46 protein-coding genes and 2 pseudogenes are annotated in these 51744 nt (G+C 60.1%); 30 read left to right on the top strand and 18 right to left on the bottom strand.

Translation table 11 applies throughout. The annotated features are described in order from the left end of the window. Window positions 1-424: 424 nt before the first annotated feature. Window positions 425-1030 (bottom strand): helix-turn-helix domain-containing protein, encoded by a 606-nt coding sequence (locus AO065_RS03015; RefSeq protein ID WP_025994689.1) that lies wholly within the window; start codon window positions 1028-1030, stop codon window positions 425-427. A 289-nt stretch (window positions 1031-1319) separates the two neighbouring features. On the opposite strand from AO065_RS03015, the gene glnT reads away from it, so the two are divergent. The 5 genes from glnT (at window position 1320) to AO065_RS02990 (ending at window position 7370) form a co-directional block, all read left to right on the top strand. After that, the gene (gene glnT / locus AO065_RS03010) at window positions 1320-2654 is read left to right on the top strand and encodes a type III glutamate--ammonia ligase (protein WP_004886420.1); all 1335 of its coding nucleotides are present in this window, start codon (window positions 1320-1322) and stop codon (window positions 2652-2654) included. 73 nt (window positions 2655-2727) lie between these two features. Then, entirely contained in the window at window positions 2728-3633 is a 906-nt protein-coding gene (locus AO065_RS03005; RefSeq protein ID WP_004886422.1) for a class II glutamine amidotransferase, read from the top strand. A gap of 11 nt (window positions 3634-3644) precedes the next feature. After that, window positions 3645-4328: a GltB/FmdC/FwdC-like GXGXG domain-containing protein gene (locus AO065_RS03000; protein ID WP_004886426.1), complete on the top strand. Its 684-nt coding sequence runs from the start codon at window positions 3645-3647 to the stop codon at window positions 4326-4328. Between the two features lie 15 nt (window positions 4329-4343). Beyond that, window positions 4344-5681, top strand: coding sequence for an FMN-binding glutamate synthase family protein (locus tag AO065_RS02995; protein WP_004886429.1), 1338 nt, complete (start codon window positions 4344-4346; stop codon window positions 5679-5681). A 363-nt stretch (window positions 5682-6044) separates the two neighbouring features. Beyond that, complete coding sequence (locus AO065_RS02990) at window positions 6045-7370, top strand: ammonium transporter (RefSeq protein ID WP_004886432.1); 1326 nt, start codon at window positions 6045-6047, stop codon at window positions 7368-7370. 277 nt (window positions 7371-7647) lie between these two features. On the opposite strand, the gene AO065_RS02985 is transcribed toward AO065_RS02990, so the two are convergent. The 4 genes from AO065_RS02985 to AO065_RS02970 form a co-directional block, all read right to left on the bottom strand. Continuing rightward, entirely contained in the window at window positions 7648-8685 is a 1038-nt protein-coding gene (locus AO065_RS02985) for an LLM class flavin-dependent oxidoreductase (RefSeq protein WP_004886435.1), read from the bottom strand. A gap of 78 nt (window positions 8686-8763) precedes the next feature. Then, window positions 8764-9249: a flavin reductase family protein gene (locus tag AO065_RS02980; protein ID WP_004886439.1), complete on the bottom strand. Its 486-nt coding sequence runs from the start codon at window positions 9247-9249 to the stop codon at window positions 8764-8766. 188 nt (window positions 9250-9437) lie between these two features. Beyond that, the gene (locus tag AO065_RS02975; protein WP_004886442.1) at window positions 9438-9773 is read right to left on the bottom strand and encodes a hypothetical protein; all 336 of its coding nucleotides are present in this window, start codon (window positions 9771-9773) and stop codon (window positions 9438-9440) included. Window positions 9774-9928: 155 nt separating this feature from the next. Beyond that, window positions 9929-10369, bottom strand: a complete 441-nt coding sequence (locus AO065_RS02970; RefSeq protein WP_004886444.1) for a YqaA family protein — start codon at window positions 10367-10369, stop codon at window positions 9929-9931. A gap of 269 nt (window positions 10370-10638) precedes the next feature. Here AO065_RS02970 and sfnG point away from each other — a divergent pair, with 269 nt between their 5' ends. Further along, entirely contained in the window at window positions 10639-11745 is a 1107-nt protein-coding gene (gene sfnG / locus AO065_RS02965) for a dimethylsulfone monooxygenase SfnG (protein ID WP_004886447.1), read from the top strand. Between the two features lie 284 nt (window positions 11746-12029). Then, the gene (locus AO065_RS02960; protein ID WP_032652119.1) at window positions 12030-13622 is read left to right on the top strand and encodes a sensor domain-containing diguanylate cyclase; all 1593 of its coding nucleotides are present in this window, start codon (window positions 12030-12032) and stop codon (window positions 13620-13622) included. Here the strand turns inward: AO065_RS02960 and AO065_RS02955 are convergent. Continuing rightward, entirely contained in the window at window positions 13598-16747 is a 3150-nt protein-coding gene (locus tag AO065_RS02955; protein ID WP_004886451.1) for an efflux RND transporter permease subunit, read from the bottom strand. The two genes, AO065_RS02960 and AO065_RS02955, sit on opposite strands and share 25 nt — an antisense overlap. 33 nt (window positions 16748-16780) lie before the next feature. Next, window positions 16781-17941: an efflux RND transporter periplasmic adaptor subunit gene (locus tag AO065_RS02950; RefSeq protein ID WP_032652123.1), complete on the bottom strand. Its 1161-nt coding sequence runs from the start codon at window positions 17939-17941 to the stop codon at window positions 16781-16783. 180 nt (window positions 17942-18121) lie between these two features. On the opposite strand from AO065_RS02950, the gene AO065_RS02945 reads away from it, so the two are divergent. The 9 genes from AO065_RS02945 to AO065_RS02905 all read left to right on the top strand — a co-directional run bounded on the left by AO065_RS02945 (window position 18122) and on the right by AO065_RS02905 (window position 25736). Further along, window positions 18122-18676, top strand: a complete 555-nt coding sequence (locus tag AO065_RS02945) for a TetR/AcrR family transcriptional regulator (RefSeq protein ID WP_004886457.1) — start codon at window positions 18122-18124, stop codon at window positions 18674-18676. A 163-nt stretch (window positions 18677-18839) separates the two neighbouring features. Then, window positions 18840-19208, top strand: a complete 369-nt coding sequence (locus tag AO065_RS02940) for a hypothetical protein (RefSeq protein WP_004886459.1) — start codon at window positions 18840-18842, stop codon at window positions 19206-19208. 123 nt (window positions 19209-19331) lie between these two features. Next, entirely contained in the window at window positions 19332-19937 is a 606-nt protein-coding gene (locus tag AO065_RS02935; RefSeq protein ID WP_004886461.1) for an SCO family protein, read from the top strand. Continuing rightward, entirely contained in the window at window positions 19931-20425 is a 495-nt protein-coding gene (locus AO065_RS02930) for a copper chaperone PCu(A)C (RefSeq protein ID WP_161987333.1), read from the top strand. The genes AO065_RS02935 and AO065_RS02930 overlap by 7 nt, the downstream gene beginning before the upstream one ends. An 89-nt stretch (window positions 20426-20514) precedes the next feature. Beyond that, on the top strand, window positions 20515-20697 hold the full coding sequence (locus tag AO065_RS02925; protein ID WP_004886466.1) for a hypothetical protein: 183 nt from the start codon (window positions 20515-20517) through the stop codon (window positions 20695-20697). 310 nt (window positions 20698-21007) lie between these two features. Beyond that, window positions 21008-21844, top strand: a complete 837-nt coding sequence (locus tag AO065_RS02920) for an energy transducer TonB (RefSeq protein ID WP_004886467.1) — start codon at window positions 21008-21010, stop codon at window positions 21842-21844. A gap of 83 nt (window positions 21845-21927) precedes the next feature. After that, complete coding sequence (locus AO065_RS02915) at window positions 21928-22650, top strand: MotA/TolQ/ExbB proton channel family protein (RefSeq protein WP_004886470.1); 723 nt, start codon at window positions 21928-21930, stop codon at window positions 22648-22650. Window position 22651: 1 nt separating this feature from the next. After that, window positions 22652-23053: an ExbD/TolR family protein gene (locus AO065_RS02910; protein ID WP_004886475.1), complete on the top strand. Its 402-nt coding sequence runs from the start codon at window positions 22652-22654 to the stop codon at window positions 23051-23053. 280 nt (window positions 23054-23333) lie between these two features. After that, window positions 23334-25736 carry a TonB-dependent receptor plug domain-containing protein gene (locus tag AO065_RS02905; RefSeq protein ID WP_004886478.1) on the top strand — a complete coding sequence of 801 codons (2403 nt, stop codon included), beginning with the start codon at window positions 23334-23336 and terminating at the stop codon, window positions 25734-25736. A 68-nt stretch (window positions 25737-25804) separates the two neighbouring features. Here the strand turns inward: AO065_RS02905 and AO065_RS02900 are convergent, their stop codons facing one another. Continuing rightward, window positions 25805-27106, bottom strand: coding sequence for an Nramp family divalent metal transporter (locus AO065_RS02900; RefSeq protein WP_004886481.1), 1302 nt, complete (start codon window positions 27104-27106; stop codon window positions 25805-25807). Between the two features lie 348 nt (window positions 27107-27454). On the opposite strand from AO065_RS02900, the gene AO065_RS02895 reads away from it, so the two are divergent. Further along, the gene (locus AO065_RS02895; protein ID WP_004886483.1) at window positions 27455-28201 is read left to right on the top strand and encodes a carbon-nitrogen hydrolase family protein; all 747 of its coding nucleotides are present in this window, start codon (window positions 27455-27457) and stop codon (window positions 28199-28201) included. Here the strand turns inward: AO065_RS02895 and AO065_RS02890 are convergent. The 3 genes from AO065_RS02890 to AO065_RS02880 are packed head-to-tail and all read right to left on the bottom strand — an operon-like array spanning window position 28188 to window position 30057. Then, on the bottom strand, window positions 28188-29450 hold the full coding sequence (locus tag AO065_RS02890) for an MFS transporter (protein WP_063921058.1): 1263 nt from the start codon (window positions 29448-29450) through the stop codon (window positions 28188-28190). The two genes, AO065_RS02895 and AO065_RS02890, sit on opposite strands and share 14 nt — an antisense overlap. A gap of 49 nt (window positions 29451-29499) precedes the next feature. Beyond that, complete coding sequence (locus AO065_RS02885) at window positions 29500-29682, bottom strand: DUF1289 domain-containing protein (RefSeq protein ID WP_004886489.1); 183 nt, start codon at window positions 29680-29682, stop codon at window positions 29500-29502. Window positions 29683-29685: 3 nt separating this feature from the next. Continuing rightward, window positions 29686-30057, bottom strand: coding sequence for a hypothetical protein (locus AO065_RS02880; RefSeq protein ID WP_004886492.1), 372 nt, complete (start codon window positions 30055-30057; stop codon window positions 29686-29688). A gap of 185 nt (window positions 30058-30242) precedes the next feature. On the opposite strand from AO065_RS02880, the gene AO065_RS02875 reads away from it, so the two are divergent. From AO065_RS02875 to AO065_RS02855, 5 genes and pseudogenes are all read left to right on the top strand, one after another. Beyond that, a complete protein-coding gene (locus AO065_RS02875; RefSeq protein WP_004886495.1) occupies window positions 30243-31334 on the top strand; it encodes an SMP-30/gluconolactonase/LRE family protein in 1092 nt (363 codons plus the stop codon). A gap of 122 nt (window positions 31335-31456) precedes the next feature. After that, window positions 31457-32290: a DUF1206 domain-containing protein gene (locus AO065_RS02870; RefSeq protein ID WP_004886498.1), complete on the top strand. Its 834-nt coding sequence runs from the start codon at window positions 31457-31459 to the stop codon at window positions 32288-32290. Window positions 32291-32490: 200 nt separating this feature from the next. After that, a pseudogene (locus AO065_RS27720) lies at window positions 32491-33621 on the top strand (HAMP domain-containing protein); the annotation flags it as partial. Between the two features lie 141 nt (window positions 33622-33762). Further along, entirely contained in the window at window positions 33763-34476 is a 714-nt protein-coding gene (locus AO065_RS27715; protein ID WP_407072091.1) for a methyl-accepting chemotaxis protein, read from the top strand. A 17-nt stretch (window positions 34477-34493) separates the two neighbouring features. Continuing rightward, window positions 34494-35414 carry a substrate-binding domain-containing protein gene (locus AO065_RS02855; RefSeq protein ID WP_004886507.1) on the top strand — a complete coding sequence of 307 codons (921 nt, stop codon included), beginning with the start codon at window positions 34494-34496 and terminating at the stop codon, window positions 35412-35414. Window positions 35415-35439: 25 nt separating this feature from the next. Here AO065_RS02855 and AO065_RS02850 read toward each other — a convergent pair whose 3' ends face one another. Continuing rightward, a complete protein-coding gene (locus AO065_RS02850) occupies window positions 35440-36390 on the bottom strand; it encodes a DNA/RNA non-specific endonuclease (protein WP_004886510.1) in 951 nt (316 codons plus the stop codon). 231 nt (window positions 36391-36621) lie between these two features. Continuing rightward, window positions 36622-36906 carry a hypothetical protein gene (locus tag AO065_RS26970; protein ID WP_134701584.1) on the bottom strand — a complete coding sequence of 95 codons (285 nt, stop codon included), beginning with the start codon at window positions 36904-36906 and terminating at the stop codon, window positions 36622-36624. Between the two features lie 47 nt (window positions 36907-36953). Here AO065_RS26970 and AO065_RS02845 point away from each other — a divergent pair, with 47 nt between their 5' ends. The 6 genes and pseudogenes from AO065_RS02845 (at window position 36954) to AO065_RS02825 (ending at window position 43641) form a co-directional block, all read left to right on the top strand. Continuing rightward, window positions 36954-37511: a TRAP transporter small permease gene (locus AO065_RS02845; protein ID WP_004886512.1), complete on the top strand. Its 558-nt coding sequence runs from the start codon at window positions 36954-36956 to the stop codon at window positions 37509-37511. Beyond that, on the top strand, window positions 37508-38788 hold the full coding sequence (locus tag AO065_RS02840) for a TRAP transporter large permease subunit (RefSeq protein ID WP_004886515.1): 1281 nt from the start codon (window positions 37508-37510) through the stop codon (window positions 38786-38788). Before AO065_RS02845 ends, AO065_RS02840 begins: the two co-directional genes overlap by 4 nt. Window positions 38789-38851: 63 nt before the next feature. Next, window positions 38852-39871 (top strand): TRAP transporter substrate-binding protein, encoded by a 1020-nt coding sequence (locus AO065_RS02835; RefSeq protein WP_004886518.1) that lies wholly within the window; start codon window positions 38852-38854, stop codon window positions 39869-39871. 182 nt (window positions 39872-40053) lie between these two features. Next, window positions 40054-40809 (top strand): annotated as a pseudogene (locus tag AO065_RS27710) (MCP four helix bundle domain-containing protein); the annotation flags it as partial. Further along, a complete protein-coding gene (locus AO065_RS27705; RefSeq protein WP_407072087.1) occupies window positions 40804-41667 on the top strand; it encodes a methyl-accepting chemotaxis protein in 864 nt (287 codons plus the stop codon). The pseudogene AO065_RS27710 and the gene AO065_RS27705, both read left to right, overlap by 6 nt. 177 nt (window positions 41668-41844) lie before the next feature. Continuing rightward, window positions 41845-43641: a methyl-accepting chemotaxis protein gene (locus AO065_RS02825; protein ID WP_004886523.1), complete on the top strand. Its 1797-nt coding sequence runs from the start codon at window positions 41845-41847 to the stop codon at window positions 43639-43641. A 55-nt stretch (window positions 43642-43696) separates the two neighbouring features. Here the strand turns inward: AO065_RS02825 and AO065_RS02820 are convergent, their stop codons facing one another. Further along, window positions 43697-44068 carry a PH domain-containing protein gene (locus tag AO065_RS02820; protein WP_004886526.1) on the bottom strand — a complete coding sequence of 124 codons (372 nt, stop codon included), beginning with the start codon at window positions 44066-44068 and terminating at the stop codon, window positions 43697-43699. Between the two features lie 202 nt (window positions 44069-44270). Here AO065_RS02820 and AO065_RS02815 point away from each other — a divergent pair, with 202 nt between their 5' ends. Then, complete coding sequence (locus AO065_RS02815; protein ID WP_025993496.1) at window positions 44271-44582, top strand: DUF6482 family protein; 312 nt, start codon at window positions 44271-44273, stop codon at window positions 44580-44582. A 107-nt stretch (window positions 44583-44689) separates the two neighbouring features. Next, window positions 44690-45463, top strand: coding sequence for a 5'/3'-nucleotidase SurE (surE, locus tag AO065_RS02810; protein WP_004886531.1), 774 nt, complete (start codon window positions 44690-44692; stop codon window positions 45461-45463). A gap of 9 nt (window positions 45464-45472) precedes the next feature. On the opposite strand, the gene AO065_RS02805 is transcribed toward surE, so the two are convergent. From AO065_RS02805 to nirB, 4 genes are all read right to left on the bottom strand, one after another. Beyond that, window positions 45473-45871: a RidA family protein gene (locus tag AO065_RS02805; protein ID WP_004886533.1), complete on the bottom strand. Its 399-nt coding sequence runs from the start codon at window positions 45869-45871 to the stop codon at window positions 45473-45475. A 63-nt stretch (window positions 45872-45934) separates the two neighbouring features. Continuing rightward, window positions 45935-47911 carry a DNA topoisomerase III gene (locus AO065_RS02800; protein WP_004886535.1) on the bottom strand — a complete coding sequence of 659 codons (1977 nt, stop codon included), beginning with the start codon at window positions 47909-47911 and terminating at the stop codon, window positions 45935-45937. 359 nt (window positions 47912-48270) lie between these two features. After that, window positions 48271-48654 (bottom strand): nitrite reductase small subunit NirD, encoded by a 384-nt coding sequence (nirD, locus tag AO065_RS02795; RefSeq protein WP_004886538.1) that lies wholly within the window; start codon window positions 48652-48654, stop codon window positions 48271-48273. Continuing rightward, on the bottom strand, window positions 48654-51215 hold the full coding sequence (gene nirB, locus AO065_RS02790; protein WP_004886540.1) for a nitrite reductase large subunit NirB: 2562 nt from the start codon (window positions 51213-51215) through the stop codon (window positions 48654-48656). Before nirB ends, nirD begins: the two co-directional genes overlap by 1 nt. Window positions 51216-51744: the final 529 nt, after the last annotated feature.

The raw sequence follows: 51744 nt of genomic DNA, 5'->3' as shown, positions 1-51744 counted from the left end.
CCCCCGAATCAGTGTCAGGACGAAGGAACCCCGGCGAAGCCGGGGCCGGAACCGGAGCATGGGGGTTTGCCTACTTTGCCCCGTCAAAGTAGGTCGCCGAGGGGCGAAAAGGTGACTGAAGTCATGCGCTCGGCTCACTGAGTCCGCAGTCTANCCATTTGTGACGCGGAGCGTCACGGGAGGCATGCCCACGCGGAGCGATGGGCACGATCAGTGTCGAGGCGGACTTATGTATAACGCCGAGCGCGGAGCATGGGCACGATCGGTGTGCTGGATATCAGTGATCGTTACCACGCTCTGCGTGGTAATGCCTCCCGGGACGCTCCGCGTCCCAGGTGGATCAGGCTATGCAAGGCTTAATGAGTTGGCGCAGCGTTCTTCAAGGGCAGCGTAGAAACGAGCAGAATGGCTCAGGTGGCGCGATCTACTCTCCCTGTGCGCCGTAATTCATGATCGACAACAACCTGATCGGCACCTGCACCAGTTGTTCCGGCCCATGGGGAATGTCGCCGTCGAACGTCAGGCTGTCGCCCGCCTGCATCGGGTAAAGCTGATTGCCGTGGCGGTAGATCAGTTCGCCCTCCAGCAGGTGCAGAAACTCGGTGCCGGGGTGCGAGAAGGTCGGGAACTCTTCGCTCGCGTCGTCCATGGTCACCATGTACGCCTCGAAACTCTTCTTCGGACCTCGCGTGTGATTGAGCAGGTGATAGGTATGGCCTTTCTCCGTGCCGCGCCTGACCACTTCCAGACCTTCATCGGCCTTGACCAGCAAGGCGCTGCTGCCTTGTTGATCGTACTGGCTGAACAGCTTGGACATCGGCATGCCCAGCACATCGCACAGACGGCTGAGGTTATCGAGGCTGGTAGAGACCTGGGCGTTCTCGATCTTGCTCAGCATGCCCTGACTGATCCCGGCAATGCGGGCCACATCGGCCAGTTTCAACTCCTGCGCCTGACGCTGGCGCTTGATCTGGATGCCCAGGTATTGCTCAAGCTTGAGCTTGGGCGGCGTTTCGTTCGGCGTGTTCATCTGGTCTGTCATCGGCTGTGCACGGTTTCCGCTCGTTAATTTTTATTTCGCACTGGGAATGTGCAGCGCGTCCGCCTGTTGGGCGATTTATTCCCGGAGAGAAAACGAGTTTCCCATATAAACAGCTGAATTTCCCCTCTCTGACGCATCCGACTTCTGGCATACCAAACTGGCAAGCGCTTTGCATTCCTATTGGGAAAGTAACTTTCCTGATCGGAATATAAGCCGGCGGAGGGTGAAACTGCGGTTCTTACCTGAAACGTTTTGCTCATGCCAGGAGACAAGTCTCATGTTGCCACCCGAAACACAGCGTCTGATCGAACAGCACGGCATCAAATACGTGCTGGCTCAGTTCGTGGACATTCATGGCTCGTCGAAGACCAAATCGGTGCCTGTCTCAGGGTTGGAAATGGTCGCCGAAGACGGCGCCGGTTTTGCCGGATTTGCCATCTGCGGCATGGGCATGGAGCCGCACGGGCCTGATTTCATGGCCAAGGGCGATTTGTCGTCGCTGACGCCGGTGCCGTGGCAGCCGGGGTATGGGCGGGTGGTGTGCATCGGGCATGTGGACGGCAAACCCTGGCCCTACGACAGCCGTTTCGTGCTGCAGCAACAGGTCGAACGTCTGACCCAGCGTGGCTGGACCCTCAATACCGGCCTTGAGCCCGAGTTCAGCCTGTTCAAGCGCGATGCTGCGGGCAGCCTGCAAATGGTCGACGCCAGCGACAACCTCGACAAGCCTTGCTACGACTACAAGGGTCTGTCGCGCTCCCGGGAATTTCTTGAGCGCCTGACCGAAGCGTTGCAGCCCGTCGGCTTCGACATCTATCAGATCGACCATGAAGACGCCAACGGCCAGTTCGAGATCAATTACACCTACAGCGATGCGATGGAGTCCGCCGATCGCTTCACCTTCTTCCGCATGGCCGCAGGCGAAATCGCCAACGACATGGGCATGATCTGCTCGTTCATGCCCAAGCCCGATCCCAAGCGCGCGGGCAACGGCATGCACTTTCACCTGTCGATCGGCAGCGCCAGTAACAAGAACCTGTTCCACGACGCCAGCGACCCCAGCGGCATGGGATTGTCGAAGATGGCCTACCACTTTGCCGCAGGCCTGCTGGCGCATGGGCCGGCGCTGTGTGCGTTCGCTGCACCCACCGTCAACTCTTACAAGCGTCTGGTGGTGGGCAACTCGTTGTCAGGCGCGACTTGGGCACCCGCGTTCATCGCCTTTGGTGCCAACAACCGTTCAGCCATGGTGCGGGTGCCTTACGGTCGCCTGGAATTTCGCCTGCCGGACGCCGGTTGCAATCCGTATCTGGTCAGCGCCGCGATCATCGCCGCAGGCCTGGACGGTATCGACCGCCAACTGGAAATCGATCATGTCTGCAACGAGAACCTCTACAAGCTGAGCCTTGAAGAGATTGCGGCACGTGGCATCAAGACCTTGCCGCAGTCGCTCAAGGAAGCCTGCGATGCGCTGGAAGCCGACCCGTTGTTCGCCGAAGTGCTGGGCAACGAGATCGTCGGCGAATTCGTGCGCCTCAAGCGCATGGAGTGGGTGGAGTACAGCCGCCATGTCAGCGATTGGGAAGTGAAGCGTTACATCGAATTCTTCTGATCTGCCGGATCTTCAAGCAACCGTTTTCGACGTCTTGCCGGTGGGCGGGGCGTCTCTGCCCAGGAGTTGAGTCATGTGTGGAATCGTAGGGCTTTACCTGAAAAATCCGGCACTGGAGTCGCAGCTCGGCCAGTTGTTCGAGCCGATGCTCGAAGCCATGACCGATCGCGGTCCCGACAGCGCCGGCTTCGCCATCTATGGTGATGAAGTGGCCGATGGCTGGATCAAGCTGACGTTGCAGGCGACCACTGAGGATTATGACTTCAAGGCGCTGATTGCCGGGATCGAAGACAGACTGGCCGTACCGCTGGACTGGTTTCAGAACGCCAGCGCCGTGGTCCTTAAAGTCCAGGCCGAAGAAGCGCCGGTGCGCGCCTTGCTGTCGCAATTGGCGCCGACTGTGCGCATCATGAGTGCCGGACAAAGCATCGAGATCCTCAAGGGCATGGGCCTGCCGAGGGAGATTTCCCAACGCTTCGGGCTGGGCTCGATGAAAGGCAGCCACATCATCGGCCACACCCGTATGGCCACCGAAAGTGCCGTGACCATGGAAGGCAGTCATCCATTTTCGACCGGCGCCGACCTGTGTCTGGTTCACAACGGCTCGCTGTCCAATCACTTCCGCCTGCGCCAGAACCTGCGTCGTGAAGGCATTCATTTCGAAACCGACAACGACACCGAAGTTGCCGCCGGTTATCTGGCCTGGCGTCTGCAGCAGGGCGATACCCTCAAGCAGGCCCTCGACAAATCCCTCGAAGACCTCGACGGCTTCTTCACCTTTGCCATCGGCACGCGCAATGGTTTTGCGGTAATCCGCGACCCGATTGCCTGCAAGCCGGCCATCCTCGCCGAAACCGATGACTATGTCGCCATGGCCTCGGAGTATCAGGCGCTGTCCAGCCTGCCGGGCATCGAGCACGCCAGGGTCTGGGAACCTGTCCCGGCCACCATGTACATCTGGGAACGCGAGTCGGCCTAAGGAGCACGCACATGAAAACCATCGATCTGTCCAACGCCACCGTGCGTGACCTCAATCAGGCCCTGCACGATCAGGTAAAGGCACTGGAAGACCGCGAATGGGTGGTCACTCACCCGGACGGCGCTCACAACCTGGCGGTCGGCGTCAACGAAGCCATCTCCATCGATATTCAGGGCCATGCGGGTTATTACTGCGCCGGCATGAACCAGAAAGCCTCGATCACCGTGCACGGCAATGTCGGTGTCGGCTGCGCGGAAAACATGATGTCCGGGGCGGTCAGGGTCAAAGGCAGCGCCTCGCAGGCTGCAGGTGCCACGGCCCACGGCGGTCTGCTGGTGATCGAGGGCGACGCCGGTGCCCGTTGCGGGATCTCCATGAAGGGCATCGATATCGTGGTCGGCGGCAGCATCGGCCACATGAGCTGCTTCATGGGCCAGGCCGGAAGGCTTGTGGTCTGCGGCGACGCGGGCGATGCGCTGGGCGACTCGCTCTATGAAACCCGGATCTACGTCAAAGGCACGGTCGAGTCTCTGGGCTCGGACTGCATCGCCAAGGAAATGCGCGAAGAGCATCTGCAGGAATTGCAGGAGTTGCTCAATCGCGCAGGTTTCAACGAGAAGGCCGCAGATTTCAAACGCTACGGCTCGGCCCGTCAGCTGTACAACTTCAAAGTCGACAACGCCTCCGCGTACTGATCCAGGAGCAAGACCATGAGCGATTCCTCAACTCCCAAAGCCCCGATCCTGCGCGAGTCGGCGACGTTCGATCGCCTGACCATCCAGGAAATCCAGCGCGCTGCCGAAACCGGTATCTACGACATTCGCGGCGGCGGCACCAAGCGCAAGCTGCCGCACTTCGACGACCTGCTGCTGCTTGGCGCCAGCGTCTCCCGTTATCCATTGGAAGGCTATCGCGAAAAATGCGGTACCGACGTGGTGCTTGGCAACCGTTTCGCCAAGAAGCCGCTGTACCTGAAAATTCCGGTGACCATCGCAGGCATGAGCTTTGGTGCGTTGTCGGCCAACGCCAAGGAAGCACTGGGCCGCGGCGCAACTATCGCCGGGACCAGCACCACGACGGGTGACGGCGGCATGACGCCTGAAGAGCGCGGCCAGTCGCAGCATCTGGTCTATCAATACCTTCCGTCACGTTACGGCATGAACCCGGACGATCTGCGCAAGGCCGATGCCATCGAAATCGTGCTGGGGCAGGGCGCCAAGCCGGGCGGCGGAGGCATGCTGCTGGGCATGAAAGTCACCGAACGTGTTGCGGGCATGCGCACCTTGCCGGTGGGTGTCGATCAGCGTTCGGCCTGTCGTCACCCCGACTGGACCGGGCCGGATGACCTGGCGATCAAGATTGCCGAGATCCGTGAAATCACCGACTGGGAAAAACCCATCTACGTGAAGATCGGGGCCAGTCGTCCTTATTACGACGTCAAGCTGGCGGTGAAGGCGGGCGCTGACGTGATCGTGCTCGACGGCATGCAGGGCGGCACGGCGGCGACTCAGGAGGTGTTCATCGAACACGTCGGCATCCCGATTCTGCCCGCCATTCCGCAAGCGGTTCAGGCGTTGCAGGAAATGGGCATGCATCGCAAGGTGCAGCTGATCGTCTCCGGCGGCATTCGCAACGGCGCGGACGTGGCCAAGGCCATGGCGTTGGGGGCCGATGCGGTCGCCATTGGCACCGCCGCGCTGATCGCGCTGGGCGACAACCACCCGCGTCTGGACGAAGAACTGAAGAAAATCGGTTCGGCGGCGGGTTTCTACGATGACTGGCAGAACGGTCGTGATCCGGCAGGCATCACCACGCAGGATCCGGAACTGTCCAAACGCCTCGACCCGGTGGAAGGCGGGCGCCGCCTGGCGAACTACCTGCGCGTGCTGGTGCTGGAAGCCCAGACCATGGCCCGCGCCTGCGGCAAGTCGCACCTGCACAACCTGGATCCCGAAGACCTCGTGGCCCTGACCGTCGAGTCGGCCGCCATGGCCCGCGTGCCGCTGGCCGGAACGTCGTGGATTCCTGGAGGTGCCAGCGGGTATTGATTGGCTGAGTACAGATACCGTGGGAGGCGGCTTGCCGGCGATGCGTTTTTCCAGTCTGCCCATGAGTGACTGGCCTGACGCGATCGCCGGCAAGCCGCCTCCCACAGGGTCTGCATCTATCCAGTGAGACCAGCGTAGCTATGCGTGCTCTACGTGGGTAGCGCGCTGCGATCAGTGTGAGGGCTGAAGATGATCGTGCCCATGCTCCGCGTGGGTATGCAGCCCGTGACGCTCCGCGTCACAACCGCGCCGCGAAGTCATGGCGGCAAGTCACCTATAAGAGGCCTTGAAGGCCCACTACTCCAGATAACTACCTTGGTTTGCTGCCCGGCACTTTTCCATTCATTTGCGGGAGCTTTGAACATGGTCAATCGTCTACTCGGCAAACCCCTTCTGGCATCACTGGCACTCGGCATTTTCGCCCCAATGGTGCAGGCCGCAGAAACCCCCACGCTCAACACTGGCAGTACCGCCTGGATGATCACGGCGGCGGTGCTGGTGCTGTTCATGTGCCTTCCGGGGCTGGCGTTGTTTTACGGTGGGCTGGTGCGCGCCAAGAACATGCTATCGCTGTTCACCCAGTGTTTCGGCATCGCCGGTGTGGTGGGCGTGCTCTGGGTGATCTATGGCTACAGCATGGTCGTCGACACCAGCAACATGGTCGAAGGGCAGGTGACCTTCAACAGTTTTGTCGGCGGGCTGAGCCGCGCGTTTCTTGCGGGCATGACGCCCGACAGTCTGGTCGGTGATATTCCGGAAGGTGTGTTCGTGACCTTCCAGATGACCTTCGCCATCATCACCCCGGCGCTGATTGCCGGTGCCTTCGCCGAGCGCATGAAGTTCTCCGCCGCGCTGCTGTTCATGGCGCTGTGGTTCACTTTTGTCTACGCCCCGGTGGCGCACATGGTCTGGGGCGGAGCGGGTGCGCTGATGCATAACTGGGGCGTACTGGATTTTGCCGGCGGCACCGCTGTGCACATCAACGCAGGCGTTGCGGCGTTGGCGGCCTGTCTGGTGCTGGGCAAACGCAAGGGTTATCAAAACACGCCGATGCCCGCCCATAACCTGAGCCTGACCATGGCCGGTGCAGCAATGCTCTGGGTCGGCTGGTTCGGTTTCAATATCGGCTCAGGCGGCGGTCTGAGCGGCACGTCCGGAATCGTCATGCTCAACACTCAGGTCGGCGCTTGCGCAGGCATTCTCGGCTGGATGTTCACCGAGTGGTTCAAGGTCGGCAAACCCAGTGCATTGGGTCTGGCCAGCGGTGCCTTGGCCGGTCTGGTAGGCATCACGCCCGCATGTGCCTATGTCGGCGTCGGCGGGGCGCTGGCGATCGGCGTGTTGTGCGGGGTGTTCTGCTACCTGAGCGTGACTGTGTTGAAAAAACGCTTGGGCTACGACGACAGCCTCGACGTATTCGGCCTGCACGGCATCGGCGGCATGATCGGCGCAGTGCTGACCGGCGTGTTCTGCGTGCCGTCGATGGGCGGTCTGGTGCCGGACGTGACCATGGGCGTGCAGGTCGTGGCGCAGATCAAGGGCGTGTTGTTCACCACGGTTTATTGCTTCGCGGTGAGCTGGGTGATTCTCAAGCTGGTCAAGGCGCTCATTGGCCTGCGAGCTCACGAGACTGTCGAAGAGCTGGGCCTGGACCTGTCCGAGCACAACGAACGCGCCTATAACCATTGAGGTCAGGTGCGATGTTGTGGGTGCGCCACTACGTTTTCGACGTAGCGCTGTGGCGCCGCAAACATTTGACCGTGGGAGGCGGCTTGCCGGCGATCTGCCGGGAACCGGCAGCAAAACCTGCGCACGCGGCGNTATCAGGTGCACTCAGGGGCTGCTGCGCAGCCCATCGCTGCCGTCGTAACCTCCGAGAGCTCCCACGCCCTTCGGGCAGAAGCAGGTTCGGCGCTTCCTCAACAGCCCTGTGTTTGCTGCGAGGCAGCGCCGTGTCGGCGAAACTTTACCGAAACGCTGGCACCACGTGCTTGATGAACAGCTCTAGCGACTTCTTCTTCTCGGCATGCGGCAGGCTGTTGTCGCACCAGAAGCTGAACTCGTCGACACCCAGTTCCTGGTAGTACTTGATGCGCGGAATGATCTCTTCCGGCGTGCCGATCATTGCCGTCCTGTGCAGGCTTTCGAGGGTGAATTCGGGGCGTTCGGCGAACTTCTCCTCAGGACTCGGTGCCAGGAAACCATTGACCGGCGTCTGCTTGTTGCCGAACCAGGCGTCGAAGGTGCGATAGAATTTCGAGATCGCTTTCGCGCCGACTTTCCAGCCTTCAGGATCGTCCGTCGCATGCACATGGGTGTGACGCAGCACCATCAGCTGCGGACGCGGCACGCCTGGGTTGTTGGCCAGCGCGGCCTCGAACTTGTTCTTCAGGTCGACGACTTCCTCATCGCCTTTCATCAACGGCGTGACCATGACGTTGCAGCCGTTCGCTACCGCAAAATTGTGCGAGTCCGGATCGCGCGCGGCGATCCACATCGGCGGGGTATTGATGGGCTTGGGCACGCAGGTCGAGGTCGGGAATTTCCAGATGTCGCCATCGTGAGCGTAGTCGCCTTGCCACAACGCACGTACCACCGGAACCATCTCGCGCAGCGCCTTGCCGCCTTCGGAAGCGGGCATGCCGCCTGCCATGCGGTCGAACTCGACCTGATACGCGCCACGCGCCAGGCCGACCTCCATGCGCCCGTTACTGATCACGTCCAGCAATGCACATTCGCCCGCGACCCGCAGCGGGTGCCAGAACGGCGCGATGATGGTGCCGGCGCCCAAGTGAATGGTCTCGGTTCTGGCCGCCAGATACGCCAGCAAGGGCATGGGGCTTGGGGAAATGGTGTATTCCATCGCGTGGTGTTCGCCGATCCAGACCGTGCTGAAACCGCCTTTTTCGGCCATCAGCGTCAGTTCGGTCAGGTCTTCGAAAAGCTGGCGGTGGCTGACGGATTCGTCCCAGCGTTCCATGTGCACGAACAGCGAAAATTTCATGACACTTACCTCGATCAGAGCGGGGCGCCTGCTAGATCGGCACCCGTATTATCAAATGGGTGGGAAGAGTGAAGTCACTCAGGCCAGAGCAGGCAAGGTGCTCATCTTGCCGCGGCAGTACACCATCGGGTCGACAGGCTGTTGCGGCTGAATCAGGTTCTTGATCGCGCCGACCATGATCGCGTGATCGCCACCTTCGTACTCGCGCCACAGCTCGCACTCGATGATCGCCGTGGCGTTGTTCAGCAGCGGATTGCCCAGTTCGCTCAATGTCCACTCGATGCCTTCGGCTTTCAGCTTGCCTTTGCGGGCGAACGCGTAGGCTTCTTCCTGCTGGCCGCCGGAAAGCAGGTGGATGGCGAAACGTTTGCTTTTGATCAGCGTCGCGTAGGAGTCGGAGCTGTAGTTGGGGCAGAACAGGACCAGCGGCGGGTCCATCGACAAGGAACTGAATGCGCTGGCGGTCAGGCCGACGACTTCGCCATCTTCATTGAGCGTGGTAATGACGGTAACGCCCGACGGAAAGGAGCCCATGACGTTCTTGTAGTCAGTTGCGTCGATCATTTGCTACCTCTGCACGGTGTGCCGACAGTTTTATATTGTTGTCTGTCTGATGGTATACCGTAATACTTTAGGCGCAAGTGTTTTTTGTCGATCACGCGTGCAGGCAAACACGCAACGCTTGTTCAAAGCGCTGCGGTGTCTGGTCAGCAAGGGGTGTTCTCAAGTTTCAGAGAGGGGTGCGGAGCGTCTCAGCTACAGGCTTCGGTCTGAATGTACTGCGCAGTCGAGTCGCGAATCACAGGTCCCATGCCGCTGACAGCATGAGCGCTTTCCATGATTTCAAGCGTCTCGCCTGTGCCGACCAGGTTGACTGTATGGTTGTCGCAGTTGTAGACGCGTTTGGAATAGATCACGCCGAGCAGGCTTTCGCGTTTGGTCACCACGACGCGATGCGTCATCGTCCCGCTTTTGTCCACCAGCGCGTGCTGCGCAGCAGGATCAATCGGAACCGCGATGGGTTTTGCTTCTGCATGTGCGGAAACAGCGGGGATCATGAAGATCAGAAACCAGGCATGAAATTTCATCGGTGCTCCTGCGGACGAATACGACTTCATTGGATCCAAAAGTACGCTGACTGAAGCGTGCTGGATAGCCAGTGGCCATGCCTTCCGTCGGGTTTGGATCCGGTTGCCGATGAGTGGCGTGTTTCAGTACCGCCTGTCACCCTTTGAGGCCGGATTCAGCCAATCGCGTGAGTGACCAGTGCCGCCACCACCAGGTAACGCGCGCCCTTGGCCACTGTGACGATCAGCACAAAGCGCCACAGCGGCTCGCGCAGAACGCCCGCGATCAGCGTCAGTGGATCGCCGATGAGCGGGACCCAGCTCAGCAACAACGACCAGTAGCCGTACTTGAGGTAGAAGCGCTGGGCTTTTTCCAGTTGCGCTTCGCTGGCCGGAAACCAGCGCTTGTGGCGCAGTCGGATGATGGAACGGCCCAGCAGCCAGTTGAGGATCGAGCCCAGCACATTGCCTGCCGTGGCCACCGAGAGCAGCACTGCAGCCGGGTAGGCCTGGCTGAGTAGCATGCCGGCGAGCACGGTTTCTGACTGCATGGGCAGCAGCGTCGCCGCACCCAGTGCTGCCATGAACAGACCGAAGTAGCTTGAGAGTTCGAACATCACTGGCAGCCTTGCGCGTGCGGGATCGTCGCAGATGGAGCGGGGGCATTGTGTTGCAGGCCACGGCCTTCGACAAGGCGACAGACTGTTGCCTGGGCGACACCCGCTCAACACCTTGCAGGGCTGCCGACAGCTGGCGTGTCTCTTCAGGCTTTCCAATTTGTTGATTCTATTGGATATGTCGCGGTGGCACGGTTGCTGCTCTGTTGCTGTTTATCAAGCCCGCTCGATTCGTGTGTCCGGGACCCTGAAGCCAGAGGAGTAACGATATGAGTCAGACCCCTATCAAATTTGCGTACTGGGTGCCGAACGTCAGCGGCGGCCTGGTGGTGAGCAAGATCGAACAACGCACCAGCTGGACCATCGACTACAACCGTAAGCTGGCGCAGATCGCCGAGAAGTCCGGCTTTGAATATGCCCTGACCCAGATTCGCTTCACCGCCGGTTACGGTGCCGAATACCAGCACGAGTCGGTTGCGTTCAGTCATGCGCTGCTGGCGGCCACAGACAAGCTCAAGGTCATCGCCGCGATTCTGCCCGGCCCCTGGACGCCTTCCGTGGTCGCCAAGCAGCTGGCGACCATCGACCAGCTCACGGTAGGCCGCGTGGCAGTCAACATTGTCAGCGGCTGGTTCAAGGGCGAGTTCACTGCCATTGGCGAGCCCTGGCTGGAGCACGACGAGCGTTATCGCCGTTCGGAAGAGTTCATCCGTGCACTCAAGGGCATCTGGACCACCGATAATTTCACCTTCAAGGGCGATTTCTATCGCTTCCACGATTACACCCTCAAGCCCAAGCCCATCCAGCGTCCGCACCCGGAAATCTTTCAGGGCGGCAGCTCCAGAGCGGCACGTGACATGGCTGCCCGTGTGTCGGACTGGTATTTCACCAACGGCAACACTCTGGAGGGCATCAAGGCTCAGGTCGACGATATTCGTGCCAAGGCGGCTGCCAACGGGCACTCCGTGAAAATCGGTGTCAACGCGTTCATCATTGCCCGTGACACCGAAGAAGAAGCCCGTGCCGTGCTGTCCGAAATCGTCGACAAGGCAGACCCGGAAGCGGTCAATGCCTTTGGTGATGCCGCGAAACAGGCGGGCAAGGCAAGCCCGGAGGGCGAGGGTAACTGGGCGAAGTCCACGTTCCAGGACCTTGTCCAGTACAACGACGGGTTCAAGACCAACCTGATCGGTACGCCCCGGCAGATTGCCGAGCGCATCGTGGCGCTCAAGGCGGTCGGCGTGGATCTGGTGCTGTCCGCATTCCTGCATTTCCAGGAAGAAGTCGCCTATTTCGGTGAACACGTCCTGCCGCTGGTGCGTGAGCTGGAAGCCGAAGCCGTTCGTGCGCCCGCGCAGACTGCCGCCATCGCCTGATCGCTCCGAACTGTTTCGCAACAACCCCGTCTTATCGCCGTGAGCCGAAGCGCTCACGGCCCTTCAAAAATAAATCCTCGACAGTGATCCAATCTCCAGGTCCTCGCGTATGTTGAGCCCTGTTTGATCTGCGATTACGCATCATCCAATCGCAAAAATTGACAGCGGGCGCTGAAGCTCAGGCCCATGTGTGCCGATAAGTGACTATCGGTGTGTCCGGACACTGATACTCGGATTTCGTGCAGGTCGGTTGCGCGAGCTCTCATTTGCCGCGGAGGCAGGTTTTGAAACGCGATCTCAGACTTGCCTCCTGGCTGATCTGTACGACCTGTGTTTGTGTCGTATTGCTCATGGCCTGGCAGACCTGGACGGCACGCCAGAAGACCTTTGAAAATATCCAGACCAACAGCGCAAACCTTGCCAGTGCGCTGAGCACTTACACCGACAGCATTTTCAAGCAGAGCGAGGTGATGCTTCTCGGCCTGACCGAACGTGTCGAAAAAGACGGTATCGGGCCGGATCAGCTCGAGCGTCTGCGCTCGATCATCGCTCGGCAGATGGGCGCGTTGCCGCAGATCAGCAGTGTGTCGTTGTATAACGCCGAAGGGATCTGCATTTTTTCCACCAACGCTAACGCCGTGGGCATCAACAGCACGAATCGCGAGTTCTACCGGCACCATGCCGAGAACGCTGGGCGTGCGTCTTTCATCGGGCCAACCATTCGCAGCCGCGCCAACGGCCAGTGGGTGATCTCGGTGAGTCGGCGGATCAATCATCCTGACGGCGGTTTCGCGGGCCTGATGGTAGTAACCATTGGTATCGACCACCTGCTTAAATTCTATTCCGACATTCAGGTCGGTAATTCAGGTGTCATCAGCCTTACGACCTCGGAAGGACAGTTGCACGTCAGGTTTCCTTATCGAGAAGGGGACATTGGTCGTGACCTGTCCTCCACACCCATTTTCAGCCTCTTTCCCGACAAAAAGTCTGGCTCTGTCGATTTCGTTTCACGGCTCGACGGCGTTCCGCGCTTTTATGCCTTTCAGCGTAGCGATGTGTACCCACTGGTGACGGTGGTGGCCGTGGGCCAACAAGAAGCGATGCATGCCTGGCTGGTACAGGCCAAGCAGTCGTTGCTGCTGGTTCTGGTCCTGCTGGCACTGGTGGTCGGTCTCGGCGTGCGTCTGATCGTGCATATTCACAGCCGCATCCGGGTCGAGGAGCAACTGCGACTGTCTCAGGCAGCCCTGATCGAGCTCAACCAGAATCTCGAGCTGATCGCCTCCGAAGACAAACTGACTGGACTTGCCAATCGTCGGCGCTTCGATCAGTTCATAGACGTCGAATTCAAGCGCGCCCGCCGCGAGCGCGGCGTGTTGTCACTGATCCTGATCGACGCCGACCATTTCAAACGCTACAACGACCATTTCGGCCATTTGGCAGGCGATGAATGCCTGGTTGCCATCAGCCGGCTGGTCGAGCAGTGCATTCGCCGACCTGGGGATATTGCCGCGCGTTATGGCGGAGAGGAAATTGCCGTGGTGCTGCCAAGTACCGATGAGGCGAACGCCTGCAAGGTGGCCGAGGCGATCCTGCGAAAGCTTCAGGAACAGCGCATCGAACACCCGCAAAGCCCGTTTGAAATCGTCACCGTCAGCCTGGGCGTTGCCTCATTCGTCGGTACTGATCGGCATATGGATCAGCGCGGGCTGATCCAGTTGGCCGACCGGGCGCTGTATGCCGCCAAATCCCAGGGACGCAACCGGGTCAGCGTGGCCTCCGAGATCGTCACCGATACGGTTCCCGCCTGGACCCAGGGCCATCATCCAACAAATGATGGCGCGCTTGTGGCTCAGTCCCCCGATACCTTGTCCTGACCCGGATTGTCGTCGACGACTTGCTGATGAGGCTTGCGGCGCAGTACCGACAGCACCCAGACGAAGAAGATCGGCACCAGCACCACGCCCAGCAGCGTCGCACTGAGCATGCCACCGATCACCCCGGTGCCGATGGCCCGCTGACTCGCAGCGCCTGCACCGGTCGCGAGCGTCAGTGGCACGACACCCAGAATGAACGCCAGCGAGGTCATGACAATGGGCCGAAAGCGCAGACGCGCGGCTTCCATCGCTGCATCACGCAGCGAGTGCCCCTGTTCCCACAACTCTTTGGCGAACTCGACGATCAGAATGGCGTTCTTCGCCGCCAGACCGATGATGGTGATCAGGCCGACCTTGAAATACACATCGTTCGGCAGGCCCACCGCCGTCACTGCCAGCACGGCGCCCAGCGCACCTACAGGAACGATCAGCATCACCACCAGCGGGATGGCCCAGCTCTCATACAGTGCGACCAGCAACAGAAACACCACCAGCAGCGCCAGGGCGAACAGCCCGGTCGCCTGACCGCTGGCGACCTTCTCCTGATAGGACAGGCCGGTCCACTCATAGCCGATGCCCGGGGGCAGTTGCGAGACGATGCGCTCGATTTCAGCCATTGCCTCGCCAGTACTGACACCCGGCGGAGCGTCGCCCGAGATCTTGAACGCCGGGTAGCCGTTGTAACGGGCGATCTGCACCGGGCCTTCTTCCCAATGTGTCGACACGAATGCGCCGAGTGGAACCAGCGTGCCGCTGCTATTGGGCACATATAGCTGAAGCACGCTTTCGGGCGTCATCCGTGCGCCTTGCTCGGCCTGCACCATCACACGTTGCTGGCGACCGGCGTTGGCGAAATCGCTGATCACCGAAGAGCCGAATGCAGTCGCCAGCGCACTGCTGATCGATTCGAAACTGACCCCCATGGTGCGGGCCTTCTCGCGGTCAATGTTCAGGCGCAATTGTGGTGCTTCGGCGAGACCTTCCATCATGGCGTAAAGAATTTTCGGGTTGCCGTTGGCCTTGCCCAACAGTTCGTTGCGCGCTGCCAGCAGGGCTTCACGGCCCAGTCCGGCGCGATCCTGAAGGCGCAGGGCGAAACCGCCTGACGTGCCGAGCCCTTCAATGGGCGGTGGCGTGACCGCCATGACCGTACCATCGCTGAGACCGGCGAAATGCTGGTTGAACGCCGCCGCTTCGTCCGCTGCCGATTGTCCGTCGCCGCGCTCCGACCAGTCCTTGAGGGTAGGGAAGGCCAGACCGGCGTTTTCGCCCATGCCGGAGAAACTGAAGCCCAGCAGCATGGTGACTGCGTCTGTCGTTTCCCGGGACAGTATGTAATCTTCCAGCAGCTTCGCCGTGGCATCGGTCCGCAGACGGGTCGCGCCTGGCGGCAACTGCACATCAATGATCAGGTAACCCTGATCTTCCACAGGCACGAACGACTCGGGCAGACGCAGGTAAAAGAAACCCAGCAGCCCGACGATGCCGACGTACAGCAGCATGTAGCGGCCAGCACGTTTGATCAGGCTGGAATTGACCCGATCGTAACGGTCGGTGAGTTTGCCGAACAGACGGTTGAAGCCGCCGAAGAAACCGCGCTTCTCGGTATGACCCTTGGGGATCGGTTTGAGCAGCGTGGCGCACAGGGCTGGCGTAAAGGTCAGGGCGAGGAACCCCGAAAACAGAATCGACACGGCCAGCGACAGCGAGAACTGCTGGTAGATAACCCCGACCGAGCCGCCCATAAACGCCAGTGGCAGGAACACCGCTGCCAGTACCAGAGTGATGCCCAGAATCGCGCCAGACACCTGTCCCATGGCCTTGACGGTGGCGGCGGGCGGGGAGAGGCCTTCTTCGGCCATGATCCGTTCGACGTTTTCGACCACCACAATGGCGTCGTCCACCAGAATGCCGATGGCCAGCACCATGCCGAACATGGTCATCATGTTCACCGAGAAACCCAGCACGTACATGATCGCCAGCGTACCGGCCAGGCACACTGGCACCACGATGGTCGGAATCAACGTGTAACGGATGTTCTGCAGGAACAGGAACATCACCAGAAACACCAGCACCATGGCTTCGATCAGGGTGTAAATCACCTTGTCGATGGCCACGTCCACGAAACGCGAGGTGTCGTAAGGAATCGAGTACTCGACGCCTTCCGGGAAGTTGACCGACAGCTCGTCGAGGCGCTGCTTGACGGCCTTCACGGTCTGGATGGCATTGGCGCCGGGCGACAGCTGAATAGCACCGGCCACGGCGCGTTTGCCATCCAGTCTCGATTCGAAGTTGTAATCCTGACTGCCGACGGCCAGCCGGGCGACGTCTTCCAGATGGACGGTGGAGCCGTCCTGATTGGCGCGCAGCACAATGCGTCCGAATTCTTCCGGATTATCCAGCGTGCCTTTCACCGCGAGGGTCGCGGTCAGCTCCTGCAGGGATGAACCCGGTGTGCTGCCGAAACTGCCGGCGGGCACCTGAACGTTCTGGGCGCGGATCGCGGCGTTGACGTCATCGATCGACAGGCCGTAGCCCACCAGTTTCTGTGGATCGATCCAGACGCGCATGGCCGCTTCGGCGGCGAAGAACTGCAGCCTGCCGACACCGTTCACCCGACTGATCTCGTTGTTGACGTTGCGCGCCGCGTAGTCGGCCAGCGCCACTGTGTCCTTGTTGGCCGTGTCACCGGTATAGCTCAGGGCAAAGATCATCAGGAACCCGGAACTGGCTTGCTCGACCTGCAAGCCCTGACTCAGCACAGGCTGCGGCAGACGGGCTTCGGCTTTCTTGATCCGGTTCTGGACTTCAACCTGAGCCATGTCCGGATTGGTGCCCGGATTGAAGGTGACGTTGATCTCGGCGGAGCCAGTCGAGTTGCTGGTCGACTCGTAATACAGCATGCCCTTGGCGCCGTTGAGCTCGTCTTCGATCACGCTGGTGACCGAATCGACCAGCACCTTCGCCGAAGCGCCAGGGTAGGTGGCGGTGATGGTGATCTGCGGCGGCGCGACCACGGGGTATTGCGCTACAGGCAAGGCGGGCAGGGCCATCAGCCCCGCCAGCAGGATGAACAGGGCAAGCACCCAGGCAAAATTGGGCCGCCGGATAAAGAACAGGGACATGGAAGGTGATCCTCGATCGCGCTGAAGGCGGCTTTACTGAGCCTTGGCCTGCTGTTGGGCGGGTTGCGATTTGGGGACGACCTTGTCACCCGGGTTGATGCCGGTCATGTTGCCGACAATGACCTGCTCATCGGCCTTCAGGCCTTCGGTGATCTGCCAGCGCGAGTCCTGCATTGCGCCTGTCTTGACGGGGCGGGCCTCGACCGCGCCGTCCTGGCCGATCACCAGCACGCGAGCCGTGCCGTCGCCGGAACGCTGTACAGCGCGCTGCGGCACGAGAATAGCGTTGGCATTGACGCTTTGTGGCGTGCGTACCCGCACATACATACCGGGAAGCAGCACGCCTTGAGGGTTGGCGAAGCGTGCGCGCAACAGCACTTGCCCGGTGGTGCGATCCACTTCGACGTCGGTAAACAGCAGCGTGCCGGTGCTGGTGTAATCGGTACCGTCGATGCTCAGGGACAATGCATCTTCACCGCCCTTGGGCAGGCGACCTTCCTGAATGGCGGCGCGCATGTGCAGTGCATCGGCGACGGGCTGGGTGAAGTCGACAAACACCGGTTCCAGTTGCTGGATGGTCGCCATCAAGGTGGTTTCCGCCTGGCCCACCAATGCACCCTCGGTCACCAGAGCCCGGCCGATGCGGCCCGAAATCGGTGCCCTGACCGTCGCAAAACCCAGGTTCAGCTGTGCTGTTTCCACGTCAGCCTGAGCCGAACGTTTGGCGGCGACAGCGTTCTGCAGCGTGGCGCGGGCGGTGTCGTAGGTCTGGCGGCTGACCGCTTCGATTTCCACCAGCGATTCATAGCGTTTGACCGTGGCCCGGGCTTCGAACAGCGTGGCTTCGGTTCGGGCCAGGTCGCCTTGCGCCTTCGACAGGGCGGCCTTGAATGGCGCCGGGTCGATCTGGAACAGTACGGCGCCGGCCTTTACATCGGCGCCTTCCTCGAAGTTGCGGGTCAGCACGATGCCGGCAACACGGGCGCGTACCTGAGCGACGCGGACCGGTTCGACGCGTCCGGGCAGTTCGTTGATGACCGTTAGGGATTCGGTTTTCACCGCCACCGACTCGACCTGTCGCGGAGCAGTTGCGGCGCTCTGGTCCTGCTGGGGCTTCTGCTCGCAACCGGCGAGAACCGCCGCAGACAGCAGCGTAACCATCGACAACCTACGCCAGTCGCGCAATGTACTCATATCTCACCCGGGCATGGCCCATCAGACGCTAAAGCCGCGAATGATCTACGCTGGAATCAGATGAGTCAATATTGACTCACATGATACTTTCGTGACCAAATGTTAATGGCTTTTGTGAAAACAGGCTGTCTTCTGCACAATGCGCGCCGCATTCCACCCGAAGAGGTAAAAAAGCAACCAATGGACTTGACCGCTGCTGATGAAAAGCTTTTGAAAGCCCTTGCCGTTGCGCTGGTAGACCATCCTGCCGGCACGCTCAAGGACATTGCCCAGGCGGCCGGTGTGAGCAAGGCAACGCTCAACCGGTTCTGCGGCACCCGCGCCAACCTGATTGAAATGCTGCTCAATCATGCCTCGGACCTGATGAATCAGATGATCGCCGAGGCTGACCTTGAGCTCGCGCCTCCTGTCGAAGCGCTGCAACGTCTGGTCGATAACCACATCATTCATCGTGAAATGCTGGTGTTTCTGGTCTTTCAATGGCGTCCGGACACCATGGACGAAAGCTGTGGCGGACGTCGCTGGTTGCCGTATTCCGATGCGCTGGATGCCTTCTTTCTACGTGGCCAGCGGGAAGGGCTGTTCAGAATCGATATGAGCGCTGCGGTGCTTACTGAAACCTTCGCTTCGTTGTTGTTCGGTCTGGTCGATGCCGAACGGCGCGGGCGGGTGGCGCGCGCCGGGATGGGGGCAATGTTGATTCAACTGTTCATGCACGGTGCCCGCGTCGGCTGATGGATTGTGGGAGCGACTCCAGGATGGAGCAGTGGTAAGCGTGCCTGTGCCGTTTTGTCGCACCCGCACTGCAGCCCGCAGCAGCACGGCTCGCGCTCCAGCACGTTTTTTGTAACAGCATTCGCGGTGTTCGCCAGCACCCTTGAGTGTTAAATTCGCCGCCATGAATTTCGTCCGAACCCACCGCTCGCTCATCGCCTGGATGCTGTACGGCTTCGTCCTGTTCAATGGCGTTGCGTGCGGTTTCGGTCATGGGCAGATGTTGTCGGCCATTTCGTCGGTTTCAGCGGACGATATCTGCGGTGATGTCGGCGCTTCTTTGCCTTCGATGGACAAGGGCAGCCATGCCTTGGTCATGCAACTGGCCACGTTCGATTGCGCCTTTGCCGGCAAGCTGACCCTTGCGCTGCTGTTCTTCATTGGCCTGGGATGGCTGGCGCGTACCCTGAATGTCAGGCTGCGTCTGCCTCAAGGCCTGCTACATCAAGCCCCTCGCCAGGCGTCCCCAGGTTGCCTGCCGCAAGCGCCTTGAGCCTGTACGCCTATGCTCATCGTTTGTGGTCAGGCATCAACGCTGTTGAGCCTGCCGGTTTACGGGAACGACAGCTGGCTTCAATACCGGTGGTCGCGCCTTATCCTTCAAGGGACGTAATACATGACGCAGAATTTCACCCGCCGCGAGGTCGTCTCCGGCCTCTCGCTGCTCAGCCTTGGCCTGCTGGCCGGTTGCGGCAATTCCAATGCCTTGCCGTTCAAGCACGGCAAGGACATGAGCAATGAAATCGTCGGTCGCAACTTCCGGCTCAAGGACCCGAAGGGCGAGGTCAAGACGCTGTCGAGCTTTCGTGGCCTGATGCCGATGGTCTTCTTCGGTTTCACCCAGTGTCCAGCCATCTGCCCCACAGCGCTTGCCCGCGCTGCGCAGATCAGAAAGCTGATGGGCGAGGACGGCAAGACCTTTCAGGTGGTGTTCATCACCCTTGACCCGGAGCGCGACACGCCCGAAGTGATCGATGCCTACGTGAAAGCGTTCGATCCGACCTTCGTCGCCCTGTCCGGAACACTTGAAGAAACCGCTGCCACGGCGAAAGAGTTCGGTGTGTTCTTCGAAAAGGTCCCGCTTGGCGATACCTATACGATTTCTCACACCGCCACCAGCTATGTCTATGACACCCGTGGTGTCCTGCGTCTGGGCCTGTCGCACAAGTTGTCTGCCCAGCAATGCGCCGAAGATCTGCTCACTTTGATGGAAGTATGTTGATGAATACGCTGATTCGTAACGCCGTAAAACCGATGCTGCTGGCTGTCTCGCTGCTGGGGCTGAGTGCTCATGCGTTTGCCGAGACACGGGTTGATGATGCCTGGGTACGCGCCACCGTGCCGGGTCAGCCTGCAACCGGTGCGTTCATGCAGATCACCGCAAGCGAGGACAGCAAACTGGTGGATGTCGCTTCGCCCGTTGCCAAGACTGTTCAGATCCATCAGATGAGCATGAAAAACGATGTGATGAACATGGGGCAGGTTGCCTCCGTGGACCTGCCGGCGGGCAAGACCGTGGCGCTCGATGCCGACGGTTATCACGTGATGTTCATGGGGCTGCTGGCGCAGGTCAAAGAGGGCGATCAGGTGCCGTTGACCCTGACCGTGGAAAACGCCAAGGGTGTGAAGGAGTCGATCAAAGTGACAGCGGTGGCCAGGTCCTTGACCGCTGACGCACACAGCGGTCATGGCGATCACAGCGGGCATTGATCTGTCGGCCGAGCGGCCCGCACAGACGGGTCGCTCAGGAGTAAGGTAGGCGGGGCATCACGATATTTCTCTTGCTACTGGAGGTGAATATGAGTGCTCCCATGCTTTCCAAAACCCAGATCAACGGCTATCAACTGATCAGCGTCAACCGCGGTCCCTGGACCGTGTGTACCCCTAAAGACCGACTTGCCTCATTCAACACCCGACAGGAAGCCATGGCCTACGCAGCTTCCCTGCCGGTTCGTGACTGGGGCAGGTCGCGTCCGGCTTGATGTGGAAAGCCCTCGTTCTGCAAGCTTCTGAGCGAACGCCAACTGTGGGAGGCGGCTTGCCGGCGATGCGTTTTTTCATGCAGCCCAGCATTGACTGACTTGACGCCATCGCCGGCAAGCCGCCTCCCACGGTCTTTGTATCGATTCCTCCTAACCAGTTTATATCTCTTAAAAGAATAACCAGCGAACCAAATATTCTTTTCAGGAACAAGTACCTTTAAGCCATGATTGCCTTGCCACATCAACTTTGGAAAGGTGACTGATACCAACAGAACCTGGATTTTTTATTAAAAAATACAGGAGCGTATCAATGGGCAATGTCCAGACCGCCGCCAGCGCACTTGATGTGCCATGGCGCCAGACGCCGAATGGCGACCTGGTCGATCTGGGGCGTCCCTTTCGTGAGCCCTTGTCTTCATCGCGACTGCACAGCAATCCCAAACCTATTCTCGGACGTCGGGAAGCCATCCTGCTGGGCGTGTTTGCGCTCGTGTTGCACGGCGCGGTGATCTACTGGCTGAGTCAAAAGCCGACGCCCGTGTTGCCGGTGGTGCCGCCGGAAATTCCGCCGATGACCATCGAGTTTTCAAGACCTGCGCCTCCGGTGGAGGCACCGCCGCCGCCCCCTGCGCCTGTCGTACAGCCTGTAGCCGAGCCGCCGCCTCCGGTCGAGGATGAGCTGGCCGTCAAGCCGCCACCGCCCAAACCGATACCCAAGCCAAAGCCGCCACCGCCCAAACCGGTCGTGAAGCCGGTCGCGAAACCCGTTGAACCGACGCCTGCGCCACCTGCGCCACCTGCGCCACCTGTGCCAGCGCCGCCAGTCGCAGCACCTGCACCTCCAGCGCCGCCCGCGCCAAAACCCGTCACGCCAGCTTCAGCCAGTGCCGGTTATCTACGCAATCCGGCACCGGAATACCCCTCGCTGGCCATGCGTCGCGGGTGGGAAGGGACCGTGATGTTGCGCGTGCATGTGCTGGCCAGCGGCAAACCCGGCGAGATTCAGATTCAGAAGAGCAGCGGTCGCGAGTCGCTCGACGACGCCGCACTGGCTGCCGTGAAACGCTGGAGCTTCGTTCCGGCCAAGCAGGGTGATGTCGCCCAGGATGGCTGGGTCAGCGTGCCCATCGATTTCAAGATCAACTAAATCCACGTACTCGATTGACCTGCGGGCTACCTGACAAAAGGCGCATCGCGACACTCCATGCCTTGTTCAGAGAGAGCTGCGCCATGAACCTACTTGCTTCGCCGTTTGAATCCATTGAGCACGCGGTCATCTGGCTGCTGGTGATCTTTTCGGTCGCTACCTGGGGTCTGGCCCTGCTCAAAGGCGTGCAGTTCTCACGCCTCAAGACTCAGGATCGCACGTTTCACAAGCAGTTCTGGGCCGCGTCGAGCCTGGATTCCGCCGCTCAATTGGCTCACGAGAAGCCGGGCGCTGCCGCCCGCGTTGCGCTGGCCGGTTACGCCGCCATCCAGATCAACGAGACCGCGCAGCCCCACGACCTGAGCCAGTCCATCAATCATCAGGACCGACTGGAACGCTCGTTGCGTCAGCAGATCGTGCGCGAGCGTCGATCGCTGGAAAACGGTCTGGCGATTGTCGCCAGTATCGGCAGCACGTCGCCCTTCATCGGCCTCTTCGGTACGGTCTGGGGCATCATGTCGGCGCTCAAGGGGATCAGTGCTGCGGGCTCCGCAAGCCTTGAAACCGTGGCGGGACCCATCGGTGCTGCGCTGGTGGCAACCGGCGTCGGCATTGCGGTCGCCGTGCCTGCGGTGCTCGTTTACAACTACTACCTGCGCCGTCTGAAGCTGACGGTTGCCGATCTTGATGACTTTGCCCACGACTTCTACAGCCTGGCGCAGAAAAGCGCCTTCCGGGTGCTGCTGCATCCGGTGCTCAAGTCAGGTGCAAACGGCACTGCGCAAAAAGTGAAGGAGGCTTCCTGACATGGCCTTTTCCACTCAGGACAGCGATGAAGTGCTGAGCGAGATCAACGTCACTCCGTTGGTAGACGTGATGCTGGTACTGCTGGTGGTGTTCATCGTCACCGCTCCGCTGCTCACCAACTCGATTCCGATCAACCTGCCCAAGACCGAATCCGTTGCTCCGGTGGAGCAAAAAGACCCGTTGGTGGTGAGCATCGACGGGCAGGGCAAGCTGTTCATCAACAAGGATGAAATCCAGCCGGACCTGCTGGAAACCAACCTCAAGGCCGCCAGGGAAAAAGCGCCGGATGTGCGCGTGCAACTGCAGGCCGATGACGGTGTGAGCTACGGCGAGGTGGCGCGTGCCATGGCCTCTATCGAGCGTGCCGGGATTACCAAACTGTCGGTGATTACTGCCAGATAGCCGCTCTCAGGCTCAGAATATTCACTTTTTGGGGCCGCATTCTCAGGCAGATGCGGCCTCTTTTTTATGCCTCACCAGAGGCGTATTTCGGCTTGACGAAAAGGCAGCAGCTTATGCGTTATTGGTATTTAAAGCCTGATCTTTAGTAGCGTTAAGCTATAACCCATCGGTCCACCGGAACATCAAATAAAACCGTCATGATCGCCACCGTCCACCGCACGGATCGCTCGTTGTCACCAGAACACGATGTTCTGGATAAGGGAATTCAAGGGGCTGCGGTATGGGGAGTTTCAAACGAAAAGTACTGGCCACGGCGATTTTCTCGGCAAATCTGCTGAGCGCTGCAGGTGTTAGCCCGGTCACGAAGGCTGAAGAAACTGTTGAGGACAACGCCCAGGCGCAAACCTCGACCCTGGGCACCGTCATTGTCACCGGTACACGAGCACAGGAACGTACCGCCAGTGGATCACTGTCGCCTATCGACGTGATTTCCGGCGACAGCCTGCGCAGTTCCGGTTCAAGCGAACTAGGCACGGTGCTGGCACGCCTGATTCCTTCTATCAATTTTCCACGGCCCAGTCTGGTGGACGGTGCCGAGCTGGCCCGGCCGGCCCAGTTGCGCGGTCTTTCGCCTGATCAGGTACTGGTGCTGGTCAACGGCAAGCGTCGTCACACATCGGCCTTCGTCAATTTGGGTGGCGCGGTGGGGCGAGGCTCGGCGCCTGCGGACCTGAACGCCATTGCGCTGTCAGCCATCGATCACATCGAAGTGCTGCGTGACGGAGCGTCGGCCCGTTATGGCTCGGATGCCATTGCCGGGGTGATCAACATCATCCTCAAGAATGCCGATCACGGCGGCTCGGTCTCGACACGCTACGGTCAGTACAAGAAAGGTGACGGCATTCAGCGCCAGGTCGCAGGCAACACCGGTTTTGCTCTGGGCAGCAATGGGTTTTTCAATCTGTCCGGCGAAGGTGCCAATAACGATTACACCAACCGGGCTGGCGATGACCTGCGGGCGTCCAGCATCGGATCGACGACCTACGGCCAACGTGTGTTTCGTCAGGGCGAACCGGAAACCGAAGAGGGCAAGGTCCAGTTCAACACCGAATACAGTTTCAATGACGTGTTGGAGTTCTACAGCTTCGGCGGCTACAGCAAGCGGCGGGGCGAAACCGCCGCGTTCTACCGTCCCAGCAATGCGTCCAACAACAACCCCGCCATTTTTCCCAATGGTTACCTGCCTCTGATTCACGGCACGCTGGAAGACACGTCGCTGGTCGCAGGTTTGCGTGGTGAACTGGCAAACGACTGGCACTACGATCTGTCCGCAAACTACGGCAAGAACAGCTATGGGATTCGTACCCGGACCATCAATACGTCGCTGGGTCTGGCTACGCCGCGCTCGTTCGACAACGGCACGCTGACCCACGATCAGAAACAACTGAGCCTGGACCTGTCGCGGGAATTCAACGCGGCCTGGCTGCCTTATCCGGTGTCGTTAGCATTCGGCGCCGAGTATCTGCGGCAGGGTTATCAAATCGAAGCAGGGCAGGCCGAGTCTTATTTTCAGACCGGCAGTTCCGGGCTGGGTGGATTCCGGGCGGCCGATGCGGGCAGTTCCTCACGCCACAATTTCGCGCAGTATCTGGATGTGGAAACCAACCTGACCGAGAAGCTCGGCGTGTCGGCGGCAGTGCGCCACGAGGATTACAGCGACTTCGGCTCCAACATCAGCGGTTCGCTGTCGGCGCGCTATGACTTCACTCCGCAAGTTGCTCTGCGTGGCAGCGTTTCGACCGGTTTCCGCGCGCCGTCACTGGCCCAGCAGAATTTCACCTTCACCTCGTCGCAACTGATCGGCAACACCATTCAGGAAGCCGGTACGTTTCCGGCCGGCAGCAACGTTGCGCAACTGCTCGGCGCCGAGGACTTGAAGGCAGAGAAGTCCCGCAACTACAGCCTGGGGCTGGTGCTGGAGCCGCTGGACAACCTGACCGTTACGGCCGACGTGTACCGCATCGACATTCGCGACCGGATCTCGCTGTCGTCCAATCTTGTGCTCAACAACACCGCGATCAACTACCTGCGCAACAATGGCGTGGGCGACATCAATTACACCAGTGCCCGCTACTTCACCAACGCCACCGACACCAGCACCGACGGCATCGATCTTGTGGCTAACTATCGCTATCAGTTCGATAACGGCGTGCGCTGGAACAGCACGGTCGGCTACAACTACAACCACACCAAAGTCACCGATGTAAAAGCCAATCCGGCGATACTCGATCAACTGGGCGTGAACCTGGTGCGGGTTGATCGTCGCGAACGTATCGGTCTGCTGGGCGATACCACGCCGCAGCACAAGCTCAGTCTGGGTAACGACTTCACGTTCGGGCCGTGGGCGCTGCACTCCAATCTGGTCCGTTACGGGGAATTCACCAGCTATCAGGCAGACAAGGTCAACGATCAGACCTTCAGTGCAGCCTGGCTTCTGGATCTCGCCGTGGATTACACGCACAAGAATTGGGTGTTCACCCTGGGAGGGGATAACGTGACAGACAAATACCCTGAAAAGCTCAACGACTTTGCGTCGAGTGGCGGCAACCTGGCGTACAGCACCTATTCGCCTTATGGCTACAGCGGGGCGTTCTATTACGGGAAGGTGGCGTACAACTGGTAACGGAAGGAACGCAACGCAGATTCAGGCGCAGTGAGCCGGGCAGCTCACCGCGCCTGATCATGATCAGATTACGCCAGCAGCTCGGTTCCCAGCTGGAACGCTACCCACAACGCCAGACCCGTGGCGAAGGTCAGCGCAATGTTCTCGAACAGGTTGTTGCGGTATTCCTTGGCCAGCAGGGATTTCTGGTTGGACATGATCAGCAGGCCCAGCGAGATGATCGGCAGGCCGACAATGTTCAGCGCGTTGACGCCCAGGGTCAGGGTCACGAAATCCGGCATGCCTGGCAGCGACCAGATCAGTGGGGTCACCAGAATGAACAGCATGAACCACTTGTGCATCGGATCACGGTGAAACTCTTTGCCGTAGCGTGTGCGGCGTTCGGGACGGATGTGCTGGAACGCGTCGGTGATGAGCATCGGGAACGCGGTGGTCTTGCCGGAAATACTGGCGAACAGCGTGGCGAACACGCCGATGAAGAAGATGTACCAGCCCAGCGGACCGAAGAACAGTTCCAGCGCCTTGCCCAGATCGCCCAGCGTGTTTACCTGAATGCCGTTGGGACGCAGAATCTCGACGCCCACCACCCAGATCGCCAGGTTGATGACGATGCCGACGATGACTGCGAACAATAGATCGTTGCGCTGAATGCGTTTGTGTTGCGGACCGATCCAGCCCTTTTCACGCATCACATAAGGGTGAACGAAGTTGGCAATGGAACCGGCGACTGCACCGATGACCGACACCGCGACCAGCAGCGCGCCATGCACGCCTTCATCGGGCGGAATGCTGAAACCGATAGTGCCTTTGATGATGCCGGTGACATCCGGACCGGACATGATCGCTAGGGTCAGAAAGGCCAGCGTCATGATCGCCAGCAGCACTTTCATCACGCCTTCGATCATCGCGTAGATGTTGCGTCCCACCAGCAACCACACGGCAATCACTACCGCGACCGAACAGAGCAGCGGCTGGTTGATGTGCAGCAACATCGCCAATGCTTCGCCAGCGCCCTTGATCATGTACGCGTTGATCAAATGGCCCATCAACAACGCGTACGCGAGCATGAACCAGGCGAAGAACGGATGCAGTTGCGCGTAGCCCTGCAGGATGGTCATGCCTTGGTTATTGCAGAGCTGGAAGCGGGCAATGATGTTGACGATCAGAAACCTTAGCAGCAGCGAAATCGCCAGCACCCACATCATCGCGTACCCGTAACTCGCACCGGCAACCGAAGAGGTAATTAGATCGCCCGCGCCGAGCCAGGACAATACGGCGATGATGCCGGGTCCCAACAGCTTGGCGAGCTTTTTCAAGCGGGGTTCTGCGACAGACGTTGCCTTTTCTTCAATCGAAGGGGTGCCAGGCATGTGTCGAATCTCCATTGTTATTGTAGTGAGATGAAAGACAGTCGCAGATAAGATAAGACGTCGTACAACATGCGTGGGGATTCAAATGTAACTTGTTGTGAATGCAGGTCGCTCCTGCGTTCTGCGTCCCATCTGAAATGCATAGCGCAGCACAAATGTGACGCGGAGCGTCACGGGCGGCATGCCCACGCGGAGCGATGGGCACGATCATCAGTGTTTGACAGACTCTGATCGTTACCACGCTCCGCGTGGTAATGCCTCTCAGGACGCTCTGCGTCCGGTCTATAGTTCGCGCACAATGCCGCAGACAGAACCCCGACCTGCACGATCAACCAACAGAGAGCCGCCATGCCCCCGATCCTCGCCGCCGCGCAGTTCCATTCTGAACGTGGCCAGCTTGCGCGCAATCTCGAGGGGCATCTGACCTTCATGCGCTGCGCCGCAGACCAGGGTGCCGAGTACCTGCTGTTCCCCGAACTGTCCCTGACCGGCTACGAGCCGGACATCGCCCGTGAACTGGCGGTCGCCCCTGAAGATGACCGTCTGGAGCCCATCCGCTCACTGGCGATGCAACTGAATCTGGCAACCACCGTCGGCATCCCTTTGAAGGGTCCCAACAACACTGTCCACATCGGCGCGCTGACCTTCACCGCAGAGGGCGAGGTCATTGCGTACGCCAAGCAATACCTGCACCCCGGCGAGGACGCGGTGTTCAGTGCCGGATCGAAAGACTGTTTTCTGCCATTGGGGCAACAACGGATAGGCCTGTGCGTCTGCGCCGATTTCAGTCATCCCGAGCATGTTCAGCGCATGGCTGACGGCAAGGCGTGGGTGTACGCAGCGAGCGTGCTGATCTCACCCGGCGGTTACGAGAAGGATGCTGCGCTGCTGCAGGGGCACGCCCGGCGCCATGGACTGCCTGTCCTGATGGCCAACCACGGCGGACCTACTGGCGGTTGGGAATCGGCCGGTCGCAGCGGTTTGTGGGATGAAGAGGGCGTCTGGATCGGCGGTCTGGAAGGCACCGGAAATGGACTGGGGATCGCGACCTGCCAGCCGCAAGGCTGGCAGGTGCAAGTGATCAGGCTGGCGTGACAGAGGTCATCGCGTCAGGGTCGGAATCGGTCGGGCCCTTTCCAGACCCTTGCTCAGCCTGAGCGAGGGTTTCCGGCACGGCGAACCACAGCAGGCAGAACGCCGCCGCCGCCACCCCGGCGAGGGTCAGGAACGCGGCACTGTAACCCGCCGAGTGCACCACGAAACCTGCCAGGCTGTTGCTCAGCGCAGCCCCGAGACCAAACATCGTCGACAGCGCGCCCAGGCTGACGTTGAAGCGTCCGGTGCCTTGGGTCAGGTCCTTGACCATCAAGGGGAACAGCGCGCCGAACAGGCCCGCACCGATACCGTCGAGCATCTGCACCGCGACCAGCCAGTACGGGTCATCAGACAAGGTGTAGAGCACGCCGCGAATCGGCAGAATCAGAAAGCCTGCCAGCAACAAGGGTTTGCGGCCCCATACGTCTGCTTTCATGCCCACCAGCAAAGCCGCAGGAACCATGACCAATTGCGCGGCAACGATGCAGGCCGAAGTCAGCGGCGTGGCCATCTGCATGTTGATCTGCGAAAGCTTCTGGCTCACCAGCGGCAGCATCGCGGCGTTGGCCAAGTGGAAGAGGGCGCAGCAGATGCCGAACAACAGCAGCGGCTTGTTGCTCAGCAAAGCCTTCAGGCCCGAAGGAGCACCGTCATGCACCTTATGACTGGCGTCGAAGCCTCGGGCCACATCATGGTCGATCGCATCGGCGGAAACGAAGCTGACGGCAACGACGCTGGCCACGGCCATGGCCGCCATCAGGTAGAACACCGCCACCGGACCGAACAGGTAAGCGAAACCACCTGCCAGCAGCGCGGCGCAGGCATTACCGGCGTGGTTAAAAGTCTCATTGCGGCCGGTGCGTCGGGTGAAGGCGCGCGGTCCGGTAATGCCCAGCGAAATAGCGGCGATGGCCGGCGCGAAAACGGACGCAGCGACGCTGCTCAGCGCCTGGGTCAGCGCCACCAGCGTGAATGACGAGGTGAACGGCAAAACAAGGCAGCTCAAGGTTACGAGCAACGCGGCAGCAGCAATGATCGCGCGCTTGTACTTCGTTCGGTCGATCAGGGCTCCGGCGGGTGTCTGGGTCACGAGCCCGGCAATACCGGCAATGGTCATCACCACACCGATGCTGGCCGGGTCCCATTTGTGTACCGCCAACAGGTAAATGGCGAGGTAGGGACCCAGTCCATCGCGCACGTCGGCGAGGAAAAAGTTCAGGCTGTCCAGNCCGAGCCACGAGGAATACAGACCTGAGCCGTTTTAAAGAAGTTTCAGCATGTTTCATGAATAAGCGGTGTCAGACAGTCTTTTTCTGCAGGCTCTTCATGCGCTGAGTGGCGCGTTGCACGGCTGCCATTTTCTCCGGACGCTTCATGCGCTTCCATTTGCGAATGTCATCCTTGGTCCGCCCACAACTCACGCACAGATCACCGCTGAGCTGGCACACAGAAATGCAGGGGTTTTCGATGTCCTTGGCCATGGGTCAACCTCGTCTGGCGTACTTACGTGAAAGCCGCAGCTCCCAATTGCCGCCGTTCTCGCGCAGGCACTGTTCTTCGCTGTCGAAGTGTACGTGCCCAGCCAGCGTCTTCAACGTGATATCAAGTTCATCCAGCGCCTCGGCAGTCAACTGGATCATGCGTTGATCCAGCCCATGGCTCAATGCCTGATCTTTCGCGGCCACGGTGTCGAATGCCCAGATCACCTGAAGACTGGCCGGGAAGTTTGCGTAATCGACTTCATGAGTCAACCAGCAGAAGCCCGGGATCTCCGATTTTGCCGTTTCGCAGGACTGCGTCAGCGCTGCAATCAAACTGCGCTCTGTCTGTGCCTGTTCGCGTTTGCTCGACGGCATGGCTGAAGCCCTCAAAGAAATGAGATGAATAAAGGCGCAGCAAGATACCTGATTGTGGTTTCAAGCCCCAGCCTGTTCATTGTCGAATGCAAAGCGCACTTGAGCGATCTTAACGCTGTCCTACTGCCTGGACATCGTCGACAAGGCGCGATGTCACTCCTCTAACAATAAATAAGGATGCACCCATGGATTTTTCTCAAGCAGGTACCGCTACCGATCAGGGCCGCAGGGGATTTCTGAAAAAGTCGCTGGCGGTCTCGGCGACCGTTGCAGCCATTGGCGCATTGCCGCGATTTTCTCTCGCCGAGCCACTCACCCAGCGCTACCCCGATCCTTTGGTCGGCATATTGGATGACAGCTTCATGGACCTGCGCATCTTCAATGCCAGCGTCGAAAAGCTCGCGACCGGCATGCGCTGGGCCGAAGGTCCGGTATGGATTGGCGATGGTCGCTACCTGCTGGTCAGCGACATTGCCAATAACCGAATCATGCGCTGGGATGAGGTTTCCGGGAGTTTCTCGGTGTATCGCGAGCACTCGAATTTTTCCAACGGCATGTGCCGTGATCGTCAAGGGCGTCTGCTGGTGTGCGAAGGGTCATTCACCACCCGCGAAGGGCGGCGTGTCACACGCACCGAATACAACGGACGCATCACCGTGCTGGCCGACAGTTTCGAAGGCAAGCCTTTCAATTCGCCGAACGACATCGTCTGCAAGCGCGACGGCTCGATCTGGTTCACTGACCCGATGTTCCAGGCCAACAGCGACTATGAAGGCCACAAGGTGCCTCAGTCCCAGCCTTTCGGTGTGTATCGCATCGATCCCGCCGACGGCAAGGTCAGCCGGGTGATCGATGATCTGGCCGGGCCGAACGGGCTGTGTTTTGCGCCGGACGAGAAAACCCTCTATGTCGTCGAAGGTCGCGCCAAGCCGAACGGCATCATCTGGGCCATTGCCGTGAACGATGACGGCACGCTCGGCGCGCGCCGCAAGCACGTCGAGGGTGCGGATTACGCCGCCATCGACGGCATCAAGTGCGACGAGAACGGGAACCTGTGGTGCGGCTGGGGTGGTAATGGCAATCCCCAGGCCGATCTTGAAAAGCTCGACGGAGTGCGGGTGTTCAATCCGCAGGGCAAGGCCATCGGTCACATCACGCTTCCGGAACGTTGCGCCAACGTCTGTTTCGGCGGGCGGGAAGGCAACCGGTTGTTCATGGCGAGCAGCCATTCGCTGTATTCACTGTTTGTGAACGCTCGGGGCGCGACCTTCGCCTGAGGCAGCCTTAAAGTGGCAGAGCGATTCATTTCGCTCTGCACCTCAATTGCTTCGAAATTGCTTCGAACCCCTGGAGTGGTCACGGGTCTGTTCGTGTATCACTCTTTTCAGGGAAGGTCCTTATGTCTGCGCAACGCAGCCTTGTCATGCTTGCACGAGGCGGTTACGCCGCTCGTGGTGTTGTCTATCTGATCATCGGTCTGTTCGCCGTACTGGCGGCGCAGGGTTCCTCGCAACCCGCAGACAGCCATAGCAGCCTTGAAGCCTTGTTGAGTCAGCCGTTCGGTAACGTGCTGGTCGGGATTGTCGTGGTCGGCCTGCTCGCATTCGCCGCCTGGCGTGTGCTGCAAGCGACCCGCGATGTCGATCATCATGGGCGCGAACTCAAGGGACTGGTGATTCGTGGTGGTCTCTTGGTCGGCGGTTTCACCTATGGCGCGCTGGCGTTCTTCGCCGCAGGCCTGTTGATCAGCGGTCTGAAAAGCTCCGGTGGTTCGGGTGGCGGCCAGACGCAGGATCTGCTGCAATCGATCCTGTCCTGGGATCACTCCAATCTGCTCGTTTACGTGGTGGCGCTGGTGCCGCTGGCACTGGGCATCGTGCACATCATCAAGGGCTACAAGGCGTCGTTCGAAAAGTATTTCGAGGCCGACGAAGACGTCATGCGCTACGTTCGTCCTGTCTCGCGCTTCGGTCTGATTGCCAGGGGCGTGGCCTTCATCGAGATCGCGGTATTGCTTGCCGTGAGCGGTTCCAGCTATCAGGCAATGCATCCTCCGGGCATGAAAGATGCGCTCAACGGTCTGCAGGACCTGCCAGCCGGCGGACTGGTGCTGCTGATCGTGGCGCTCGGGCTGATTGCCTTTTCGGTGTACAGCTTTGCCCAAGCGGCGTGGCGTCGCATCAACATGGATGTTCCCGATGCACCTGAAGCGGTTGCGCGACACTTTCGCTGAGCGTTATCAGGGCAGATCAGGGCAGCGCCTGAGGCGACATCGGGCGCTCCCTGAGCAACATGAAATAGTGTGAACCCTTCCTCAAGTCGCCTATTCCCCAGCCGACACCCTCTTTTGAGCTCCGACCCATTTGCGTGTCGACGTCCCCGGCGTTCCCGCGCAAGGCATCCGGTGCACCATAAAAACAAAAGAGGACAGCCATGACCATTCTTCAGCGAGTGATTGGTGGGTTTGCCGTGCTGGTTGTGCTGTTGCTCGCCATGGTGAGTATCAGTTATCAGAGCACCCATTCGATAAGCGACCGGCTGACCGTGATCACGGGTCAATCGGCACCGTTGAGCCGTGCAGCGAGCGAGCTGTATGTTCACGTTCTACGCGCCAACCAGGCGCTGCTGGGCGTGCTGGTCAGCAATGACCCCAAGCAGATCGATGACGGCAAGCAGCCGTTCAACGACAGCATGGCGCGTTTCAATCAGTTGCTCGACAGCACGCCAGCCTACATTGGCGACCGCGCCGGGCTGCGCGACAACCTCGCTCAGGAGAAGCAGCTCAGCGCGGCCTATGCCGAGCAGGCGCAGACCCTGATCGCCAGTCATCGTCAACACGTCATCCAGATGCTGCAGACCCGTGTCCTGCAGGGCTACAGCAGCAGCCAGAGTGTCCAGTTGACCAGTTACCTGCGTGACTACATTGCCCGCGAGCGCACGACCGGCTCGGCCGACAACGTCGCCGCAGCCGAGAAGTTGCTGCTGGAAGTGGGCAAGTCCTACGAAGGTCTGGCCGCGCACGCTGCGACGCCCGACATACAAACCTTGCAGCGCCTGCTCAATCTTCAGGACGAAGTGATCAGCACCCGCGCCCGTGAGCTGACCGCAGTCGACCCTCGCGCAGGCCGTATTGCCGGGGTGATGGTCAACCGTCTGCTCAATGACCTGACCGGCGCTGATGGCGTCTATCAGGCCTATCGTCAGGAAGCGGCGCTGGCTGATCAGGTCGGCAAACAGCGTCAGGCGGCCGAAGCGCGTCTTCAGGCGACGCTGGACAAGATCGGCGAATTTGGCAACCAGTCGCTGGCGGTTGCCAACGAGGCCAAGGAGGGCGCCGACTCGACGATCGCCACCAGCCTGAGTCTGTTGCTGGTCGCCTGCATTCTGGCGGTGCTGGCAGCGGTCGTGATCGGGATCTGGGTGGCCTTCAGCCTGCGTCGTCCGCTGGCGGCGTTTCGCGAGGTACTGAAAACCCTGAGCACAGGCGACATGCGCGTGCGGTTCGATGTCAGCCGCAAGGACGAGTTCGGCGAGCTGGGTGGCTACCTGAACGAGTTCACCCAGTCCCTGCAACAGACCTTCCGCGAGCTGATCGGCTCCGCCGATACCCTGGCGTTGACCGCCAGCAACAACGCGCAGATCAGCCAGCAGACCACGCGGGTGGTCGATGAGCAGAAGGATCGTCTGCACTCGGCTGCTTCGGCCATGAACGAAATGGAAAGCACAGTCGAGGAAGTCGCCCGGCGTGCCCAGGACACCCGCAGCGCGGTGGACAGCACCAGTGAGCTGACCGAAAAGGTTCAGCAGCGCGTGGCTGAAACCATCGTCAACATTCGCCAGCAGGCCGAGCAGGTCAACAAGGCGTCAGCGGTGACCGATGAGTTGCAGAAGTACGGCCAGAACATCGACGGCATTGTCGATGCGATTCGCACCATCGCCGAACAGACCAACCTGCTGGCGCTCAACGCCGCCATCGAGGCTGCGCGGGCGGGTGAGCAGGGTCGGGGGTTTGCGGTGGTGGCCGATGAAGTCAGGTCGCTTGCCAGCCGCACCCAGACGTCCACCAGCGAAATCCAGGAAATGATCGGCCAGATGCAGAGCAAGATTCATTCTGCGGTGCAGGTCATGAACGAAAGCCAGATCCAGTCCAATCACTGCGTGACGCTGGCGTCCGGCGCGGATGAGCTGTTGCAGGAGATGAGCGAGGCGGTGGGCACCATTCGCGACATGAACATCCAGATTGCTGCCGCCACCGAAGAGCAGAGCGCGACGGTGCAGGAAACCAGCCGCATGGTCACGCACATCAACGACTCTGCCCAGCAGGCTGCAGACGGTGCCGAGCAATCGGCCAGCAGCAGCCAGGACTTGTCGAAAATGGCCAGGGATCAGCGCGAGCTGCTCCATCATTTCAGCGTTTGATGCCCGGGAGTCAGAACATGAAGCAATGGTTAGCGATTTCCCTGGGTGCCAGCCTGCTGGCCGCCAGTCTGGCTCACGCCACTACGCCTTTGGTCGGCGTCGGCATGGCCAAGTACAACGACAATTTTCAGACCATCCTGCGTCACGGTGTGGAGAAGCAGGTTGCGGTGCTCGACGCCGATATCTTCATGGAGAACGGCCAGGACAATGTGGAGCTGCAGATGCGCCAGTTCCGCAACCTGGTGAGCTCCAGAGTCGACGCGATTGTTGTCGCGATGGTCAACGGCAAAAGCGCGCCGGAGATGATGCGTCTGGCCAACGAGGCGAAAATTCCGCTGGTGTTCGTCAACCGCAATCCGGAACCCGCCAAGTGGCCGCCTCAGACGGCGTTCGTCGGCTCGGACGAGTTGGAGTCCGGCACCCTGCAGGCGGAAGAACTCGCACGGCGTGCCGACTACAAGGGCAACGTGGTGATTCTGGTGGGCGATACGAGTAACAAGTCGTCGGTCATGCGCACCGAAGACGTGGAAAAAGTGGTCGCCAAATACCCGAACATGAAAGTCGTGCAAAAGAAAATCGGCAACTGGGAGCGCAGTCAGGCCGCGACGATCGTCATCGACTGGGTCAAGCAGGGCGTGGACTTCTCGATCATCGCTGCCAACAACGATGAAATGGCCATCGGTGCGATCATGGGGCTCGAAAAGGCCGGCAAGAATGCCCGCGACTATCTGGTGGGCGGCATCGACGGCACGCCGGACGGACTGAAACTGATGGCCGAAGGCAAGCTGGCCGTGAGTGTGTTTCAGGACGCGGTCGGTCAGGCCAACGGTGCGGTGGATGCGGCGTTGAGCATGGCGCGGGGCGAAACGCTGGCGTCTCCGGTGATCTGGGTGCCGTTCAAGCTGATCACGCCGGAAAACCGCCAGCAGTTCGAGTAATGCACGGACAGGGCGTTCGGCTGTTTTACAGCCGAATGTCCTGCGGTCCACGAATCTGCGCCTCGATGCGGGTACCGGTCAGGCGCTCTTCGTTGGAGAAGCCGTCATAGTCCGCCAGCTTGCCGAAATGGATACCGGTGAGCTGTTCGATCTGCGCCACGCTGCGTTGCCAGGTCCTGAGCTGGCCGAACACGATGCTCAACTCGCCCAGTTCGCGGCTCTGATCAATCATGTAAGCGCTGGCAGAAGGCTTGCCATCGTCGCCAAGAAACGCCACGACCTTCCAGAACGCCGAAGGGATTTTCACGTTGCGGTAGCTGCGGTCGTCATCGCGCAGGATTGGCCCGCTGAACACTGTGACCCGCGATTTCCAGCGGCGAGTGTTATCCAGAATGTAGTCTTCCAGCTCAAGCCAGGTCTTCTGGTTGAACGCGCTCATCTGTGGTGAACAGTTGGTGAAATGGAAGGTGTCGGCATTGGCGGTTTGTGCATCCTTGCCCCAGTTCGGATCCTGTCGCCGCACCAGATGCCCGCGGTCCAGCAGGTTGCTGGCATACAGACTTTCACCAATCTGCGCCTCGGCAGGCAGCCTGCCGTCGAACGACCACGAATCGTTGCTGCGCTTGACCTCCACGCTGCTGTCGCCATCAATGTTCACGCCCACGTAGAGCGCTAGACGTCGACTGCGCGACATGGTGATGGAAAAGTGCATGTAGTCCAGGCGATCCCCGGCGTTCTTCAGCGGGTAGACATCGGCGGCCAGTTCAGTGTCCGGTGCTGGCCAAGGTACAACGAAGTCGCCGAGGAAATCTTCCGCGTAGCCTTTGCGCGACTTCAGGTCGCTGGCCGGCGTGGTGCGCGGCGCCACCAGCGGCTCGGCTTGCGGTGCCAGCAGCCCGGCAGGTGGGTTGAGCGGGCTGAGGTCGGCGAGGCGAGGGCGATAGGTCAGGTCGGCTTTCAAAGTCTTGTCAGGCACTGCGCTTGCTCCTGCGATGGGCGTGGATTACGTCCAGTTCACCATAGACGCATGACAGCACTGCGTCGAAGACGTCGTGTGAACACTCTATCTCGCATTCATCCTTGCAAATCCTTATCCGATAATCGCCCAGTATTGTGCGTGCCCAGGCGAGGTAATGATTCTTAAAAAATATTTATTCGGTGCAGATAGTAGCTTTTGGCTGCTGTTAGGCAATGTTGATCAATGAATTCAGGATTCGGCCCGCCCTACGACAATCAAAAACCCATTGACGTTATTAACCGGCTGGTACATTTTTACTGCACATCCGCCTGTGCCGTTCCAGGCAGGAACACAATAAGAACAATCGAGGCACACCGTCATGCTCCAGGGATTGATCCTTTCCGTTTCACCTTCGCCGTTCGTCAATGCCCGATATGCAGGCATTGGCTGGATTCGCTCGCAGTAGTTTTTCGATTCGCCCATCCGTTTCAGCGCAGTTGCGCCCCATGACGCCCATCCCGAGATGGCTTTCATGATGTCTGGCCGCTGCGCTGGCTCTTGTGCATCTGCGAGGTCTGCCAATGACGAAAATCGTCGATCTGTATTTCAAGCTGCTCAAACTGTTGATCGTGTTGTGCATGGTGGCCATGGTCGTGCTGGTGTTCGGCAACGTCGTGCTGCGTTATGCGTTCAACTCCGGCATCAGCGTGTCGGAAGAACTCTCACGCTGGTTCTTCGTGTGGATGATCTTTCTTGGCGCGCTAGTGGCGATGAAAGAGCGGGGACATCTGGGCCTGGACAGCCTGGTCAAACGCTTGCCGCCGATGGGCAGGCGCATCTGCCTGATTACCGGACAACTGCTGATGCTCTACATCTGCTGGCTGATTTCCAGCGGCAGTTGGCAGCAGGCTGTGATCAACCTGCATGTCGTGGCGCCCGCGTCCGGATTTTCGATGGCAGTGTTCTACGCGGCGGGGCTGGTATTCGGCGTCAGCGCTGCGGCGATCCTGCTGTATCAGTTGTATCTGGCACTCAGCGGCAGGCTGGATGAGGAGGCGCTGGTCATGGTCAGGGAAAACGAAGCCGACACCGTCATCAAATCCGATGCGCCTGCTGCTACCCGGAGTAATCGACCATGACCCTGATGATCTTTCTCGGATCGCTGCTGGGCAGCATGGCGCTGGGGATTCCGATTGCGTTCGCGCTGCTGCTGGTCAGTGTCGCGTTGATGCTGCATCTGGACCTGTTCGATGCGCAGATCATTGCCCAGAACCTGCTCAACGGTGCCGACAGCTTCCCGCTGATGGCCGTGCCGTTCTTCATGCTGGCTGGCGAGGTGATGAACGCCGGAGGCTTGTCCAAACGGATCGTCAACATCGCCATGGCGCTGGTCGGGCACAAGCGCGGCGGGCTGGGCTATGTGGCGATCATCGCGTCCTGTCTGCTGGCCTCGTTGTCCGGTTCTGCAGTCGCTGATGCTGCCGCGCTGGCTGCATTGCTGGTGCCGATGATGGTTCATGCCGGGCACAATCGCTCGCATTCGGCGGGCCTGATCGCGGCGGGCGGCATCATTGCGCCGATCATTCCACCGAGCATCGGCTTCATCGTGTTCGGTGTCGCGTCCGGGGTCTCGATCTCGAAACTGTTTCTGGCCGGAATCGTGCCGGGGTTGATGCTGGGTGCCGCACTGGCCATCGCCTGGTGGTTCGTCTCGCGCAGTGAGAACGTCGAACCGCCGCCCAAGCGCAGCGGCAAGGAAATCCTGCGCACGCTGGTGGATGGCTCATGGGCGCTGGGCTTGCCGCTGATCATCGTGTTCGGCCTGAAGTTCGGCATCTTCACGCCGACCGAGGCCGCCGTGGTTGCGGCGGTTTACGCCTTGTTCGTGTCGCTGGTGATCTACCGCGAACTGAAGATCAATCAACTGTACGAACTGGTGCTGTCGTCCGCCAAGACCACCTCGGTGGTGATGTTGCTGGTCGCTGCGGCCATGGTCTCGTCGTGGCTGGTGACGATCGCGGAGCTGCCTGACCAACTGGCGGCGTTGCTTGAGCCGTTCATGGACAACCCGACCCTGCTGCTGATGGTCATCATGCTGCTGGTGATCATGGTTGGCACGGTGATGGACATGACCCCGACCATTCTGATTCTGACGCCGGTTCTCATGCCTGCCGTGACCATGGCGGGTATCGACCCGGTGTATTTCGGTGTGCTGTTTCTGATCAACACCGCCATCGGCCTGATCACGCCACCCGTGGGCACGGTGCTCAACGTGGTGTGCGGCGTCTCGAAGATAAGCATGGACGAGATCATTCGAGGCGTCTGGCCTTTCATGCTGGCGCAGTTTGTCGTGCTGTTGTTGCTGGTGCTGTTCCCGCAACTGGTGCTGGTTCCGCTGAGCTTTTTGACCCGATGACAAAGAGGCAGGAGCCGCTGGCTTTCAATCACTCCATTTCCAATAACAAGACCGGAGAATGACATGCAGAAACTGATAAAGACCCTGTTGGCCGGCGCTTGCGCCACCAGCCTGTTGCTGGCGAGTGTGGCCAGCCATGCGGCAGAGATTCGCGAACGCACCCTGCGTTTTGCGTTTCAGAACGTCAAGGAGCATCCGCAAGGGCAGGGCGCACAGAAATTCGCTGACCTGCTGAGCGAAAGCAGTGGCGGCAAGATCAAGGTGCGGCTGTTTCCCGGCGGCACGCTGGGCGGCGATGTGCAGACCGTGTCAGCCTTGCAGGGCGGCACGCTCGACATTACGGTCCTCAATTCCGGGATTCTCGCCGCTCAGGCGCCTGACTTCGCGATGCTCGATTTCCCGTTTCTGTTCAACGACGTGAAAGAAGCCCATGCGGTCATCGACGGCCCGGTCGGCCAGAAGCTCGCAGCGCAGCTCGACAGCAAGGGGCTGGTCGCCCTGGGCTATTGGGACCTCGGGTTTCGCAACGTGACGAACAGCAAGCACCCGATCACCCGCCTGGAGGACATGCAGGGCCTGAAGATCCGCGTCATTCAGTCGCCCATCTACCTGAAGACCTTCTCGGCCCTTGGCGCCAACCCGGTGCCAATGGCGTTTCCCGAGGTCTACACCGGCCTTGAGCAGCACACCATCGATGGTCAGGAAAATCCGTACACAGTAATCGAAGGCAGCAAGTTCTTCGAAGTGCAGAAATACCTGTCCGCGACCGGGCACATCTTCAACCCGCAGTCGCTGATCATGAGTCAGAAAACCTGGAATCGTCTGAACGACGATGAAAAGGCACTGATTCGCGATGCCGCCGCCAAGGCTCAGGTCTTCCAGCGTGAAGTGACGGCCGCCAGCATGGACAATGCCCGGGCCAATCTGGAGAAGCAGATTGCGGTCAACGACATTTCTCCTGCCGAGAAAGACCGTTTTCGTGAGCGCGTAAAACCTGTCATCGACGAGTTTTCCCAGCAACTGGATGCCGGTCTGGTGAAGATGATGTACGACGAAATTGCCAAGGCACGCGCAGCACAGTAAAGCCATTGTCGCGTCAGAGCCCGTCCGGCGGGCCTGACGCTGCACGCTCGATACATCCAATCCGATTTAAACCGGTAACCCCCCGAAAATAGTCTTAAATATCCGTGAACAGGCGTCGATAAGCTTTGCATAAGAGCAATCCGCAGCTCGCGTTATTTCATTGACCGCAGGGGAGCTTCAGGATGTCGATCAAACTTCGTTTGTTTCTGTTGATAGGCACCGGGGTACTGGCTGTGCTGATCATCAGTCTGGTCAGCTATCTGGGCAATAACCGGATGGAGGCGGCGATGGCCGACAACGAGGTCAGCATGACCGCGCTGAGCAATCATCTGCAGGCCGACATGATGCACGACGCCCTGCGCGCCGATGTGCTCTCGGCGATGCTGGTCGGGCTGGGCAAGAGCGAAACCACCCGTGACGAGGTCCTGACCTCCCTCAATGAGCACGCCGCGCAGTTCCGCAAAGTGCTGAGTGACAACCTGGCGCTGCCGATCAATGACACCCTCAAGGCCGAACTGAACAAGGTCAAGCCCAGCCTCGACGCCTACATCAGCGCGGGCGAGCGAATTGTCGGCCTCGCGCTGGACAGTCCTGACCGCGCCCAACAGGATCTGGGTACATTCTCTGCCGCCTTCACCCAGCTTGAAGGCCAGATGTCCACGTTGAGCGACCTGATCGAAGACAACTCGAAAGCCAGCGGCGAAATCACCCGCGACGCCATCAGCAGCGCCAATACCACGCTTGGCGTGGTTCTGGTCATCAGCCTGTTGCTGCTGGTCGCGCAGGGGCATTGGGTGACCCGCAGCATCATGATTCCCCTGCAGTCGGCCAGTCGCATCGCTGACAGCATCGCGCATGGCGACCTTAGCGAGCCAATTACCGAGCCGACCAGTCGTGATGAGGCCAGCGCGCTGATTCGCAGCCTTGCGGTCATGCAGCGCGATCTGCGCGGCATGATCGAAGTGGTGCGCAGCAACGCCCATGGCGTCAGTGGCATGAGCGGGCAATTGAGCAGCGGCTGTCACGAAGTGGCGGGCAGCAGCCAGCAGCAAAGCTCGGCGGCGGCGACCATGTCGGCGGCCACCAGCGAAATGACCGCCAGCATCGAAGAAATCACGCGTCACGCCGAACAGGCACGGGAAATGGCCAATCAGGCCGAGACGCTGGCCAAGAACGGCGGACGGGTAATTCATCAGGTGGTCAGCGACATGGACGGCATTGCCCGTTCGGCGCAACAGTCGGCGCAGGTGATCCGCACGCTGGACAAGGAATCGGAAGCTATTTTCAACATCATTCAGGTCATCAAGAGCATTGCCGATCAGACCAACCTGCTGGCGCTCAACGCGGCCATCGAGGCCGCGCGTGCCGGTGAACAGGGCCGTGGTTTTGCCGTGGTCGCCGATGAGGTGCGCAGCCTGGCAGGTCGCACTAGCGCATCGACTCAGGAAATCACCGGCATGGTCGCCCGCATTCAACAAAGCACCCGCGAGGCGGTGACCAGCATGGAAGCCGGGGTGGTCCAGGTCGATAAAGGCATGGCGGTGACCGCCGAGGTCCAGCAGGCCATCCGGGATATCCTCGACGCCACGCTGAGTACCACGCACCTTGTCAACGACATCACTCGCACGATTGGCGAACAGAGCCTGGCGAGTAATGAAATCGCCCACCAGGTGGAAATGATCGCCAGCATGTCCGAGGACAACAGTCGGGTCATCGGCCAGACCGCGACCACCACAGACGAGTTGTCCGCCCTGGCAGTGCAGCTCTCGCGTTCGGTGGATCGGTTCCGGCTTTGACGTCTACAGATCCTCATCCGGCCTCATTCCGCTACCCGCTCGCCCACCGCCTGTTCGCAGGCGGTTGTCGCCCGATCAGGTGTTTTTCGAAACTGATCGCTCCGGTTCATTAAAGCTTTTGCACTAACAGACGTTAACCATCGAAACCGATCATCTTCCGCGCCCAGGAGCAGCTGCATGCAAACGTTAAAGGCCTTGTACGAGTCGGTCGAAAAACAGTTCTTCAACACCCTGACCAAAAAGCTCTCAAGCCTTTTCCTGCTGGTTGTCGTCAGTGCGCTGCTGTATTGGGTGGCGCTGTCTGTTCGTGCCGACATCGTGACGCTGTTGCGCAGTGCGCAGCTGGAAACCGGTGTACTGGCGCGTATCGAGGGCAGGCTGGATGCGCTGAGCAACGCGATCCTGATCAGCACCCTGTTCACGCTGGGCATGGTCAGTTTCATGGTCTGGTACCTGCGTCATCTCATCGTGCGGCCTGTGATGTTCATGACCGGTGCGCTGGAAGAAATTGCCAATGGCGAGGGTGATCTGTCCAAGGATCTGCCGCTGCTGACCCATGATGAAATCCGCGTGCTGGCGAGCACCTGTAACCGTTTTCTGGCCAAGCAGCGCGAAGTGATCAGCAGCATTCAGGCATTGACCGTGCAGATTGCGGTCGAGTCGGCGCGCTCGCTCAAGAACATCAGTGATTCCAGCGACAGCGCAACCGATCAGGCGCGCTTTGCCAAGGAGGTCATGGATCAGAGCAACATGGCGGTCGGCAGCATTGAGGACGTGTCGCAGCAGACTCAGGGTATTTCCAGCACCACCGCCCAGAACCTGAGCATGGCGCGCGGTTCCTACTCCGAACTGCTCGAAGTGACCGGCAACATCAGCCAGATATCCAGCAGCCTCAATGAATTCGGCGTGTTGGTGTCTGCCCTGAACCAGCGTTCGTCAAGCATCAAGTCCATTGTCGGCTTGATCCAGCAGATTTCTTCGCAGACCAACCTGCTGGCCCTCAACGCGGCCATCGAAGCGGCGCGTGCCGGCGAGAGCGGTCGCGGCTTTGCCGTGGTGGCCGACGAGGTGCGCACCCTGGCGCAGAACGTCAGCAAGGCCACCGATGACATTTCGCAGAACATTGATGCGATGCTGCTGGAAGTCAGCTCGACCTACGAGCAGACCACCCAGATCAGTCAGAGCGCGCGCGAAACCCAATTGGTCGTGGAGCGGGCCTCGGGGCATTTCGAGAGCATGATCGTCGACTTCGAATCCACCAATGGCAAGCTCGCCGACATTGCCTCCCACATCCAGCAGTTCGCCACGACCAATACCGGCATCAACGACCGGGTGACGCGCATCTACGCCGACAGCCAGGCCATCGACCAGCGCATGCAGCATTCGGCGACCGCCACCCGTGACCTGTCAGGCGTTGCCGAGCGGGTGCAGGCGCTGCTGGGACGTTTCGTGCTCGGGCACGGTGAACTGGACGCTGCAATCACGCGGGCCAGTGATTGTCGGGATATCCTGCAGGCGCGGCTTGCGGCGCTGCACAAGGGGGGCGTCAATCTGTTTGATCAGAGTTACAAACTGATTCCCGGCACCGATCCCAAGCAATACATGACCAGCTACACCGAGCGTTTCGCGCAGATCTGCCAGGAAGAGTGCGACAAGCTGACCAAGGGCACGCGGGGCGGCAAGGTCACGTTCATTGTCGATAACAAGGGCTATTGCCCGGTCAACAACAGCTGGGTATCGCAGAAACCGACCGGCAATCGCGCCGTCGACCTGCCGGTGTGCCGCAACAAGCGGATGTTCTCTGATCCGGTCGGCCTGCGAGCGGCAGGCAACAAGCAGCGTTTCCTGCTGCAGACCTACCTGCGCGATACCGGTGAAATCATGACCGAGATCGACGTGCCGTTCTTCTTCGAAGGCCGTCATTGGGGCAACCTGCGGATGGGCTTCGACGCGGCGCAGTTGCTGGGCCACTGAGTCGTCGGGTGTGACGCCCGCCCGTCTGCACACAGACAGGCGGGCGTCCGGTGAGTCAGCCGAGCAGGTGTTGGGCGATGTACCTTGAGATTTCAACCATTGACGTCTTGCCTGTGAATTCGAACTTCACCTTGCCAATCGCCGAGTAATAGATCTCCAGTTCCGAATCCAGGTCGAAGGTCCCCGAGGTTTCCACCGACCAGGCCACGATGTTCTTGTAGGGCAGCGACGTGAAGTCTTTCTTGCTGCCTGTCAGCCCCTGAACGTTGACCGAGATGATGCGTTTGGTGGTGAACACCACGCCGTCGCGCATGGATTTGTAGGCGTCGATGACTGTTTCGCCGTCCAGCAGCAGGTCCTTCACGCGTTCTGCGTACTCGTCATTCTGCTTGAGCTTGAAAAAACCTTTGTTGTTGAAATCGATCATTTTCTGTCCTTGAACCGTCACTGAGGGAAGCGGAGCGCGTCTGTACCGAGCATTGCGCAAGCAGAGTAGCAGCTGGCCACTTCTTTTGGTCGCTCGCCTGACGAGGGTTATTGTTCATGTCTGACATGACAGCAAGGGAACGTTAACGTCTGTTCAGGCTCAATTTCTGTGACGCTCTGATTCCCGGAACGCCTACGGAGGTGTGATTTTGAACATTCAAGACCTGTCCAGCGATATCAAGGCTGGCAAGATCAGTGAGCTCAATCTGGTGTCGATGGAAGGCGGTTCGTACGTGCTCCATGCGCTTGTGGACGGCAAGTCAGTGCCGGTTCAGGACTCGCACGGCAAGCCTTTGCATCTGGCTTCGGTCGAGGAAGCGCGCAAGGTGCTGTCGTCGGTGCCGGACGTGCAACTGTTTCTGAGCCAGGGCGTGGCGCACGACGAGATGGTCGGCCTGGACGACGTGCAAGTCGAATCTTCCCGCCATGAGATTCCGTTGCGCTCCAGTCTCTGATACATCGCTTTCACCTGTCCGAATGAACGGAACACCGCTCTGCCCACCAGAGCGGTCAGTTGGTACTGCTGGGTGTATGGTCAGCAGTTCACTACTCAGGAGCAGTCATGTCTTTCCAGAAACTACCCCGAATCCTGATCACCAACGACGATGGCATCGATGCCCCAGGTCTGCTGGCACTTGAAGAAGTGGCCGGCGAGCTGGCCGACGAAGTCTGGATCGTTGCCCCTGATCACGACCAGAGCGGCATATCGCATGCCTTGAGCATTCATCACCCACTGCGCGTGACCAAGCGTGGCGAGCGCAGGTTTTCGGTGTCGGGCACGCCCGCCGACTGCGTCGCCATGGCCTTGCAGCAACTGATGAGTGAACCACCCACGCTGATCCTGTCCGGCATCAATAAAGGCGCGAACCTGGGCGTGGAAACGGTATTTTCCGGTACGGTCGGTGCGGCCATGGCCGGGCTGCTGCTCGGCGTGCCTTCGATTGCCCTGAGCCAGGCCCTGACGCGTCGTGACTCGGTGCGCTGGGAGACGGCACGGCAACTGGCGCCTGATGTGATTCGCAAGGTATGGGGGCTCGGCTGGGAGCAGGGCGCTTGTCTTAACATCAACTTCCCGGATGTCCCGGCAGCGGAAGCAGGCCCGATGCAGTTCACCACCCAGGGAGCCGGTCGTATCGACTCACTGGAAGTCACCTCACGCACCGACATGCGTGAGCGGGACTACTTCTGGTTGAGCATTCATCGCCATGATCTGGCAGACGCGCCCGGCAGCGAAACCCATGTGGTCATGAACGGCGGTGTTTCCGTCACGCCGCTGCGTTTCGAGCGCACCGACACGGCGATGCTGGACCAGCTAAAGGTGCGTTTCCAGAACTGAAGCGTCCAGTCAGGCTTGGCGGATCACGGCCACGCACTTGATCTCCAGCAACAGGCCGGGGTGTGCCAGTTCGGCAACGCCGATGCAGGTCCAGGCGCATTGCCCGCGTGGAAACAGCCGGTTTTTCACGTCGCGAAAGACCGGCATGTGCTCGCTCATCGACACGTGATAGGTCGTCATGTCGACGATGTCCTCGAATGTGCAGCCAGCCTCGGCCAGCACCGTGCGCAAGTTTTCCCAGCAGGCAATGAACTGCGCTTCAGGGTTCAGAATCACTTCCATATCCCGTGTGCGTCCGACCTGCCCGGAGCAGTAGAGCGTATGGCCGACCCTGACCGCAGGCGCGTAGCCAGCACGGTCCATGATCAGTTCCATGGTGGGAGGGACAATGATTTCGCGGTCTGACATGTGGCTACACCTGGTTATGCAGTTTTGAATTGATTCCTTGCAGCGAATACCTGCCCGGCGGGCCTAAGCCTTGCTGGCAGGTTTCACGGCGCGGCGCGGTTTTTTCACCGCCGTGCCGGTTGCTCTCTCGGTGCCTGCGACCTTGCGCGGGCTTGCCTTGCGCTTTTTCTTCCAGGGCGGCTTCACGCCTGCCGGGCTCGCCGGACCGCTGATGGACATGCGCATGCCGACGCAGCGGCTAACGTGCTTGCTCATCCAGGCGGCCTGCCGGGTAACGAACTCTTCAAGGCTCATTTCGCCGCTCTGCACCATGTCCAGCGCCTGTTCCCAGATGGCAGTGGTGCCTGGGTCGGCGATGGCGCGCGGCACGGCATCGATCAAACTGAAAGCCGCTGGCGTGGCACACAGCGCCTTGCCCTGCTTGGTGAGATAGCCACGATCCAGCAGCCCCTGAATGATGCCCGCGCGCGTCGCCTCGGTGCCGATACCGGTAGTGTCCTTGAGCTTCTGCTTGAGCAGCGGATCTTCCACCAGTTTTGCGACATTCTTCATCGCCTTGATCAGATCGCCTTCGGTGAACGGCTTGGGCGGCTGGGTCCAGAGGTCTTTGAGGATGACATCGGCAACAGCGCAGTCGCAGCCCTGGACCAGTCTCGGCAGTGGCTGCGGCGCAGGGGCCTCGCGACCTTTTGCCGGGGCCAGCGCCTCGGGCATGGCACGCTTCCAGCCCGGTTCGACGATCTGTTTACCGACGGCGCGCAAGGCGTGACCTGCGCAGTCGAAGTCGGCCTGGGTGCGGTCGTACTCATGATTGGGCAGAAACTGCGCCAGATAGCGAGCTCTGATCAGCGTGTAGACCGCTCTCGGTTTGCCGGTCAGGCGCTCGATGCCTCGGGCCGCTGCGGTGGGGATGATGCCGTGGTGCGCGCTGACCTTGGCATCGTTCCATGCCCGAGAGCGGCGTTGTGCATCAAGGTGCGGCATCAGCTCGCCCAGCGCCGGATCGGCCTTGCCCAGCGCCGCAATGATGCTCGTGGCTTCGCTGTGCTGGCTGTTGGGCAGGTAGCCGCAGTCGCTGCGCGGGTAGGTGATCACCTTGTGGGTTTCGTACAGGGACTGGGCGATGTCGAGGGTTTCCTGCGCGCCGAGGCCCAGCTTCTTCGAGCAGATTTCCTGCAGCGTGCCGAGATCGAAGGGCAGGGGCGCCGCTTCGCGGATTCGCTCGGTACGCAGTTTGACCAGCCGGGCGCTGCCTGCCCTGCGAATGTCTTCTGCTGCCTGCTGCGCCAGCGGCTGATTCAGGCAGCGGTCCTGATCATCACAAACGTCCGAAGGCGCTCGCCATTGGGCGATGAACGCCTGTTGGTCATGCAGCAGCTTCACATCGATGGCCCAGTAAGGCACAGGGACGAAATTGGCAATGCTGCGGTCGCGGTCCACGACCAATCGAAGTGTCGGGGTCTGCACGCGTCCGACCGGCAGCACCCCCTGATAGCCTGATTGTCGGCCCAACAGGGTGAACAGTCGGCTCATGTTCATGCCGATCAGCCAGTCAGCGCGGGAACGGCCCAGTGCCGAGTGATACAGACTGAAGGTGTCCGCACCGGGCTTGAGCGTGGCCAGCGCCTTGCGGATCGAAGCGTCGTCCAAGGCGGACAGCCACAGGCGCTGGATCGGCCCGCGATAGCGGCAATGTTCGACCAGCTCCCGGGCAATCATTTCGCCCTCGCGGTCGGCGTCCGTGGCAATTACCAGCTCTTTTGCTTCCCCCAGCAGACGCTTGACCGCCTTGAACTGACTGGCGGTTCTGGGCTTGACCAGCATCTTCCATTGCTGCGGAACAATGGGCAGGTCTTCCAGCACCCAGCGCTTGTAACGGGCGTCGTAGGCATCCGGCGGTGCAGTTTCCAGCAAATGGCCGATGCACCAGGTCACGGTGGCATTGGCACCCACCCAGCAGCCGTCCCCACGCCGAGTTGCGCCGAGCACAGCCGCGATGTCTTTGGCCTGAGAAGGTTTTTCGCAAAGGAACAGCCGCATGACTACCGTCTTCGATTACCGGTGGTGAAGGCTGCAAGGATGAACTTTGAAGCGGCGATGGGCAAGTTTTATCTGTATGGATATACAGATAAGTGCTCTGGGGGCCATATTTGACTGATCAGAACCCAGGGGAACTGAAAAGGTGACTTGAGCCATGCGCTTGGCTCACTTGGTCCGCAATCTGTGCCATGTGTGACGCGGAGCGTCACGGGAGGCATGCCCACGCGATGGGCACGATCAGTGTCCGGATGATCAATGATCGTTCCCATGCTCTGCGTGGGAATGCCTCTCAGGACGCTCCGCGTCCCGGCGACGCATCTGGAGTAACGCGTGATCATGCCGGCCAAACATCCCTGCCGCTAAACCGCAATCTCCACCTGATCACCGTTCAACCGCACCGGCCAGACCTCCAGTCGCTGCTCCGGATATTCCAGGCAGGAGCCGTCATGCAGCCGAAAGTGTTGTTTGTACAGTGGCGAGGCGATGACCAGGTCTCCGGCGATCTGGCCAATCAGCCCGCGTCCGATCACGTTGGCTCCGGACTTGGGGTCGCGGTTGTCGATGGCGTAAAGCTTCTCGCCGTCTGCCGTATCAGGCACATAAAACAGCGCAACCTGCGTACCGTCGAGCCATGCCACCACGCCTGAGTTGGCGACCAGATCCTGGCGACCGCACAGGGCATGCCAGTGCAGATGCAGTGCGGACTGAGTGTTTTCTGCAAAAGCCGTATCGGATGAGTTCATCAGACCACCTCCTTGAACAATGGGATCAGCTTGAGTTCTTCAGGTCTTGCCGGACGACGCTGGGCGCGCTCCTTGACGAAATGCACGTCCGGGTCGCCACGGCCGTCGTTGACGAAGGTGCGGAAGCGTTTGAGCTTTTCCGGATCCTTCAGCGCGTTGGCCCATTCGCATTCATAGCGATCGACCACCAGTTGCATCTGCGATTCGAGTTCCGCCGCAAGCCCCAGACTGTCGTCGAGGATCACGGCCTTCAGGTAATCCAGCCCGCCTTCCAGCGACTCGCGCCATACGGACGTGCGCTGCAGCTTGTCCGCAGTGCGGATGTAGAGCATCAGGAATCGGTCGATGTAGCGGATCAGGGTTTCGTCATCCAGGTCGGTCGCGAACAGCTCGGCGTGACGCGGGCGCATACCGCCGTTGCCGCAGAGGTACAGGTTCCAGCCGTTCTCGGTGGCAATCACACCCACGTCCTTGCTCTGCGCTTCAGCGCATTCACGGGTGCAGCCTGACACCGCGAACTTGAGCTTGTGCGGCGAGCGCAGGCCCTTGTAGCGATCCTCGATGCGTAGCGCCATGGCGACGCTGTCCTGAACGCCGTAGCGGCACCAGGTGCTGCCGACACAGGACTTCACGGTCCGGGTCGATTTGCCGTAGGCGTGACCGGTTTCGAAGCCGGCTTCGATCAGTTCGCTCCATATGTCCGGCAACTCGTGCAGTTGCGCGCCGAACAGGTCGATACGCTGACCGCCGGTAATCTTGGTGTAAAGATCATACTTCTTGGCCACCGCACCAATGGCGATCAGGCCGTCGGGCGTGATTTCACCGCCAGGAATGCGCGGCACTACCGAGTAGGTGCCGTTCTTCTGCATGTTGGCCATGAAGGTGTCGTTGGTGTCCTGCAATGGCACCAGCGAAGGCTCGGTGATTGGCCGGTTCCAGCACGAGGCGAGAATCGAGCCGACCGCAGGCTTGCAGATGTCGCAGCCGTGAGCACCCTTGCCGTGCCGGGCAAACAGTTCCTCGAAGGTTTCGATGCCTTCGACGCGGACCATCGAATACAGCTCCTGGCGGGTGTAGGCGAAGTGCTCGCACAGGCTCTTGTCCACCGCAACGCCGCGGGCGACCAGTTCATGCTCGAAGACCTGCTTGAGCAGCGCGGTACAGCCGCCACAACCAGTCGCCGCCTTGGTGCAGGCCTTGATTCCGGCAAGGTCGGTGCAGCCATTGTCGATGGCCGAGCAGATCGAGCCTTTGCTGACGTTGTGGCATGAGCAGATCGTCGCGGTGGCGGGCAGGGCGTCGGCACCCAGTGTCGGCGCGCCTTCGCTGTGCGGCAGGATCAGGCTCGACGGATCGGCAGGCAGGGTGATGCCGTTCTGCGCGTATTGCAGCAGCGTGTCGTAGTAGCTGTTGTCGCCGACCAGCACTGCACCCAATACCTGCTTGCCGTCAGCCGACACCACCAGTCGGCGATAGCTGGCGGTGGCTTCGTCGATGAAGCGATAGCTGACCGCACCGGCCAGCGCGCCGTGGGCATCGCCAATGGAGCCCACGTCCACGCCCAGCAGCTTGAGTTTGGTGGACATGTCCGCACCGAAGAAGGGCTCGGTGTCCTTGTCGCACAATTGCGCTGCTACGCCACGGGCCATCTGATAGCCCGGCGCAACCAGGCCGAACACGCTACCGTTCCAGGCCGCGCATTCGCCGATGGCATAAATGTCTTCATCGCTGGTGCGGCAGTGTTCGTCAATCGCAATGCCGCCACGCGGGCCCAGTTCGAGCTCGCACTGGCGGGCGAGGGCGTCCTGCGGACGAATACCGGCGGAGAACACGATCAGGTCGGTTTCGAGGAATTCATCGTTGGCGAAGTTCATGCGGTAGCGGTATTGCTTGCCGTCAGTGATCGACTGAGTGGCGCGTGACAGGTGCACGCCCACGCCAAGCGCTTCGATCCGGGCCTTCAAGGCCGCGCCGCCCAGTTCGTCGAGCTGGACCGGCATCAGGCGTGGTGCGAACTCCACGACATGAGCTTCAAGGCCCAGGGATTTCAGGGCGTTGGCCGCTTCCAGTCCCAGCAGGCCGCCACCGACCACTACGCCGCGACGGGCTTTCGAGGCCGCGTAACGAATGCTGTCCAGGTCTTCCAGCGTGCGATAGACCAGTTTTGAATTGCCCTGCGCGCCTTCGATGGGTGGCACGAACGGGTACGAGCCTGTGGCCAGAATCAGCTTGTCATAACTGAAGCAGCCTTCAGCGGTGATGATCTCGTGTCGATCACGGTCGATCTCCAGCACCGGCACGCCTAGGTGCAGGGTCAGACCCGCCTGTTCGTAAAGCGCCATCTCGCTCATGGCCAGCGACTCGGCATCGCGCCCGGTGAAGTACTCGGACAGGTGAACGCGGTCATAGGCACGCTGGGCCTCTTCGCCGAACACATGAATGCGATAACGCTCAAGCGCGCCGCCTGCGATCAACTGCTCGACGCAATGATGACCGACCATGCCATTGCCGACGACGATCAGGGTTTTTACATCGTTGTGGGGGAAGACTGTGGTGTTCATGGCTAATCCCGGCCGAGGCCAATCAGGTTTTTTGAAGCAAAAAAAAAGCGCCCGGAACCTTTCGGTTCCAGGCGCCTTTGCCTGTTCTCTTATGCTGTAAAGGGTGCGGATCGAGCCTCGTTGCCGGATGCACCTGATGGCCCTGAGGTCTCCATGAGACTGGCGATCTGCGTCGATCAACCGGGGCGGCCCGACCACATTGAAGGTGGGGTTGTCTGGAATAATGCAGGGGTTGTGCCAGCTTGGTGTCGATCATTGATGAGTGACCGCGCGCCTCGGGTTTCCGGGCGTCTGGCGCGGCATCAGGGTTCTGATGCAGGTATCGGGATGGCCGGGCAGGCTGCATTGCAATGGTGCGCAACGGACGGGTTGCGCTGTAAAGGTGTGCATGGAAGCGGATAGGTGGCGGATGTGGAGCGTCACTGGATGCGTGCCTATGCGGAGCGCTCATCGTTATACACAAATCATCTGGCTATCCAGTGAGGCAGCGGCACTGCCGTGCTTTTTTACACGATAGTGCGGACACCGG

Origin of the sequence: Pseudomonas viridiflava (assembly GCF_001642795.1) — a bacterium.
In the GTDB taxonomy this organism is placed as follows: Bacteria; Pseudomonadota; Gammaproteobacteria; order Pseudomonadales; family Pseudomonadaceae; genus Aquipseudomonas; species Aquipseudomonas viridiflava.
The sequence above is the reverse complement of the archived record's forward strand: the minus strand, read 5'-3'. Positions and strand labels throughout refer to the sequence as shown.

Bases quoted from the DNA above. Each gene is read 5' to 3' on its own strand.
- AO065_RS02935 (WP_004886461.1), top strand. From the start codon at position 19,332: ATGACGCAGAATTTCACCCGCCGCGAGGTCGTCTCCGGCCTCTCGCTG.
- AO065_RS02975 (WP_004886442.1), bottom strand. From the start codon at position 9,773: ATGAAATTTCATGCCTGGTTTCTGATCTTCATGATCCCCGCTGTTTCC.
- AO065_RS02995 (WP_004886429.1), top strand. From the start codon at position 4,344: ATGAGCGATTCCTCAACTCCCAAAGCCCCGATCCTGCGCGAGTCGGCG.
- glnT (WP_004886420.1), top strand. From the start codon at position 1,320: ATGTTGCCACCCGAAACACAGCGTCTGATCGAACAGCACGGCATCAAA.
- AO065_RS02925 (WP_004886466.1), top strand. From the start codon at position 20,515: ATGAGTGCTCCCATGCTTTCCAAAACCCAGATCAACGGCTATCAACTG.
- AO065_RS02880 (WP_004886492.1), bottom strand. From the start codon at position 30,057: ATGCCGTCGAGCAAACGCGAACAGGCACAGACAGAGCGCAGTTTGATT.
- AO065_RS02940 (WP_004886459.1), top strand. From the start codon at position 18,840: ATGAATTTCGTCCGAACCCACCGCTCGCTCATCGCCTGGATGCTGTAC.
- AO065_RS02840 (WP_004886515.1), top strand. From the start codon at position 37,508: ATGACCCTGATGATCTTTCTCGGATCGCTGCTGGGCAGCATGGCGCTG.
- AO065_RS02805 (WP_004886533.1), bottom strand. From the start codon at position 45,871: ATGTCAGACCGCGAAATCATTGTCCCTCCCACCATGGAACTGATCATG.
- AO065_RS02915 (WP_004886470.1), top strand. From the start codon at position 21,928: ATGAACCTACTTGCTTCGCCGTTTGAATCCATTGAGCACGCGGTCATC.
- nirB (WP_004886540.1), bottom strand. From the start codon at position 51,215: ATGAACACCACAGTCTTCCCCCACAACGATGTAAAAACCCTGATCGTC.
- AO065_RS02985 (WP_004886435.1), bottom strand. From the start codon at position 8,685: ATGAAATTTTCGCTGTTCGTGCACATGGAACGCTGGGACGAATCCGTC.
- AO065_RS02895 (WP_004886483.1), top strand. From the start codon at position 27,455: ATGCCCCCGATCCTCGCCGCCGCGCAGTTCCATTCTGAACGTGGCCAG.
- AO065_RS02900 (WP_004886481.1), bottom strand. From the start codon at position 27,106: ATGCCTGGCACCCCTTCGATTGAAGAAAAGGCAACGTCTGTCGCAGAA.
- AO065_RS02820 (WP_004886526.1), bottom strand. From the start codon at position 44,068: ATGATCGATTTCAACAACAAAGGTTTTTTCAAGCTCAAGCAGAATGAC.
- AO065_RS03015 (WP_025994689.1), bottom strand. From the start codon at position 1,030: ATGAACACGCCGAACGAAACGCCGCCCAAGCTCAAGCTTGAGCAATAC.
- AO065_RS02885 (WP_004886489.1), bottom strand. From the start codon at position 29,682: ATGGCCAAGGACATCGAAAACCCCTGCATTTCTGTGTGCCAGCTCAGC.
- AO065_RS02950 (WP_032652123.1), bottom strand. From the start codon at position 17,941: ATGAGTACATTGCGCGACTGGCGTAGGTTGTCGATGGTTACGCTGCTG.
- AO065_RS02955 (WP_004886451.1), bottom strand. From the start codon at position 16,747: ATGTCCCTGTTCTTTATCCGGCGGCCCAATTTTGCCTGGGTGCTTGCC.
- AO065_RS27715 (WP_407072091.1), top strand. From the start codon at position 33,763: ATGAACGAAATGGAAAGCACAGTCGAGGAAGTCGCCCGGCGTGCCCAG.
- AO065_RS02945 (WP_004886457.1), top strand. From the start codon at position 18,122: ATGGACTTGACCGCTGCTGATGAAAAGCTTTTGAAAGCCCTTGCCGTT.
- AO065_RS02855 (WP_004886507.1), top strand. From the start codon at position 34,494: ATGAAGCAATGGTTAGCGATTTCCCTGGGTGCCAGCCTGCTGGCCGCC.
- AO065_RS02835 (WP_004886518.1), top strand. From the start codon at position 38,852: ATGCAGAAACTGATAAAGACCCTGTTGGCCGGCGCTTGCGCCACCAGC.
- AO065_RS03000 (WP_004886426.1), top strand. From the start codon at position 3,645: ATGAAAACCATCGATCTGTCCAACGCCACCGTGCGTGACCTCAATCAG.
- AO065_RS27705 (WP_407072087.1), top strand. From the start codon at position 40,804: ATGCAGCGCGATCTGCGCGGCATGATCGAAGTGGTGCGCAGCAACGCC.
- AO065_RS02800 (WP_004886535.1), bottom strand. From the start codon at position 47,911: ATGCGGCTGTTCCTTTGCGAAAAACCTTCTCAGGCCAAAGACATCGCG.
- AO065_RS02825 (WP_004886523.1), top strand. From the start codon at position 41,845: ATGCAAACGTTAAAGGCCTTGTACGAGTCGGTCGAAAAACAGTTCTTC.
- surE (WP_004886531.1), top strand. From the start codon at position 44,690: ATGTCTTTCCAGAAACTACCCCGAATCCTGATCACCAACGACGATGGC.
- nirD (WP_004886538.1), bottom strand. From the start codon at position 48,654: ATGAACTCATCCGATACGGCTTTTGCAGAAAACACTCAGTCCGCACTG.
- AO065_RS02990 (WP_004886432.1), top strand. From the start codon at position 6,045: ATGGTCAATCGTCTACTCGGCAAACCCCTTCTGGCATCACTGGCACTC.
- AO065_RS03005 (WP_004886422.1), top strand. From the start codon at position 2,728: ATGTGTGGAATCGTAGGGCTTTACCTGAAAAATCCGGCACTGGAGTCG.
- AO065_RS02905 (WP_004886478.1), top strand. From the start codon at position 23,334: ATGGGGAGTTTCAAACGAAAAGTACTGGCCACGGCGATTTTCTCGGCA.
- AO065_RS02870 (WP_004886498.1), top strand. From the start codon at position 31,457: ATGTCTGCGCAACGCAGCCTTGTCATGCTTGCACGAGGCGGTTACGCC.
- AO065_RS26970 (WP_134701584.1), bottom strand. From the start codon at position 36,906: ATGAAAGCCATCTCGGGATGGGCGTCATGGGGCGCAACTGCGCTGAAA.
- AO065_RS02980 (WP_004886439.1), bottom strand. From the start codon at position 9,249: ATGATCGACGCAACTGACTACAAGAACGTCATGGGCTCCTTTCCGTCG.
- AO065_RS02920 (WP_004886467.1), top strand. From the start codon at position 21,008: ATGGGCAATGTCCAGACCGCCGCCAGCGCACTTGATGTGCCATGGCGC.
- AO065_RS02875 (WP_004886495.1), top strand. From the start codon at position 30,243: ATGGATTTTTCTCAAGCAGGTACCGCTACCGATCAGGGCCGCAGGGGA.
- AO065_RS02930 (WP_161987333.1), top strand. From the start codon at position 19,931: ATGTTGATGAATACGCTGATTCGTAACGCCGTAAAACCGATGCTGCTG.
- AO065_RS02845 (WP_004886512.1), top strand. From the start codon at position 36,954: ATGACGAAAATCGTCGATCTGTATTTCAAGCTGCTCAAACTGTTGATC.
- AO065_RS02910 (WP_004886475.1), top strand. From the start codon at position 22,652: ATGGCCTTTTCCACTCAGGACAGCGATGAAGTGCTGAGCGAGATCAAC.
- AO065_RS02970 (WP_004886444.1), bottom strand. From the start codon at position 10,369: ATGTTCGAACTCTCAAGCTACTTCGGTCTGTTCATGGCAGCACTGGGT.
- sfnG (WP_004886447.1), top strand. From the start codon at position 10,639: ATGAGTCAGACCCCTATCAAATTTGCGTACTGGGTGCCGAACGTCAGC.